Here is a 55521-nt window from a genome sequence, read left to right on the forward strand (position 1 = left end):
CGCGTAGGTAGGCACCCAGGGTGCTGGGGGTGTGCCAGTAGCCCGAGACGGCCTGGTGCCGTTTCGATCCTCGAAGTGCCTTCTCGGAGGCGTTGTTGGTCCAGGGAACGGCGAAGTTGCGGGTGAACAGCCAGACCTACTCGGCCTTGTCGGTCAGGCGTTTGGCGAGACGGTAGCCGGGATGGTTGCCGTCGTGCCAGTCCCCCAGCCGGTTGGTGAGGATGCCCCAGCCGGTGGCCTTGTCGAAGCGTTCCCGCAGGCCGGCCAGCAGGTGCGGGTCGAGCTGGTCGTCCCCGGCGTCACGGGCAGCGCTCAGCCTTGGCCCATACCTGCCCGGCCGGGTCCTGGGCGGTGATTCCGTCCAGGTCGCGCAGCAGGTGGGCCAACGCGATCGAGTCGCTCAACGCCCGCTACCGGCGCGCGGCCCAGGCTTGCGGGCACTTCCCCAACGAACAGGCCGCCCTCAAGCGCCTCTACCTCGCCACCCTCGCCCTCGACCCCACCGGCCGCGGCCGGCAGCGCTGGAACAACCGCTGGAAGTCCGCCCTGAACGAGTTCGACGTCCTCTTCGACGGGCGCCTTACCGCCGGACGAGTGTAGGCCAAACAGCCCACCGAAAAACCTGTACGCCAACCAGATGAATCACACCTGAATCCTGAATCCTGATAGACCCGCAACGATCGCCGCCATGTCGGCATAACCGGGGTATCGGCGTAATGTGCGTTGCACAGGGCGTGTCGGCTGCCGTAGCGCTGGCCTGGATCGTTCACGGCAGTGACCGGTTGATCTTGTGCCCGTGATGTCGCTTTCGTTCTCGCTCGGGGCGGTTGCCGGGCGAGTGCGACCGTCGGCTGTCGTGCCGGATGACGCCGGGTTCCACGGCCCCGGTGGCGTGCTGCTTCCTCCTCTCGGCTGGTCGGGGCGGGTTCGCCCTGGTCAGGTGGGGCAGGGCGAGCAGGCGCCGGAACGCGGTGACGATCTCATCGGTCCAGGGCCAGGTTCGGGGGATCTTCAGCCGCCGGCGGCGCTGGCCGGCTACGAGGACGGCGGGGGCGTGCAGGAAGCGGTACCGCAGGGTCTTCGGGGTCGCCTTGGCCAGGGAGGTGCCGTGCAGGGCGAGGAGTTGGAGCCAGGCACGCAGGTCGCACGCCAGGGCGGTGACGGCGAGCCAGGCCTGGTTGATCTTCATGTGGCGGGAGGGGAACCGGTTCAGGCTCTCGGCCTTGCTGTCCCGGATCTTGGGCTCGGCCCGGGCGTGAGTCCTGTGACGCACGTCCAGCCATGAGGCCTGATGGCCTTGGGTGTTGGTGGCGAAGGCCTGCAGGCGCACCTCGTGCTCGGTCTCGTACGCGCTCGCGTCCTTGGCGTAGCGCGAGTGCAGGGGTTCGCGGTGCACGAACACCCGGTGACCCTTCGGCCAGGTGGACAGGTCGCCGAGCAGGCCGGTGATCTCGGCGACGGCCGCGTTCTCGCGCGGCTCGCCGGTCTCGTCCAGGGCCGGCTCCCACAGCGTGCGGCCGGTCTCCTTCTCCAGCGCGTCCAGGGCGAGCACGGCGTCCATCTCGCGCTGAGTGAAGGTCCAGCCGGTGGAGTACTCCCAGGTGTAGGAGGGGTGGGTGCGTCCCCCCGCCGGGGCGATCCAGGCCAGCAGGCCGCAGGAGAACCCGGCCCCGTCGGTGCGGAACAGGATCTTCCTTCGGTAGGGGCCGGGAAGTTGGGCCACCGCCGCTTCGAAGATCGCGATGTTGTCGCCGGTGTCGTTGGCCCCCGCATCCCCGGGGCGCAGGTGCTGGGCGAGCATCTCGCCGGTGTTGTCGCAGAACGTCAGGATCGGGCACAGGCCGTACACGCGCTTCTTGTACGTGCCCGCACAGCCCTCCTTCTCCGAGGCGCACCCCACCGGGGTGGCGTCGGAGTCCAGGACCGTCCAGCCCTCCAGCGCCCGCCCGTTGACGCTGATCCACGGGAAACCCTGGGGTCGGGCGGCGAGCAGGGCCCGTACCCGGCGGCGGACCTTCGCCCGCGCCAGCGCGATCCGTTTGAGCTGCTGTTCGCCCGTCTCCTCCAGGGTGCGCCACACCGTGGGCGCCGACGCGGTGTCCCTGAGTACGGGGCGCTGGTGTTCGAGGACGGCGATGTCGGCGATGGCGACCGCGCCGAGCACGATCGCGCAGGCCAGATCCGTCAGCACCCGCCCGCGCTCGTGACGCGGGGCGAAGCCGGTCCGGCGCATCGCGTACGTGAGCTCCTCGCCGAGCCCGACCCGCTCGGCCAGCACCTGAAGGTGCACCCCGCCCGCGTGCCCGACCTGCCCCTTCCCCTCGGCCGGCATGGCCAGACCGGCGAGTCGTCCACTACTCTTGCGCACGGATTCGGTGCCCCCGCCTTGCAGCGATGTGTTCTTCGACAGCTCGCATCATCGCAGGTAGAGGCACCGTCTCTGCTTTCGGGTGACACTCAGTCACCAACCGCCGAGCCGCAGTGAATCACCGAGGCTGGTAGCAGGTGAAGGCATCGGCGACGAGGGTGCCGGTGAAGTGCTCCAGCACGCCGGCCTCGACCATCGCGACGTGCCCGCGCCTGGCGTGCGCGCGGTACCCGGTCAGCCTGTTGGTGCACGCGACGTGGACCCAATGCAGGGACGCGGCGACCCGGATGCCGGACTCGAGAAGTGTGCGACGGTGACTTGCTGCAGCAGTGCCACGGCGTGGTCGCTGAACGGGGCGAGCTGCTCGCAGGCCCGTTGCGCAGCACGGCGTCGAGGGTCGCCGGCGGCGTCCGCGCGCGGACCGTGGGCAGTGCTGCTGCACCAGCAGGTACACGGCCATCGCGTGGACGCCGGGACCGTACTGGGTCGGCGCCGTGAGACTCTCGGGCCCGCGTCGCGCGGGTCAGGTGACCGCAGGTGCAACGCAGCTTCAGCATCCGGTGCTCGATCACCGTGAGACGCGGGTCGGGCAGGTCGAAGACCTGCCCAGGTAAAACCGACCGACCTGCGCACGCGGGCCGGTGCCAGACGATCTCCTCCGGGTCCGTCACCCCCGATTGCTGTCCGGATGCCCCGGCTGGGCCCCCGGCCTGCCGCCGCTCGCTTGTGCTGCGAACGCGGCGGCTGCTTGCGGAACGGACTGCCCGAGGACGGCGACTTCGAGGAGTTCGAGCTCTGGGACTGGATCGGCACTCTGAAGACGATCTCGACGACCACGTCTCGGCGCTAAACGCCACGCGCTCGGCGGTAAGCCGGTCGACCGGCTTACCTGCCGGGCCAAACACAGTGCCGATCCCGGACTTCTACGCCTGCGGCGGGCTCGTCCGATCACCGCCGCTGAGTGGACATCCAGCGACAGCGCGTTGTGCCCGCATTCCACCCTGCTGCGGGAGGTCGAGGAAACCGGCATCGGCCACTTCTTCGAGCGCATCGACGGACCCACCGGCCGTCGGGCGGCACCAAGGCAGCAGCCCTGGCGGCCCACCTCGACGCGCTCGGCATCAGCACCAAACCGCGGCGCCTGCTGCTGATCTGCGACCCCATCGACGACGCGGACGCCGCCCACGCCAACGAAGCCTTCGCGGTACTCCACACCGGCGGCCTGCACCATCCCGCCAAGTTCACCGCCGCTGGCCACCCGCTCGCCGACAACCTCGACCAGGCCGTGGCCCTCGGCCTCCGCCTGGCCGCCGAGCTTGCTCCGGCGTGGTGGGACCCGGCACCCGGCCGGTCCAACCGGCCTACGCCAGAGCGCTTCTAGCGCAGATTCCCGGCTCGGCCAAATCGCGGATTCTCCGGATTCTCTCCTTTGTGCCGCCCTCCCACAGATGGAGCACGTCCCCATGTCCAAGCCCAGCAAGGCCACCCCCGAGCCGTTCCGCGTGCCCGACGGCGATCTCGACGATCTCGCCAGCACCCTCGCCAAGGCCATGGCGGAGGTACGTCAGCACGGTGTCATTCTCGACCGCCTCGGCTCCGAGCCCACCTCCGCACTTCAGTCCACCGACGGCACCCCGGCCGCAGAGTCAGCCGACGCCGACAAGGCCGACGGCCCGACCTCGGTGTTCATCCTCGCCTTGGGCGGCGAGGCATACGCCGTCGAACTGGCCGCACTCAGCAACTGGGTGAACTACCTTTTCCTGCCGGTCTACGGACGGGAGATCAGCACCACCCGGCCGTGGTGCGACCAGTGGCACGAGCATCCCGAGGCCGTCGCCCGGCTGCACGCGCTCTGGCTCGCGTGGCAGCAGCTCACGGACGCCGAGGCCGGCCTGTCCGGTCCTTCGACGTGGCACCGCGACCACCTCGACCAGGCCCTGATCCACCTCCGTGCCCCCGACGGCCCCTTCGCCGCATGCACGACGAGCCCGACCCGGCCCAACCACCGCGTGCTGGCCACCCCCGCACCCGAGCGGACAGGAGCCGTCCAGTGACCGCCGAACTCGACTTCCACCTCGATGACTTCGAGCCCGCCGACGCCGACTCCGAGTACGCGGAGCAACGGATGTGGGCCGGTGAACTGACGATCGTGGCCGAACACCACACGACCCCGAACGGATCCCGCAGCTACGTCGTCGCCCATGACGGCTCGGTGAGCTGGGGTGTGCCCGGAGAACCGCAGGTAGTTGCGATAAAGGTCGCACGAGACCTGGGCCTGAACACGTTCACCTTCGAGACGGCCTATCACGCCAGCGTGTCCTTCGCCCAGAACTGGCTGATCGAACGCGGCTGCCCGCCCGACCCCATAGCCCAGGTCCGCGCCGACTTCATGAAGCCCGCCGACGACCTCACCCTCCGGATCGAGCAGCAGATCCGCGCGTCGGGCAAGCAGTACGAAGTCCTCGACACCCAGTCCTCGGACTACGACCCGTGCGAAACGTGGACGTTGACCGGCGACTCCCTCGCTGCTCAGGCCCCGATACGCGTCTTCCTCGAAGAAGGGGACTTCGACGCCCACACCTACACGATGCGCCAGGGCGCTTTCGCCGACGAGGACGCCGCCCGGCACTGGCTGGACAACCGCAGCGACCCCCTGCCGGAGCCGCCGGAACACCGCGGCGACGCCGCCGCTCTGCGGGCCCGTGCTGCCCTCACCCGCTCCACCAGCGCCTCCGCGATCCCCAAGGCCGGCCTCGACACCAGCAACGCGCCGTCCGTGAACAAGGCCCAGCGACCGAACCCTCGGAGGTCGATGTGAGCCGCGCCCGCTTCGCCTTCGCCGCGCACCCGGACGCCATCGGGGACCTGCGCGAACTCCCCGACGAGATCCGCGACCTGGCGCTGCTGGAACTGCAGAACCTGGTCCACGGCAGCGACGACTGCCTGCCGCTGAAAGGCCGCCTCGCGGGCTTCCACAAGGTCTACGTCGACCCGGCCGTCTCCTACCGGATGGTCATCCAGTTCCGCCCGGCCCCGCCCACCTCGACCCACAAGCGCGAGATCTACCTCGTCGCGGCCGGCGCCCGGGAGGACTACGCGGTCTACCTCGCGGCCCACCTTCGCACCGGCCTCAACCAGGCCACCGAGACGGATTCGGCGACCGAGGCGCGCGTGCAGGCAGCCCGATCCCGCTCCCCCCACACGGTCGACCAGACAGCGTCCCTCCCGGCCGCCGCACCGGCGGCAACCCACCCCACCGCATCCGTCTCCCGAAAGGCCCCCCTGCGATGACCGCCGACCGCACCCCCTTGGCCCGCGCCGAACTGGCCGGACTGCTCACCGACGCCGCGCAGAGCGTCTCCGGCGTACTGACCACCGAATACCCCACCGCCGCCAGCCGCTCGTACCTGCATCCCCTTCTCGGTGCGCTGTCTGCCGGCCCCCGGGTGGTCTGCGAGCTGAACGACCGGCTCGAAGGGTTCGTCATCGACGAGCCGCTCCCCGCCACGCCCGCCGGTCTGTTCACCCTGGCGTCCTACGCCTCCGCACTCGGCTGGCTCACCGAGTCCCTCGCGGAGCTGACCGCCTCCGTGGACCAGATCTGCACGCGGGTCGGCATCCCCGCCGAGGCGCCGGACCCAGACATCGCCGCACCCACGCCGACGGAGCAGGACAGCGAGTTCGACTTCGCGTTCAGCGCGCTCGAACTGGCCGCCATCCGCACCGCTGCCGAGGCCGCAAACCTCACGCCCGGCGACTACGTCGAGGTGCTCTCCCAGTCCCTCCTCGCTGCCTCGCGGATCACCGACGCCTGCATGGAGATCTCCAGCGGCCTGCTCGAAGACGCCACCTATGTCCTCGGCGATGCGACCGACCACGTCTCGATCGGCGAAGGCCCCCACAGCCTGCCCACCCTGGTGCGCTCCCTGCTGGCCCGGATGGCGGCGGCCGAGTGAATCCCCACGACCCGGCCAAGCGGCCCGGCGCGCACTTGGTCGCCGAAGAGTTCGGTGTCGAGGATCCCTGGGCGCTGAGCGACAACCGCCCGCTCCGCGACCCGCTCGACCTCGTCGGGAGGATGGTCGCCGAGGCCGCCCGCGATGTCGACGAGCTGCACGGCGAACTGACCCGCGCCGCCCAGTCCGCGATCGAGCTTCTTGAACCCTTCGGGCGGGGCGATCACGCCAGCATGGGCGGTTGGTACGGCATCCTGCGCACCACTGGTCCGCAGATCGAGTTGCTCGTCGCCCGCCGGGGTGCGGCCTACGAGCAACTGACCCGGGCCGTGTCCACCTACCACCGCCTTCTGCCCGAGTCCGACGCCACTCCGGCCTCGAAGGGACCGCGCCAGAGCGTGGACCTGGCCCCGGAGCAGGACAACAACTGGGCCATCGCGGACGGTCGCCAATTCGCCGCCCTCGAAGCAGTCGAGGCAGACGGCCTGCGCTTCCACCAGAGCGCGGTCTACGGCTACACCTGACTCTCCGACGGGGCCGGTAACCGCCCGAAGGTGCTGGCCGAGACCGCCGAGCGGCTCCTCGCGGACGGGCTGCTGGAGAAGGACACCAGCACGTCGTCGTACCGCCCTGGACAGCTCCTGTCGCTCACACCGCAGGGCGAGGCAGCCCTCCAGGACGGGCGATCGACTGCACCACGCGTTTCCGCCGCCCTCAGCCGCAGCCACCCCGGCCCGTCTCCGGGAGCCGACACCGCTTCCGCTTCCCCCGTCGGAACGGCCGCGAAGCCCTCCCGCACCCGCTGAACCCCGAGGAAGGAAGACCCCCATGTCCACCGCGATCTACACCCGCCACCTGGTCGAGCACCGATACGGCCGCCCGCTGGAGGAACTCCAGCGCAGCGGCGCACACGACGGTTCCAGCGATCCCGTTCTGCCGATCGTGCTGCGGCGGCTCAGCGGCTTGGCTGAGACGAACGCCCAGGTCCGTGCCGCCCGTCGCAACCTGGACACGGCCTGGCAGCGCTGCCGCTCCGGCGAGCACACCCTCGACGACCTCGTGCTGCGGTACGCGGACGAGGTCGTTCACCTCGAACGCCGGGAGCAGTCGGAAGCTGAGGCGGTTTGGGATCTGCTGGATGTCCGCCTCCTGCTTGATCAGCCTGCCGCCCGCCGGCCTTCGGCTGGCCGGACCGGCCCCGCGTCCGGCGATGAGGACCTGATGACCATTGCTCGCCAGGTCGCCGCCTGCCTGCCCCGTCTCAACCGCGAAACCCTGCGCCGGGGCCTGCGTGACCGAGGCATCCACGTCAGCAACCGTCGGCTCGGCACGGTGCTCCAGCGTCTCCGCGCCGAGCGCGACCCTCACCGGCCCGGCCCGACCGCCCGCGCCTGAGCAATCCGAACCCTTCCTTCCCGACCGGAGTTATCACCATGCCCACCCCCGCACAGCCCACCACTCCCCGGATCGGCTCCTTCAACGCGCAGCACGTCGAGGCCGCGCTCTCCCTGATCGCGCCGGAGTGGACAGTCGGCGCAGACTTTTGCCAGCACGGCGACCCCATGCGCGTGCGTGACGTCGCCGCCGGGCTTCGCTTCGTCGGCGAGCAGCTCGTCGGCAAGCGACTGGCGCAGATGCACGCTGACGGGCTGGTGACCCGAGCCGCTGATCGCCACAGTGCCCCGTTCCAGCTCAGCGGGTTCGGCAACTGGCTGTCGTCGGTGCACCGGGCACTGTCCTACTGGTCCCAGACGAACCTGTCGCTCGGCAAGGTGGCCGGTACCGAGCGCGTCGAGGACGCCGTGCGCCGTCTACACCTTCGCCACTCGACCGCCGTGATCCAGGTCTTCGGCGCGGGCGGACCCGTGCGGTTCGTCCACATCGCCGAGGAGGCCGGGCTGGACAACGGCTTCACCCGGCAGCGGCTGAACCGGCCTCAGCTCGACGTCCTGGTCGCCCGCACCGGACCGCGCCACGGCGATCCGTACGTCCTGACCGACGCCTGGCGAGCGCTGGGCCCGGTCTACGCAGCCGTCAAGCACTGGAGCAACCCCGTCGCCCCACAGCGCCCCGCCACCGCGGCGGCCACCCGCACCCACACCGGCATCCCGCTGGGGTCGGACAGCATCCGTACCGCAGCTGCCCTGCGTCGGACCACCGCCGCGCCGAGCGCCCTGTTCAGCCACGCCCCGCAGCCGCAACCGCGCGTGCCGCTGGCCGTCACCGCCCGATCCGCCCCCTCTCGGGGCCGGTGATTCCCATGGCCCCCTGCACCAGATCCGCGTCCCCACCGCGCTCGTGCCCGCGTGCAGCCGAGCAGTCCGCCCCGGCTGCACGCGGGCCCGTTCCCCACCTCGACCTTGGAGGAGCTGTGCCGTACGACCTGAACGACGAGCGGTGGCGCGAGTACCACGTCACCCCGCGCTACCTGGCCGGATCGACCTGCACCGGCGATCCCGCCCTCCAACCTCTCCTCGACGTGGGCTGGAAACTGAATCACGACGAGATGGGCAACGTGTACGTCAACGCCCCCGAGCAGACCATTCGCCTGGGGTACCTGCCCGAAGGTGAGGACGACGCGCTGTGGAAAATCGCGGCGTACTCCGATCCCTTCGCGATGCCCCGCTGGCTGGTCACCTTCCAGGACAGCACTCCCACCGAGATCGTCGCCGGCTTCACCACCGCGCTCGCTGCCGCCTACACCGAGGGCCCCGACTCCTATCTCTACTACGGCAACAGCGACCTGGCGGCGCTCGACGTCGGCACACCGCTGGCGGCAGCGGGCTGGAGCCACCGCTGCGGCGCGGCCGACGTCTCCTTCCAGTCTCCGGACGGCCTGGCCGAGGTCCACCTGCGCCGAGGCCGCCTCGACCACGCCGCCGAAATGCAGGGCCATCAAGAGCGGTGGCTCATGCTGGCCGGGCCGCCCGAGAACCAGTGGTACGCCACCGCCTCCTCCTTCACGCCGGAGGGCCTGGTGGCCGCGCTGAACACCGCGCTCACCGACCCGGCACCAGTCATCCGCTACGGCGACGACCTGCGCCACCTTCCGGCGCAGGCAACGGCAACCCCGGTCAAGCCCCCGGTGCCGACTCCCCTGGACGTGCGCCGTGCCCAGGCTGCCAACGCGCGTTCCATCGTGGCGCCTTCGCCTGCCGGCGCGCGGCCGTTCAACCCGGCACCACGCCCGCCCTCGGTTCCACAGGTGCCGCGTCCGGGGCACAGCCGCTGACCACCACCCTCTTCTCCACCTCACCTCCGGAGCCATCCGTGTCCTACGCCACTGCCCTCGACCAGGCCGACGCAATGATCGAGAAAGCCTGGGGCCGCCCCATCGACGCACTGGAGACCCTCGCAGTCCGCCGTCCCGCCGAGGACCCTCTCCTGCGCTCGGCGATGCACATCCGATCGGCTCTCGTCGTCTCGAACAACACGGTCGCCGTCCACCAGGACCGCCTGCACGCCCTCACCCGGCCCGGCCATGTGCCGGCCTTCTACGACCTGGAGCGGATCACCAGCACGGCTGTGGACCTTCGTGTCGCGCAGGCCGAGAGCCGCACCGCCCTGCAGGCGATCAGCCACGTGGTCGAGGCCCGGGAAGCCGCCGCAACCGCGGACCGGGCACCGACGGTCCGGTTGGCCCAGGCCGCTGTCGCCCGCTCGGCGCACGTACCGCGCGCGCTGGGCCAACCGCCCAACCGGCCCGCTCCGTCGGCCGCTGCCGGCCCGACGGTGGCCGCGTCCGGGCCACGCCGCTAGCCGATCAGTCCGCGTCTTCGTCGCGGTGGGCTTCCCCGAACCGGGAGCCCACCGCGCGGGCCAGCTCCTCCACCGTCAGCTCGACGCGCCGCCCATCCGCGATGCGGAGCTCCACCTCGGCTTCCCCGTTGCGCTTCTCCTCGATGTCGGGATTCGTGCGCACGGCCCACTGGCCGTCGGCGACCATCGCGATGTCACCCACCGTCCACGGCCGCCCGGCCGCGCGGACCTTGCGCTCCAGCCCTGCTCCGTCCCAGTGTCTGCTCGACTCCGCCACGCCTTCTCCCCCTTCGGCTGCGTACCGCCTCGCACCGCAACCCAGTTACGACAACCGGCCGCGCCGATCCATTCCCCGGCCCGTCGGTCCATCGCTCCCGACGGCCAGTTCGCCCACGGCAGACACCACCTTCCGGGAAACGACTACGTACTTCGGCACACTGCATGTCAACGTACGGCTGTCGGGAAACACCGCAGGTCAACGAAGGGACCGTCAAGTCGCGAAAGCCTCCAGCACCCTCCTGCCCGCTGTCGTCCGCCCCGCCACGGAGGAGCGCGCCTGGCTGTCCAGCGACCACTGCGCGGGGCCGGTGCTCGCACTTCTCGGGGCGCTCGGCTGGGCGATCGTCTATACCCCGGAGGCCAACGTGCACTGCACCAGCCCGGACCGCCGTGTCTATGTCGGCTGGCTCCCCGAGGACACCGCCGCCTGGAAGCGCGGCATCGTCTGGCAGGTCCGGGTGGTCCCCGACGACGCCGAGCCCTGGGTCCAGGAGTTCGGCCTCTACACCCCCTCCGAGGCTGTCGCCGGATTCGTCGCCGCCCTCGTCGCCAACCCCTCCCGCTGACCGCTCTCGTCCGCCACACGCCCCGCACCGCCGCTGGTCGGCTCGCACGCCGAGCCGACCAGCCCCTAGCCACCGAGAGGAACGGGCCTTGACCTTCCGAGCCCCACTGACCAACCACCACGCCGAAGGCACCGACTGCCCAACGGACCACAAGCACACCAGCTCCGGCAAGCCGCTCCACCCCGACTGCCCCGGCCGTGCCTACTCACAGGCCATCTGCTCCTGCGGTGGCTGGCAGATGAAGAACCCCGGCAAGGGCTACGTCAACGAGTCACGCAAGCGGCACCTCGCCAGCCACCCCAAGCCGGAGTCGACCGGTCCCAAGGTCCTGCGCGACTTGCTTCGCCTCGACGCCCACTGACGCTCCACCAACAACACTCCTCAGCCCAACCGATCCCGTTCCCGGAGGTTCCCTTGCCCCACTTGACCGTCGGCCACCTGCTCCGCCAGCTCCAGAACCTCGACCCCAACCTGCCGATCCGCCTTGCCGTCAACCCCGACTGGCCCTTCGCGCACTACCTCGGCACTGACGTCCTCGTTCGCGACGGCGTCGCGTTCATCGCCGACGACGGCCAGGAGGACTACCTCCCGCCAGAGGTCCGCACCTCCCTCGCCTGGGCCTGACCCCGTCCCACCGACCCCGACAGGAAGCCCCCATCTCACCGCGACCCCACCCTTCCGCCACCCGTCCGCTGCACGGCCTCGCTCTGCGGCCCATGCCGCCCGGAGTGCGCGGCGCACTGGTCCACCGCGTCTCCGCCCTTCCCAAGGGACCGCTCGACGTCTCCTGGCTCCCGTGCGACGCTCTCCGACTCCCCCTCGGCCGGATCCGCCTCAACTGGGAACCCGCCTCGCCGGCTGGCTGGGACCTCACCGCACACCTCGGGTTGGCTAACGCCGAGGTCCATCTCGCCTCCTGGCCAGCTGCTCCCGACAATTGGCCGCGCCTGATCCGCCCGACCATCCACGAGGTACACGGCCTGTGCGCCGCCTTCGCCGTGGCCACCGCCGCCCTCGACTTCTCCAACCGCCTCGCCGAGGTCTGACCGCACCCGCAAAAGGCCGTCCCGCGCCGATCAGGCAGGGGCGGCCTTGCCGTACGACCACCCGCGCGTTGCGTACGCTCATCATCGACGAACGAGGAGGACACGATGGCCGACGACCAGCAGCTCTGGGGGTATCCGGAGGTCGCCGCTCACCTGGGCATCAGTGTTCGAGCAGCCCGCAGCCGCAAGAGTCGGGGCAGCCTGCCCGAGCCCGACGACACCAGCGTGCCTGATCGGCCGCGCTGGAGGCCCGCAACTTTCCAGGGCTGGCAGCCCGTCGGCCGGGGGTTCCGCAGCGACCTTCACGGGCCCGCCGCCAAGCACGACAGCACCGCATCCGGCTGACCCGTGACCGGGTCCGCCCGTAGGCTTCGGCCATGACGACCGACTCGCCGATGCCGTCCCCGCCGTTCCCCTCACCCGACAACGCCGTGCGCAGGGTAGTCGTCGGCAACGCCATCGGATCGGTCCACAGCGGCGAAGCCTCGGTGGAGGAGGCGATCCTCCACGCGGCCGTCCACGACTGGTATGAGGGCCACGTCCAGGACGAGGACGAGTGCCCACACCGTGGGTGCGGTGGTAGGTCGCCGGAAGCCGGTCCGGCTTGCCTTTCTCGGCCCCAGCAGGCCCCGGCGGTCGGGCGGATGCCCAGTGGCCCCGAACTCGTCGAAGGCGAACGTGCGGTCCGGGAAGTGTTCCAGGACGTGCTCGATCCGGTCGAGTTTGGCGTCGTAGTCGGGGTCGGTGGACTCCTTCCAAGTCCTGTTGCGTTGGAAGGTGACGCCGCGTCGGGCGAGGAGACAGCACGGGGCCTCACGGCCAATGCGGATCACTCGGCCGTGGAGGCAGCGCAGGTAGGCGACAGTTTGCGGATGGACCAGCGGGTAAAGGGCTGCCCGAGCTTGGTGGGTCGGGTGGTGGCCGTCCGGACGATGAAGTCCTCGTCGTCAAGGCTGAGTAGGCGGGGAGGGCCTCCCGCCCAGCGAGGGTCCAGGCAGGCCAGGCCGATCTCGTTGAATCGGTGGATCACATCTCGCACCGTGTCCTCGTCCGCCTGGACCAGCCGGGCGATCACCGGCACCGGTTGCCGCCGGCCGAGGCCAGCAGCATCATCGCCCGCCGGTAGCGCACCGTGTTCGTGCTGCCCCGCCGTACGATCCGCTGTAACTGCTGGCCTTCCTGGTCAGTCAGCCTCCGGACTTTGACCGGCTCCGTCACCGCGCCTCCCACATCGGATCGGATGTCGGCCCACATCCAATCAGTTCAGGCGTCATCACCGTCCACCCGGCGAACCTGCCCGGTCATAGCGCTACTCTGACATCGACCAGGGGGCGGAACCCAGGTCGGCGATGCTGCGCCGGTCGCGGCTCGCTGGTGGCTCTCCGGCGGCCTTTCCGAGCGCGATCATGGAGACGATCGCCCATCCCGGGTTCGGGCGCAGTTCTTCGGTGAGGCCTTCCAGGTCGAAGGCCCGGAACTGGTGGGCGGCCAGTCCCATCGCCTGGGCCTGGACGGTCAGGTGGGCGACGGCCTGGCCGAGGTCGTAGTCCGCGAACTCGGAGTAGAGCAGCTGCGTGTCGCCGACGTAGCGGCGCGCCAGCGTGACGACGAGCAGGCCTGCGTCCGTCGCCCACCGGGCCGAGCTGGGCGCGAGGTGGCGCACGACCCGCTCATGCCCCCGCTCACCGGGCCGGCTCGCGAAGAACCCCCATGGCTGGGAGTTCCCAGCGGACGGTGCCCATCGCGCGGCTTCCAGCAGCAAGCCGAGGGAGTGGTCGTCGATGGCGGCCGACGGGTCGAACTTGTAGGGGCTGAACCGTCCCGCCAGCAGAGGATGGATGCCGCCGGGCGGTTCCAGATCACGTTGCACGTCCCGGTACAACCGACCACCGTACGGTCGTATTCCAGCCGGGACGGTGGCCGGTCGGGCACGTTCGGAGCAGGGCGCAGCGCTCTTGCGGGGAGGTTGCCCTGAAGCGCGTAGCCCCGCCCGAACATGCTCTGTCCGACCGCGACGTGCTCACGAACAATGTGGCCCCTCCGTTGGGGAGGCCGACCAGCCCTCGCCACCTGACCAACCAACCCGGCGAGCCTTCCCGGTCACAGCACGATACCGGCGGAGTTCACGTATTCGGAGGTGACGTATTCCTCAGCGGGTGCTGCCGCGACAGAACAGTCTCTTCAAAAGCCCCGCCGGTGAGGCGTGGAGGTACCCGTGAGATGCCCGTTGGAGGCATTCCACAGTGTCAGTCGAGTTGAATCACACCATCATTCACGCCCGGGACAACCGGGAATCCGCCGAGTTCCTGGCGGACATACTGGGTCTGGAAGTCGGCGGGGAATGGGGACCGTTCATACCCGTCGCCACCGCGAACGGGGTCACCCTGGACTTCGCGACCAGTCCCGAAGCGCCGATCGTCATGCAGCACTACGCCTTCCTCGTCTCGGAGGCGGAGTTCGACACGGCGTACAGCCGCATCAAGGAACTCGGGATCACGTACTACGCGGATCCGCATCGGAAGCATCCGGGCGAGATCAACCACAACGACGGCGGCCGAGGCATCTACTTCCTCGATCCCGTCGGTCACGCCATGGAGATCATCACGCGTCCGTACGGGGGCTGAACCTCGTAACACAACGTACGGGAAAGGGGGTTCGGCCGGGATCCGTGCACGGGTTCCGGCCGGGGCCCCTCCGGGTCAGGGTCAGGCGACCGGCAGCACCAGTTCGGGCCGGTCCCACATCACCGCGGGCGGGTTGGCCGCAAGGGTGCCGGTCCGGCGTGCCCCGACACTGCGGTAGAAGCCTTCGGCGGGCGGATGCGAGACGATGCGGACGCCGGTCAGGCCGGCGCGCTGCGCCTCATCGCGCAGATGCCCGATGAGCAGCCGTCCGATGCCGAGTCCCTGCGCATCGTCGGCGACGAACATGAGGTCCAGTTCCGGCGGGGCGAGGATCAGCGAGTAGAAGCCGAGGAGCCGGTCGGTGCCGGGCTCGACGGCCGCGAAGACCGGGTGGGTCTCGATGTAGTCGGGTCCCACCCGGTATCCGGCGACCATGGCGGCGTAGGGCCCCTCGTAGGCGCGGGAAGTCCTGACCAGCCGGGTGAGCCGCTTCGCGTCCCGTGCGGTCGCCCGCCTGATGCGTACGGTCTCACTGCGCGCCCCGTCACCCGGATGCGTAATGCTCGATGTCATTGAGCGGGTATTACGCATCCGGCTGCGGGGCACTCACTCGCGGTCCGCGGGCTCCTGATCGCTACGACGGTCCGCGCGCCGCGCGCCACTCCTCGACCATGGCTTCGATGTCGAACGGCTTGAGGTTCAGCAGGGGACCCGGCGACGGCCGCCTGATGGCAGCCCGGATCTTCTCGTTGACCTCGGTCAGCATGCGCCGCACCTCGGCCTCCGTCCGCCCCCCGGGCACGGCGTCGCCGACTGTGGCTGTGGCGAGCCCACAGGTACCGCTGTCGAGGGGGCTGTCCCCTGCTGTGCCGCCTCCTGGTGTGGGCTGCCCAAGACGGCGGGGCGCACCGCCGCCCGATCGCCAGTGGTCCCCGCCAGAGGCGGCGCCCGATGTCGTCCAACAGGCGACGGGCGTCAGCGCTGCCGCAGTCTTGGCCGCTCCGCCCGGCACCGCTCTCACCGGCGTGACGGCCCATGGCGGCAATCTGCTGCTCACTACAGGTGACGGCGTCCTTCGGCTGGACCCGGCGACGGGCGAGGTTCGGTGGGTGCTCAGCCTCCCCGGAAGCCGGGACTCAGCGCTCCGGACCTCGGCGGGCACGACGGTGCTGTGCGCGGCTGCCGTCGTCACCTCTACCGGCAACACCGGAGTCACACCCGTGGCCGGGCCGTTCCCCAACCTTGCACGCCTCCTGACCAACCCCGCCGGAGAGCTGTGGGTGTTCGCCACCACCGGACCGCCCGGCTACAGCGGCCGTCACACGGTCACGCGCGTCGCCGCCCGGCCCGCCGAACAGCGGGAGCACACCATCGACTTCGTGGGCAAGATCGACAACATGGCGCTCCTGCCCGACAACCGGCTCTACCTCGTCGGCGGAAGCCGTGCCGGAGTCCTAGGCATCCGCGAGGCGATGGCATTCCCTGAGCAGGACTGGAAGCAAGCCGCGCCACTCAGCGAGATCTCCGCCCTTCTGCCCTGGGACGCCCACACGGTGCTCTCGGCCGGCCGAGCCTCCGGCGGAACAGCCGTCGAGGTATACAGCACCGACCTGCGCACCCACGAACACACATTCCTGGTCACTGTCCGGGGCCAGCGCGCCGTCGGCCTGGCCCCGCGGACGGACGGCACGGTGAGCTTGATCGTGGACGCGTGGCTGCCCCGCTCGGCACTCCCAGGGCCCCTGCTGTTCTCAGTGGCCATCCCGGATAGAGCGGAGTAGCCGACCCGGTGGCGGTGATCAGGCTGGGCAGGCCCCGCGCTCGCCGCGTTCGGTCACCGGGTCGGCGGGCGAGGGTGACGTCGACGGCGGGATCCGCCGGCCCTCACGGGTGTCCGCGAGCATCTGATGCAGTTCACCGTATTAGTCCAGGTAGGTGCCGGCAAAGGCACCGTCGAACCCGAGCGCCCGCAGGCCCTGCTCGACGGTGGAGTAGGTCGTCCCGTCCGGGATGGCGATCAAGGCGTCGAAGTCGGCACGGCTGATCTCGGGCTCGAGCCACTGGTTGCTGCAGCGGCAGCAGACCCAGACGTTGCGGCCGTGGTTGATCAGAAGCCAGTCGCGCCGAGCCCGGCAGGCCGAGCACATCACGGGGATCCCGCGCAGGGACAGCTCCGGCGGGTGGCTGAGGCAGCGCGTCGCGCCGGGGCCGCTGGGCGCCTGCATCTCGTAGTGGAGCTGCAGCAGGGGGTCGCTTCCGACGGTGACAGCGGTCAGGACGGGGGTCGGCTCTACGCGGTGGTTGGTAGTTCTGAGCACGAGCGTCATCTCCCGGTCGAGGGCCTTCTCTGTTTATCCGTAACAGCCGGTGGAACCGGTTGTCCAGAGGATTCGCGCAGTCTGGCAGGCCGGTGGTGGACCTGTCGGACTGCTGGTCAGCGGCGCGGCGGCCGGTTGCGCGGGTCCGGTGCGGCGGGACGAGTCGCTGTCGGAGGTGCGATCCGGACGCCGGTCCGGTTGTCCGTGGGCTTGGCGCGGCCGGTGCCGGCGTGCGGGCGGCGGGCGGCGTCGCCGGGGTGGGCGGGGAGCTGGGCGAGTCGGCGCAGGCGCCAGACAAGGACGTCGTTCACGTCCTCGGCGGTGTCGAGTTCGCGCATGTCGATGGCCTCCTGCAGCAGGGCCTTGGGGTCGTGGCCTGCCTGTTCGGCCTGGGCCAGCGTGGCGGCAAGGGCGTCGGTATTCGTCTCGGCGTCGGCACCAAGAGCGCTGGCGGGGAGGGCGGCGCGGATGGTGGTCTCGTAGGTGCGGCGCTCGGCTGCGGGCAGGGCACGGCCGTGGTCGCGCAGGGCCTGCAGGGGTGCGGTGGCGGCCTGGCGGTAGGCGGCGCGCAGGTGTTCGGCGGTCTGCCGGGAGGCTTCGGCCTGCTGGGCGTGGCCGCGTGCGGAGTGCCAGCGGGCGGCGGCCAGCGCGACCAGAACCAGGGTGGAGACGAGCATGGCGGTGGTGCCGCCGTCCTCGCCTCGGCCGAGCGCGCCGCCGGCCTGGATGATGCCCCGGGCCGCCGAGCGGATCGCCCTGGTGTCGGCGCGTTCGGCCCGGACGTGGCTGCGGGTGGCGCGTTCGAAGGAGCGGGCGGCGGCGCCCAGCTCGGCGCGGGTGGCAGCCGGGGAGGTCTGGGCGACAGCGTCCAGGAGCTCGCCGACTCCGACGAGTTGGGCTGCGGCTTCGTCGTCGTCGCTGTCCAGAAGGATCGCGGCGCGCTCGGCGACCCCGGTGGCGGTGCGTCGTCCCCGGGCGGGCGGCGACCACTCCGATCGGCCACTGGCGGCGGCCGGGGGCGTAGCCTCGTCGGCGGTCCCGTCAGCCAGTCGGCGACGGATCTTCGGCAGGGAGAGGTCGGGGGCCAGGGTGGAACCCGCGAACCAGACCGGCTCGCGGTCGCGGTTGCGGTCGCCGGGCAGCGCGACGCTGTAGCCGAGGACGTCACCGGAGGGGGCGTGGCGCAGCTTGACGCGTAGGCCCGCCTCGCGAAGGCGGGTGAAGAACTCGGCTTCGCTGGCTGCTCCGGCGACGGCCTGGCGGACGGCTTCGCGCAGCGTCTCGCGCGGGGCCTCGGGGCGGCCGGTGCGCTCGGCTTTGAAGCGCTCGGCGCTGGTGGGCGTCTTGGCTCCAGTGCCGTCGCCGGGCTTGAGCTTGCGCAGACCCATCTCCTTTTCCATGCGACGGCATTCGGCCTGGGCCTTCTTGAAGTCGTAGTTCATCCTCGGTCGACGCAGATCACCTCGGACCATCGTGGCCACGATGTGGATGTGGTCGTCCGCGTGGCGCACCGCGACCCACCGGCAGCCGTCCGGATCGCCTTCGGGGGCGAGGTTGACGGCTTGGACCAGGCGACGGGCGACGGTGTTCCACTCGGCGTCGGTCAGGGTCCGGTCGCCTGGGTCGGTGCGGACCGAGCAGTGCCAGACGTGTTCGGCCGGGGCCTTGGTGCCGGCCTGCTTGACCCGTAGGTCCAAGGCGGCAGCGAGCCGGGCCAGGGTGACTTTGGGGTCGGGGTCGGGGCTGGTGTCGCGGCCGGGGTCGGGGGCGAAGCCGTCCCAACTGCCGACGAGGTGGGGGTCGGTGTGTTCGTCGCGCTTGCCGGGGCCGTACAGGTAGACGAGTAGGCCGTGGGTGCGTGAGCCGCGTCGGATCTTGGGGACCATCAGAGGCGCTTCTTCACCAGGGTGTCGGCCGTGTTGTCGATGCGGGCCAAGAGGCGGGTCAAGGCCCTGAGGGCGTGGTCGAGTTCGCCGGGGCGGGGTTGTCCTCCGGCGTTGTAGACGAAGGCGATCTGGTTGATGTTGTTGCCGACGCGGGAGAGGGCGGTGCGCAGGGCGGCCAACTCGTCGATGGCGGCATCGAGCTGTTCGTTGGTGTGCACGGTGGTCGAACCGCGGGCGACGGCGAGGCCGGCGGCGGCGAGGAATCGGGCGACGGTAACGGCGCGCTGCTTGGCGGCGGCGGTGATCTCGGCTTTCTCGACGTCGGAGAGGCGAGTAGTGGTCTTGTGGGTGCGCTCGCTCGGGTTGCGGGTGCGGCGGCGCGGTTTGCGGTCGGGGAACGCAGGCGGGCTCGGGCTCGGCTGCTCGCGCGGGGCGCGGTTGTCTGCTTCTCCCCCTGCGACCGGAGCCCCCTGGTGCCGGGAGTCCGGCTGGTCTCCGTGCGCCCTCGCTCGGGGACCAGCCGGACTTCCCCCGCCCTCCGGGGCGGGGGCAAGTGCGTACGACGGGCCGTAGGACCGTCGTACGCGACAACTTGCTCCGTCAGGAGCCGTCGTGGGGTCACGCTGCGGTCCGGACATGGTGGCCGCCGGGTCGTTGGCGGTCATCGGCTCGACTCCGTGTCCTGCTGGTGGACGTCTCGGACGACTTCCTCGATCCAGTCCATGGCCAGGACCGGGTGGTGCAGGGTCCACGGGAGGTCGTGTCGGCGTCGTTGCACGGTCCAGATGTTGTCGGGGCCGGATTCGGCGCGGTGGAGGTGGCCGCGCTGGTGCAGGACGGTCAGCCAGGAATCCACCTCGGCCGGTGTGGCGGGGTTCGTGCGCATGGCGGTGCTCTCCGGTTCGCTTCAGGAGGTTGTGGGGCGCGTGTCCGGGGTCGGGTGACCGGCCGAGGTGTCCGGCTCGGTCACCCGACTCCGTGGTGTCCGGTCAGTTCCGGGATGAGGTGACCGGCTGTCCGTGCTGCTCGCGGAGCTGGACCATCAGGGCGGTCAGCGTGTCGCTGGACAGCGGGATCTGCTGACCTCGGATGGCCTGGGCGACCACCTTGCGGGTCAGCTTGTCCTCGGCCTTGACCGCTGACCGGGCGATCTCCAGCAGTTCCTCGGTGTCCAGGTCGGGTCGCCGGTCACCGGTCGGGCGGCTGCCCGGGGCAGTGACCGAGCCAGGAGTGACCGGCCGGTCAGTGACCGGCGGGAGGCTGTCCGCGTGACCGGTGACCGGCTCGGTGCCGACCGATCGGTCACTGACCACTGGGACGGTGCCCGGCTGTCCAGCCAGGTCAGCGGCCTTGGGCTCCCTGTCGTGGTGACCGGTGTTCGGGCGGGTGGTGTCCGCCGGGGCACTGTCCCCGGTCAGTGTCCGGGTGTCCGGATGGTGCTTGTCCAGGGATAGCCCGGGCCGGTCGGTCAGGGCGCTGACCGGCTGCCCGGCGCTGACCTGACCGGGCTGGGGCTGACCGGCGCGGTCAGTCCGAATAACCGGGATGCGCTGGGGCTGACCGTCCTGACCGAGGTGACCGGCCTGACCGAGGTCGTCGCGGTCGCTTCGGTCACTGTCCTTGACCGACCCGCGGGCGATGAGGATGTACAGGTGGACTGCTCCGGCCAGGGCGAGCGGGGCGATGGTGGACAGTACGGCGACCACCGTGTCGCTGAGCCGAAGCCCGGTGGCCGAGGCGTCCTCTTCGTTGAGTCTGACCGCGTGCAGCGCGTTGGCCCAGATGCTGGCGGCGGTGGCTGTACCGAAGAGCATCCAGACGTAGAGCCGGGCGCGCAGGGGCGCGTCGCGCAGGACCAGCAGGGCCCGGATGCCGTAGGCGATGAAGCCGTCGATCACCAGGGGGAAGAGGTAAGTCAGGAAACCGCGGACGTGGATGGCGACGGCCATCTGCTGGAGGGCGTCGTAGGACAGGGCGCTTCCCGCGCCGCCGAGGGCTATGACGACTGCGCGGTCCCAGCCGGTGATGTGCGCCGCCTTCGGCGCGTTCGCGGTGCTCATGCCGCTGTCCCGAAGTCGTCGCGGCCCAGGCGCTCGCCGTTGGTATCGGGGGGCGGGGTGGTCTTCGGGGTCTGCTCCAGGTCTCGGTTGCGGATGGCGCGGCGGGTCTCGCGGTAGAGCTTCTGGGCGTGGTCCTCGCTGATCTTCAGGAGCCAGGCCAGGCGCTGTTCGGTGAGGCCGTGGCGGTAGGCGGCGTGGACGACGGCGCGGCGCTCGGCCTTGGTGAGGTGGACGTCGCGCCCGGCGACGGTGGCGTTGACGCGGCTGTAGTCGAGGCGGTTGGCGAGCTTCTCGTGCAGCGGCTCGCGCTCCTCCTCGGTCATCCCGCCCCGGATGCCGTGGGTGTCGCCGCCTTCGAGGGCGGCGTCCAGGCAGGTGCGGCGGACCGGGCACTGGCCGCAGAGCGACTTGGCGGCGGTGATCTTGGCGGTCTCGTCGGGCCCTGGGAAGAAGGTTTCGGGGTCCACCGGGTTGTGCTCGGTGCTCTGGCAGACGGCCTGGTCCTGCCAGCTGTGGTCGCCGAGCGACCGGTGGCGGGCAGGGCTGATCGTCGTGGTGGTCATGCGGGTTGCTCCGATCGCTCTCCGCGCGCTGGGCGTCGGCGGAGGGGTGCGTTGGGTCGGGAGGTGCATGGGGCGGCGCTCTGGGGGCGCGGCCCGGCGTGGCGGCCTGCGGTGGATCAGGCGGGTGTGCGGTGGCGTCTGCGGTCGACGGGCTCGAACTCGACCCGGGTGGTCATCTGCGCGAGCCTGCTGCTGACGCGGTCGCCGAGGTAGGCCCGGAGGTCCTTGATCGCCAGGTTGGTGGTGACCAGGGTCGGGAGCATGTGGTTGTACCGGCGGTTGATCAACCGGTACGTCACTTCCTCGACCCACTCGGACGCCTTGGCCGCGCCGAGGTCGTCGATGATCAGCAGGGGGCACCGGCTGACGGCCGCCAGCTCCCGCTCGGTGTCGACTCCCGGCCTGGGGCGGAGGTCGGCGTACAGGTCGGCGGCGGCGGTAACGCGCCAGCGCACGCCGACGCCGGTCTGCACCAGTTGTCGGACCGCGCCGTACGCCTGGTGGGTCTTGCCCGCGCCGACCACCCCGGCCATCAGCAGGCTCGGGCCGGTGGTGACCTGCCGCCGGGCTCCGGTGCTCGGGGCGACGGCCTGCCGGGCGACGTCCTGGACCCATTCCAGGACCTGGGGGTGGTCGGCGACCGCGCCCTGGTAGCGCGGGGGCATCCCGGCCGGCAGGGCGTCCAGCGGGGAGAAGGGCTCGGGCTCATCGGCCGGCGCGGCGACGGTGGCCGGGTCGATGTTGCGGGCGGCCAGGATGCGGGCCATCCGGTCCAGGGTGCCTGCGCCGCCGAGGGTCTGCGGGTCGCGGGTACGGGTACGCATCACAGCTCCTCTGCGTAGGCGGCGGCAGCGTCGACCGGGTTGGTCCATGCCTGGTGAGCGGGCACGTTAGGCCGGATTCTCGGCCGCGCCAAACCTGTGGACCGTGTGTTCATGGCGTCGTTGACCAAGCTGGGCAAGCGGCTGGGGTGGCCTTGGATCTCCGTGAAGCGCTTCAGTCCGGCTCGGACGTGCTCCGGGGCGATGCCCTCGCCGAGGAGCTTCTTGGCGATGCGGCCGAGGTGTCCGATCACGTCGCTGGGTGGACGCTCGTCGCAGGCCGCGACGTACTCGCCGATCAGGTCGTTGGCCGAGACGGTGGCGGCGGGCGCTGTGCGCCCCGTAGGGAATGAAGATCCAGGATCCAAGATCCTAGATCCAGGCGCCGAGCCCTCTCCGAGGTTTCGGGGAGGCTTCGGGGAGCCCTCGGGGAATGCCGTCTGACTTGCGGTTTTCTTGCCGGTGCAGTCAGGGGTGCCGGCGAGGCCGACGAGGGCGTCCTGCTGGGCGGTCGGGGCCTCGCTTCGGGGGGCGGGCTGCGTCGGAGCGGGCTGCGCGGGCAGATCGAGGGCTCGGGGAGTGTTCGGCGAAGTCTCGGCGAGCCCTCGGGTAGGGGTGGGCGACGCCTCGATGCGCTTGGTGCAGGTCCCCTTGCAGGGACCGCACCGGTCCGCCGCGTGGTGCTGCGGGCACGAGGGCAGACGGGACTGGCTCGGCTTGTCGATCTTCTGGTGCTCGGACCAGGTCACGATGTGGAGGTAACGGCGGCCGTCGCAGCCGGTGTACCGGCAGATCAGGCCCGCGGTGGCGAGCTGCTGAAGGTCGTCCTCGACGTGTACCGAGGTGTGCTCGGCCCGCAGGGGCCAGAGCAGTCCCGCGATGATCGCGGCGTTGTCGCGGTGGCGGCCGTGGTCGTCGGCCTGGGTGAGGAGGCCGAAGAAGGTCCGCTCCGCCTCGACGCTCACCTCGGCGAGCGACTCGGAGACGAACGCCTCCGGCTTGATGGTTCGGATCCTCGCCATGTCAGCGGCCCCGACCGGCGGCGAGATCGCTGCGGATGAGGGTCGCGGTGGCGAGGTCGAAGGTGTGGGGCAGGGTCCAGTCCGCGTCCGCCCAGACCCGTAGGATCCAGCGGGCTGCGACCCTGGCGGTCGTCCGGCTCAGCGTGATGGACTCCCCGGCCGCGTTCTTCGCTATGGCATGGGGGTGGGGCCACGCCTGCTTCGGGTCGGTGAGGCTGACGCGGATGGTCGCCGCCTCGGGGATCATGTCGGCGAGCTGGGCCGCGAGGCGATGCCAGCGGGCCGTGTCCGGGCATGCCATGGTTTCACTCGGCGAGGTGAGCATGCGATACTCCGTTGTTCGTAGGAGCGCGGTGCGGCGGTTCTCGTGCAAAAGCCCCGCCGCCCGCGAGATGTGAATCGGTGCCCCTCGGGGTGCCGGCCCCGGCGCTTGGGAGTTGGTAGCTCCCAGGCGCCGGTTTTGCTCCGGCCCCCACCATGGGCTCATGGACCCCGCTACGGTGCTGTCTGCATCCGGTCCCTCCGCTGGTTCGCCCCTCTGGGGCCTGGCTCTACTCACCTGCACGTTTACGTCAGTGGATAGCAACGCGACGACACTAGACCAGCGAAGATGGATCTTGTCAACTGAGGAGAATGGAATGCCCAAACCGATGCATGTATCGTTCACATCAGTTGATAGAAACCTTGATGACCGCAGAAGGGCGATCCCGATATGAGCGAAGCGGCGCGCGAAGGGCGGCGCACCCTCGCAGAGAAGATCGACTACCTCTTCACCACGGTCCACCCGAAGAATCGCGGGCCGTACACCTACGAGGAGGTCGCCTCCGGCATCAAGCGGTCCGGGGGCCCCACGATCTCCGCCAGCTACGTCTGGCAACTGCGCACGGGGGCGAAGGACAATCCCACGATGAAGCACCTGGAGGCCCTGTCCGGCTTTTTCGGCGTCTCCCCCTCGTACTTTTTCAACGAGGAGACCTCCGAGCGGATCGCAGCCAACCTCTCCATGCTCGCGTCCATGCGCGACAATCAGGTACGCAGCGTTGCCCTACGAGCCTCGGGCCTGTCCCCCGAGACGCTGACAACGATCCAAGGCTTCATCGAGCGCGCCCGAGCGCTCGAAGGGCTCGACGAGGCCCAGGGCTGATCCTCCTTCATGCCTTCAGGGGCCCCGCGCGGATGTAGGAAAGCTCACAGTCGTCCACCGACTTCTGCATCCCTTCGCCGGTGATGTCCAAGTTTGCACATCCGACCTCTGGGCGCCTCTACGTCATCTGATGAATCGTCCGAAAATACCCACTACGGCATGACATAGGCTGACTGGCGCCCATTCCACCCGGGGCTTCACTCGCCTCGGTGGCCCTCAGCACAGCCCTCGGAGTTGCGTTGTCCATACGCAGCCGCTTCAAGAAGCCGGGACGCCGTCAACGGTCTTCCGCGAGCCTCGAAGCGCTTCTCGGTGTGATCGACCTTCCCACCCCGTTCGACATCCAGGTGCTCTGCGACCGAATCGCGGCCCAGCGCGAAAGGCCGATCTACCTGCATCCCACCGAGGGCATCTCCGGAACCGAGGCTCCCTGCGGCAGCTGGCTCGCCACCGACGTCGGCGACCACATCTTCTATGAGGCGGCGACCAGCCCTCTCCACCAAACCCATATCATCTTGCACGAACTCAGCCATATGCTGCTTGGCCACAGTTCGGTGCTGGGCGCGGCCGCCACAGCTGCGGGGGGTGTCTTCGGCAGTGACATCGATCCGAAGACGATCCAAAGCATGCTGGGGCGTGCCAGCTACACGAACACGGACGAACAGGATGCCGAACGGCTGGCCAGTCTCATCGCCGACCGAGTCTCGCTCGCTCCGAGCACTGCCACCGTCGGCAACCACAGCGTCCTCCGCCGCCTGAACGCGGCCCTGCGAGCTGAGTGACGCCCCGTGGTCGCAGCATTCGAGATCGTCTGCATCCCTCTGCTCTGGGTGATAACTCTCTGGCGAGCACGATCCGCGCTCAGGGAAGGCAAGGAACGCGGACTGTGGACAGCCTTCTGCGGCGTCGCCGTCGCGATGACCATGCGCCCGTACCCGTTCGGTCTGGCACTGGACCGCCTGAGCGGTGTCAACGACCTGTCCTTCCTGGTCAAACACCTGGCGGGTGGCGTCGTCGCACCCGCCGGACTCATCGCTTTCGTCCAGCGCATGTCCTCAAGCCAGTGGGCGAGTTCTGGCTACAGGCGTCTTCGGATGGCTCTCCCCATCCTGACCGGCCTGGCCATGGTCCTGCTGTTCGTCGCCACTCCGCGGCCCCTCGAAGCTGCGGACCTGCTCAGCGACTACGCCTCCGACGGCCGCATCACCGCCTACGGGACCATTTGGATCTCCTACCTCCTCCTGGCGCTGGCCGCCGCAGCCCGTATCTGCTGGCAGTGGGGCCGCCAAGCCGGCATGAGCCTGCTCGGCTGGGGCCTGCGCACCGTCGGGGCCGGAGCCGGCGTCGGCATCGTGTACGCGCTGCACCGCATAGCCGCCGTGCTGCTGCGCTACGCCCGCAACTCCGTGCCCTCGACCGACACGAGCGATACGACCAGTACCGGACTGCTCGTCTGCTCCGTATTGCTCTTCGTGATCGGCAGCAGCCTTCCAGCCCTCGACAAGCTGCGCGGCTGGCTCCGCGCCCGCACCGACCTGTCCCAGCTCTACGGGCTGTGGCACGCACTCACCGACGCGACGCCCTCCGTGCGGCTCGACCCACCGCGAGGCAGGAGCGCGGACCTCCTCGATACGCGAAGAATCCGCAAGCGCCTGTACCGCCGAACCATCGAGATCCGCGACGCTGCCCTCACACTCAGCGAACACATCCCCACCGCCCTGCGCGAGCAGGCCGACGAATACGTCGCCGGCGCAGGCATCCGGGGCACTGCCGCCGCCACGGCCGCCGAGGCGTGCTGTCTCGAGGTCGCCCGCCGCGCCCGTCTGCGCGACGACGCCCCGCCTGGAGAACACCAGCTGCCCGCCGGCGGCGGCCGGGATCTGCTCAGCGAGACACAGGCGCTCAAACAGCTCGCCCACGCCTTCCGATCCGACCTCACCCACACGTTCGCCGACACAGTGGACTCGGCCCGTACCCTGGGGGACCAGCCATGAGTACTTTCATCCCGCCTGCCCCGCCCGCCTACTCCGAGGCCACCGCCAAGGAGAGGGCCGCCAAGCTGATCACCGACGTTCTGGCCCCATTGAATCTCGTGATCGCCTTGCTGCTGCTGATCGGCTGGCACAGCACCGGAAGCATCGCCGGAATCGGCTGGGGCCTGCTGGCAGCCCTGTTCTGCGGCGGCATACCGCTCAGCATTCTCAGGTTCGGCGTGCGACGCGGACGCCTCGGCGACAAGCACATCCGAATACGGAAACAGCGCGTCCTCCCGATGACCGCCAGCATGGCGTCGGTCATCGCCGGCACCGCGCTGCTCCACGTCCTCCACGCGCCGCGCGAGCTCTTCGCCCTGGTCATCGCCATGCTCGTGGGTCTGGGATCCACTCTGGCCGTTACCGTCTGGTGGCAGATCTCGATCCACAACGCCGTCGCCGCAGGCGCCGTCACCATCCTGCTGCTGGCCTACGGCCCGGTAATGCTCCCGCTAGTCCTGGCCATTGGCGCCATCGGCTGGTCCCGCCGCCTCCTCAAAGCCCATACCCTGCCCCAGCTCATCGCTGGCACCTTGGTCGGCGCAGCGGCCGCGGCTACAGCATTCAGCCTCCTACGCTGATCAAGGTCTGTCGCGAAAGATGATCAAGCGCTGTGACGCGTGTCCGATGAGCGGCCAGTGAGGACTTTCCATCCTGATTTCGCAGGTGGGAGGCCCTGGTCTGGCAGTGGTCAGGGGTGAGCCCGCAGGCGGCGGGCCGTGATCATTTGCTCTGATCATCCGTCGGTTCTCGTGGGGTGCTGGTTGGGGTGGTTGTCGGGGTTCTCGCTGTGGTGCGAGGCGGGTGTCTCCTACCCCGGCTGTACGGCGTCCGGGCGCCGGCTCAAGGGGTCTCGCAGCGGTCGCGCAGGCTCGTGACACCGTCGCCGTGGAGTTCGTCGCAGTACGTCGTGCGTCCGGTCATCGCCATTGTCAGCGCCAAGGTGGTGCCGGACACGAGCAGTCCGGAGCCGGCGGTGAAGGGTCCGTCGGTCGCGACGAGTCGTAGGCCGCCGATCCGCCCTTTGGTGAGGACGGGGAGGTCGGAGCCCTGGTAGTACTCAGCCACCTGCGTGACCGTTTCGAGCGGGTAGTCGTGGCCGATGCCCAGCGGCCGCCGGATGTCCTCCCCGTGCACGATCGATTCGCCGAGCATCGCCACGGTCGGGATGGGTGGTTTGGTCGTGCTCGTGACGACTCGGCGGAACCTCTCGAGTGTCTCGGCCGGGGTCGCGCCCAACTGCTCGGCCAGCCGCATAGCCACCTGTTTGTCGAAGTCGAACCGGCAGCGGATCACGCCCGCCATCCACCGCACGGGGTTGAGGCTCGCCCCGGCGGTGAGGTGTGCAAGCACCTCGCGCACGGTCAATCCGGTGCACAGCGACGGCGTCGCCCACTGCTTGTCGGTCAGGTCCGCGAGATCGGCCGTCAGGGCCGCTCGCTCGGCGTGGACGAGCGGCCAGATGCCGCTCGCTCGGTGGAGGTCTGTTGTCGGTTCTGGTTCTGGTGCGGTCATGTCGGCCGGTCTCCTGTCGTGGGTTGTGACCTTCGCTGCGGCCTGAGCATTGGGGTCGTGGGTGTCCGGGCGTTCTCGGCCGTCAGCGGCTGAGCAGTCCGATGAGGTTGCCGTCGGGGTCGGCGAAGGCGGCGATCCGGCTGACGGGAGTCTCAGTCGGCTCCATGACGCGGGTGCCGCCGAGCGCCTCCGCGCGTGCGAGTGCGCTGTCGACGTCATCGACCCGGAAATAGACGACAATCCCGGCGTAGGGGCTGTCGGGACCGGTCTGGCCGATCCCGCCCGTCGGCTGGCCGTCCACGTCGCCGACGAGCGCGTAGGTCTCGTCGAGAACGTTGCGGCACCGGAGGGCGCCGACGACGCCGACCTGCCGCGGGCGCGCGTCGGGGACGACGCGGCGTTCACCCGCCTCGTGGCGCCGCTGCGACGGGAGCTGCACGCCCACTGCTACCGCATGCTCGGCTCGACCCACGACGCCGCCGATGCCCTGCAGGACGCCTTGCTGCGGGCGTGGCGGGGGCTGGCGCGCTTCGAGGGACGGAGCTCGCTGCGCACGTGGCTGTACACGGTGGCCACCCGCACGTGCCTGGACGTCGTTGAAGCCCGTGGCAAGCGGGCCCTGCCCGTCGACCTCGGCCCGTCCAGCGACCGCGCCGTGCTTGACGGCAACGCTCCCGCCGACGTCGCCTGGCTGGGCCCCTACCCCGATGCCGGCCTCGCCGACAGGCCGGCCGGCCCGGACGCGCGCTACGAGCAGCGTGAGGCAATCGAGCTCGCCTTTGTCGCCGCTCTGCAGCACCTGCCGGGCAACCAGCGGGCAGCGCTGCTGCTGTTCGAGGTCCTCGGATTCTCCGCCGCCGAGATCGCCACGATGATGGACACCTCGACCACGTCCGTGAACTCCGCGCTGGCGCGAGCCCGCAAGATCGTCGCGGAGAAGGTTCCCTCCCGTACCCAGCAGCAGACGCTGCGCCAGATCGGCGACGCCCGGGTGCGGGAGATCGTCACCCGGTACGCCACCGCCCTGGAACGCGGCGACGCCGACGCCCTGGTCGCGCTGCTCACCCAGGACGTCACCTGGTCGATGCCGCCGCTGCCGCACTGGTACCACGGCCTTGAGGCCGTCACCGACTTCGCCGTGCAGGTCCCCATGACCCGTTGCCCAAGCTGGCGCCACCTCGTGGCCAGCGCGAACGGCCAGCCGACCGTGGCGTTCTACGTTGGCAACGACGACGCCGGCCCACACGTCGCCTGGTCGATCACAGTGCTGACCCTGCGCGGCGAGCACATCGCCGAGATCACCTCATTCCTCGGCCCCGACCACTTCGCACCCTTCGGGCTGCCCACCTCGCTACCCCGACCCTTCGCTCATGCCGTTGAGCATGTGAGCAGTTTCGTGACTGAACCGTTCCGGGTTCGTTAGAGACTCTGGGTTGTGGCTATGACCTGCGGCTTTGGGTGTTGTTGGTAGTAGCTGGCTTCGTATTCGGCGGGTGGGACGTGGCCTATCTCACCGTGGAGGCGACGGTGATTATACCAGTCGATCCATTCGGCGGTGGCCAACTCGACGTCGCTCAAGCGCCTGGCGGACCGGGGCTGGCTGCACCGCACCCCCGCGGGCCGCTTCACCGCCCCGCCGCAGCCGCCTGCGTTGCCGAACCCGGCCGGATAGCGGCGTAACACGTCGACCCCCGACGGGAGTTGGGGATTCCATGGATGAGAACACCACCCCCGCCGAGGGCCCTGACGGGCTTGTCTACCAGTGCCGCCTGCCGCTGTCGAGCGCCAGCGGGAACCACAGGTCGCACTGGGCGAGCTCGCCCGGCTCATAGACCGTCCGGGAGACCGGGTCGGCGGGCAGATAGGCCGAGCAGCTCGCGCACCCGCTCTCGCAGGATCGTCAGTCCGCGCTCCCAGCCGATCCGCTCCGCGATCACCGTGACGGGCATCGTCGGAGTCTGCTTCAGCAGTTCCCGCACGGCCGGCTCCACCGCGTCCACCGCCGAGCCCTTCAGCGGGCGCCGGTACTGCGGCGGCCGGTCCGAGGCCAGAGCCCGCAATACCGTGTTCCTGGAGACCCCAGCCGCCGTCACTTTTCATCCGCCGTACGTGGCCCTCGTTCAGGCTCTGGCGCACTTTCCGTGCAACGAGGCCTCCTCGCGGCACAGAGCCCGGTCCTTGGTGGCGTTGCCGCAGGTCAGCGGAAGGGGCTCTAGCCGGGCTCCAGCGGGGACGAGACGGCAGCAGTGGCTTCACGGAAAGTGGGCCAGAACCTCGTTTCACCCGTTGCCGACAACTCCCACGAGTTCGCCAACAGCTCCGCCAAAGCTTGGACGTTGATGTCTCCGCAGGCCAGAGCGTCGTACAATGCTCCGTGGCCGCGGCGGAACGCTTTCTCCTCGGACAACTCCACCAGTGAGCCGACCTGCCCGTGCGCCGTCAAAACTGCCTCTACCAGCTCGAACAGCGCGTCACCGCGACGTAAGCATGCATACAGTCCGGCACGGAACCTGATCAGGCGCCGCCGTGTCGCGGCTTCTCCCTCGACCACAGCGCGCAGCCCTGGCATAGTCGGCCCCACGGCGACCCTCCCACCTTCGTAGCTTCAGCACTCCGAAGGGTCGCGGGTGGCCGTGCCGGTTGGCAGGAGAACGCAGAACCCCGACAAGAAACGATCTTGTCGGGGTTTAATCTCAAGCTCAGACGTACGGCGTATCGTTGGTGCGTATGGGGGATGTACGTGATGTGACGCGACACGTGCCCCGGATCGCGCAGGTTATGGACGCGGACGGGGGCTTTGTGGCCTTCGGCGTGCTGCTGGGGCGGGAGCATGTACTGACCTGCGCCAGCGGATTACGGGCGGACGCCGAGCTGGCCGTCGGCTTCGGCCCGCCGAGCGTGGACGGGCCCGGCCAGCTCCGGGTCGCGCACGTCGTCGCTGAGGCCGATCTGGCACTGCTGCGGCTGGTCGAGGCGGAGGAGTCGGACCCGGGCACGCGGCTGCAGCTGGACGCCCTGGCGAGCAGCAACCGGTGGTCTGTAGCCCTGAGCGGCGTATGGGTGCGCGTACGGCGCGTCGCCACGGACGGCGGCTGGTGCCTCCTGTACTTGGACGTGGAAGAGCTCGAGGTCCCGTTCGACATCCCGGCCGATGTGTCCGGGGCGCCGGTCGTGGATGATCCGACCGGCGACGTCGTCGGCGTGGTGGTCAGCCGAGCGGAGTCCGGCGCGTTCGTCATGGCCGGAGTCAACGACATCCTCACCCGCCTCCCTGAAACGGCCCGATGGGCTCCCTCCCCGCTGCCAGCCCTCGTCCTCGGCACGGCCGGGCCGCTCGGCGCACCCACAATGCCGCTCGGCATGGTCATCCACGCCCCGGAGGTGCCGGAAAGCGAACGCGTCTGCCCGGAGTGCGGGAGCGAACTCGGGCGGACCTCCGACAGGGGACCCGGCCGAAGCCAGGGATTCTGTCCGCACTGCGGTACGCCCTTCTCCTTCCTGCCGGAACTGCGAGCGGGCGACGTGGTGGCTGAGCGTTACAAGATGGCGGGCTGCCTTGCCCGGGGCGGACTCGGCTGGCTCTACCTCGCGGAGGACCTGCGGCAACAGGGCACGTATGTCGTCCTCAAGGGGCGGCTCAACTCTCGTGATCCGCACGCCCGTGCCCTGTTCCGCTCGGAGTCCGGATTTCTGGCCCGGCTCGATCACCCCGGCATCGTGAAGACCTCGGGCATCGTGACCGACGAGCACGGCGAGTACATCGTCATGGAGTACGTGCCAGGTCCCTCGCTGCGGGAGGCGATCCGTCGGGCACCAATGATCCGCTACGTCATCGCCATCGGCCTCCAGATCCTCGACGCGCTGGACTACCTGCATGGTCAGGGGTTGCTCTATTGCGACATGAAGCCGGAGAACGTCATTCTGTCCGGCGACCGGGTCAAGGTCATCGACCTCGGCGCCGTCCGCCGCGCGGACGACCGGGAGAGCCCCATCGTCTACACCCCGGAGTATCGGGCTCCCGAGTCCAGGTCGGGGGATCGCGGTCCGACCGTACGGTCCGATGTCTACTCTGTGGGCAGGGTGCTCGCGGATCTCGTGGAACTGGCGGAGTCCGACGATGAGTTCCACGAGCGCGAGACCAGGAGTAGCTGGCTCGGGCCTCGCTCTCTGCGCAGGGTCATCGAACGGGCGACAGCGGAGTACGACCAGCGATTCGCCACGGCCGCCGAGATGGCCGAGCAGTTGGAGGGCGTGCTGCGCGAAGTCCTGTCGCATCAGTTCCGCAGCGAACACCCGGGATGCTCGCTGTACTTCACGCAACCGGGTCAGCCGCTCGACGCCGGGCTGGGTCAAGCACCGCCCCTTGAGTACTGGATCAAGGGGACTGGCGGCGAGATGTTCCGCCCCTTGCCGACGCCCACCGCGATAGCCGCTTCGCTGCCCGAGCCGCGCCCCTACGCCGAACGGGCCTTCGGCGAGGCGGCCCCGGCGCTCAGGGCGTGCCGGGATCTGATCGGCGCGGGCGATCTGATCGGCGCGGCGCGCAGCCTCGCTACGGCCGAGGGCATGGACGCAGGGACCTGGGGCCTTGCCTGGCACCATGGCCTTCTGGCCCTGGCGAGGAACGATGTTACGGCGGCGGAAGCGGAGTTCGACCGCGTCTATGCCGCTCTGCCGGGCGAGGCGGCCCCCAAGCTGGCACTCGCCTTGTGCGCGGAGCACATGGGCTCCCTGGAGACCGCCGAGTCGTATCACGCCGCCGTCGCATATCGGGATCACTCGTGGGTGGCGGCGGCCTTCGGCCTGGCCCGGCGGTTCCTCATCGGTCAGGGGCTGCGTGCTCCCGCGGTGGAGGCATTGGACCGGGCGGCCTCGGCTCAGGCAGACGGCGGGACTGCCGCAGTGGCCGCGATCCGAGCGCTGTGCGCCGCTCCGCCGCAGTACATCGCGTCCCCGCCGACCCTCGACGAACTGGGCCAGGCCGTGCGCAGGATGGCTGCTCTGCCCCCGGCCCCGGACGCCGAGGAGGGCAGGGCTCGGGACCGGCTCAGGGCCGAGGTGTGGCAGGCCGTGTATGACGGGCTCCACCGATCCGCCCCCGGTACGTCGCTGGACGTCACCCCCCTCGTCGCCGGGCCAGTCGACGTGGACGCCGCCCGGCGGCTCATGGCCGATGCGCTCCACGCCGTCGTCGGCCAAGCCCGCACCGCCGACGAACGCAGGGCCCTCGCCCGGCGGGTCGGCGAGATCACGGGACGTCGCTGGTCCCGGCAACCTCGCGAGACGGCCTCCGCAGAACTCGACTTCACGCTGACGGTCAGCCAGGAACCGGCCATGGTGTCCGGCGCCACTGAGATGCACGCCGTTCTGCGGATCCGCCGCTCGGTGCGCGGGGGTGAGGTGGCGCCCTGGATCAGGGTGAGTCCGAGTCGGTTCGCCAGGGTGAAGTTCCTGCGCGAGATCGCCCCCTTCGCCCGGGACCTGACCAGCCATGCCGTCCAGAGCGGCGAGCGGACCCTGGACGTGCCGCTGCGGGCATGGGAGCAGGCCGAGGACACCAGCCGCGACCTCCACCTCTGCCTCGCAGTGGACCAGGCGGACAGCCCGCGCGGCGTCGACCTCCAGGCAGCCCGGGTCGAGGTGGTCGCCGCCACGGACGCTGACCCCGCCGACAGCATGGTCCGGGTGCCGCTGTCCGCGCCCGCACCCGTCCTCGTACACCTCCTGGGCGAAGCCCCAGCTGACCGGGTGCGACTGGAGCGGGCCATCGCTGCCGGGCTCGACGCCTGGCGACGCGGCCAAGATTCGCAATTCGCAGAGCTGGCGCTTGCTCACTCACTCGCACGCGACCTGGGCGACGGCGCGGTCGTCCGGCTGCTGGACGCAGTCTGGGCGAGTGTGCCCGCCCACATGGCGACGCACCACCCCGCGTCCGTGAGCCATGTCAGTCAGGTCAGCCGCGTCAGCCGGATGGGCCACCGCCGGGGGCACTCCGCTCACTCCCGCCTGAGCGTTGTCTCAACGATGTCGCGGCCCAGCGTCCCTGGCCGGAGACGGAGGTGGCATGGGCCGCCAATGCGGCCGTTTTGCATCGAGTGCCGCTATGTCCTGGGGGCGGGCGACCGGGTGTGCCCCCGGTGCCTTACGCCCGTGGACTCAGCCGAGCCGTCCAGACAGCCCGCTCAGGTGGCGCCGTCCGAGGACCGCTGCCCGGCGTGCCGTTGGCCCGTCGAGCCGGGTGACCGGTGGTGCACGGCCTGCGGCGGGGACATCGGAGCAGGCGGCGCCCGCATCTGGTGCCCCTCGGACGACCCAGCGCGCGTGGGCCGGACGACACCGGTCGCCTTCGCCATGGCGGGGCCGGGCGGCCGCAGGGGTATGGAGGCCGCGCAACCGCTCCCCGATCCGGTCAAGGTGAGGGTGGTGCTGGAGGCATGGGACGCCTCCGTGATCCCGATCACGCAGGTGGCCCTCCTGCGCACAGACCGTACGATCGACGAGCTGGTCTTCGACGTCGTCCCCGCACACGAGGGCGAGCTCACCCTGACGTTCCGCCTATATATGGAGGCCGGCGGCCACCTGTTGCAGGAGATAGAAGCCAAACTGCCGGTCGAGTCGGCGGAGAATGCCCACGACGCGGCCTGGGAGGGCGACGAGGTACGGTGACGCAGCAGTTGAAGAGTGTGGTCACGCTCGACCACACCGAGGGCATGCGGAACGTGCCGGACGTACGGTACGACCGCGAACGCAGTGTCTACCTGCGCTTCGCCAGGGACCCGCGGGACACCGGCTATCTCGTCCAGGCGTGGGGGGACGCCTTCCCGTACGATGGCCGCGGCGGATACCAGGGGCGGCTGCCGCACGCACCCGCCGTCCTCGCGGGCGCGGTCCAGGTGCTGCGCACCACGTGGCAGGAGCATGTGGTGGAACACCAGCACACCTCCCTGGACGCCCGAGAGCGGAAACGGACCACTTACCCCTTCGTCGACCACTGGGACGTGGCGCGGAACGACCCTTGTCCCCACTGGGACGACATCATGCGGCGCCTCGCGCGAGCGGGGCACACCCTTTTCCGTACGCTGTTCCTCTCCGGCGACGACGGCTTGCGCGAGATCGCCGAGCACCTGCTGCGGGCGCTGCGCCGCGATGAGCACGTGATCACCGTGGAGTCCGACGACCTGTTCGTCCCCTGGGGCATGCTCTACGGGCCCCCGGACATACCCGCGGAGGTACCTCCCGGCTCTGCGTGGCGCCTTGACGGCTTCTGGGGCTATCGGCATGTCGTCGAACACGGCTTCTCTCGTGGCCCGTACGCCTTCAACAGCCGCATCGTCGTGCCGGACGACACCGTCACCGTCGGGCTGAATGTCGACGAGAAGGTCGATGCGGAGTACCCCGACACCCCGTATGTAAAAGATGTGATCGAGTTCTTCAACGACAACGCCCATGCGGTTGTGCGGCGTTGTAAGGACGACCTCTACGACGCTCTGACCAGCCCGGAGTTCGCCGACCTCATCACGTACTTCGGCTGCCATGGCGAGGTCAGTGGCCCGGGGAGCGCGGGGCAGGGCGAGCAGCCGTATCTCGTGCTCGACGGCGAGCGGATCTTCGGGGCGGAGCTGATGGGCTGGCTGGCGGGGGGCGTGCTGCCGTCACAGCCGTTGGTGTTCGTCGGGGCCTGCCAGGGCGGGCAGTTGTCCTCGCTGTTCTATCCGAGCTTCGGGCGCCATCTGCTGAGCTGTGGCGCCCGGTCCCTTCTCGGGCCGCAGGTCGATCTGCCGCGCGCATTCGCCAGCGACTACACCACCCGACTCTTCGGGCAGTTCCTCCAGCGCGGTGCCAAACTAGGCGATCTAGTACGGACGTTGGCCCGCTGGTACGCCGACGAGCACCGCAATCCGCTGGGCCTGAACTTCTCGCTCTATCGAGGGATGGACGTCCACCTGTGGCCCGACAAGACCTCCTGACCGCAGACCGGCTTGTCGTCGTCGACCTCGACCACGATGGCGGTCCGCTCGACCCAAACACCGGAAAGTCCGTGCCTCCGGCGGCCGTTGACGGTTTCCTGGCCGACCATCTGCGCGTGCCCGCCGATGCCTCCGACATCGTGGTGTTCGTCCATGGCTGGCGCAACAGCCGGGCCCAGTCGCTCGCCAGGGCGCGGCTGTTCTTCTCCCTCGTCGAGTCCACGTACCGCGCGGGGCACGACCGCTATCCCGGCATCGGCACGTGGAAGGGTCACTACGTGCTCGTCCGCTGGCCCTCGATGAGTGATCCGTTCCTCACCGGCTACCGCCGTATCCGTGAGCGGGCGCACGCCATGACCACGCGCGGCCGGGCCGCCGACGTGATCGCGCAGCTCCTCGGATACCTCAATAACGCCCGCAGACGCCCCGGCGGCCCGCCGACGCTACGCACAGCCGACGGGCAGTATCTGCACGCCGTCGGACACTCCTTCGGTGGGCGCTTCCTCATCGAGGCCGTGCAGGCCGCCGCCGACGAGCGCCCAAAGGTGCTGGGCTGGCGGCGCGCCGACTCGAGGTATCCGTATGCCCTCGACACACTGCTTGTCTTCCAGATGGCGGCGTCTTCGGACGTCTTCGCGGGCCGCTTCGAGCGGATCCTGCGCGACGCGCCGATCAACGGCCCCATCGCCCTAACGACGTCACGGGCCGACCGCGCCACCGGCCTGTGGCACCGCCTCGCCGAGGGCACCCCGGGTATCGGCCACGTGGGTGCGACCCGGCCCGCCGAGCACATCGCGGCCGCCGCCCTGCGTGCGCCGGCGGCCGCCTACCGCCAGGCCGAACTCGACCGCCGCATCGTCAACGTCGACGCCACCTGGCGCTATCGCCGCGGGCGCCTGTGGAATCCGGCCGGGGCGCACTCCGACATCTGGTATCCGGAGTCCGCCCACCTGCTGCTGTCCCTGGCCGATCTCGCCCGGTGACCGAGTCCGCTACATGACCGTTGAAGGGCCGTCAGGTCGGGCGATACAGCGCGTCGATCTCCCGAACGTAGGTCTATTCGATCACCTTGCGGTTGAGCTTCAGCGACGGCGCCAGCGTGCCCAGTTCGAGTGTCTGGTCAGCCGCGGGATCCTCGCCGAGATTGAGCCGGGCCTGTTCAACCTGCTCCGGCCATAACCCGGCCGCGACCCCGCGACCAGCGCACCTCGCCCAACCTCAACGACGAACCGGACATCAACTCGCGAATCGCCCTAGAGGGCATTTAGGTGTGTTCAGTAGGGATATGCCACCTTTGAGGTCGGCGGCTTTCGGGATACTTCGGCTCTCCTGCTGTTTCCGTGGGTTGCACTGAGGTGGCTTCGGTTACTGTGTGTGTGAGGTCTTGGGGTGCGGCCGGGTAGGGGTGGGCAGAGTCCGCTTCGTTTGAGCATGGCCATGGCGATGAGGGAGTCGGCGCTGTGGTAGCCGAAGCCGCGGCGGGTGATCATTCTCAGGGTGGTGTTCGAGGCTTCCAGGCGTGCGTTGTTGACGTCGATGTCGAGAGCGGCGTGGACGGCGGGCAGGACCCGCTAGATGGAAGCGGCGACTTTCTCGAAGGCGGCCAGACCCGCCTCGGCGACCCAGGAGAACCAGCCGGCCAGCAGCTTCTTGCCCTTGTCGCCGCGCTGGGCGAAGACGTCGCGCAACTGCTCCTTGAGCAAGTAGGCGGTGAACAGGTCGTCGTTGGTACTCTTTATCCCCTCCAGAGTCACTTTTTGATCCGACGTCAGATTTTCTGGGTTCTTGAGCAGTGCCCAGCGTGAACCCTTGAGTGCGGACGCCTCCTCGTCCAGCTTCTGCCCCTTCAGGACCGCGACGGTCCGGCGCCGAACCTGGTCCACCGCATCGGTGCCCCACTGCACGACATGGAATGGATCCATGGTCATGACCGCGTTCTTCGCCTGGACCTTGACGACCTCGCTGATCCAGGTCGCCGCGTCCGCGGACACGACTTCCAGCTTTGCGGCGCGTTCCTCCCCCAACGCGGAGAAGAACTTCTCCACGGTCGCCTTGTCACGTCCCTTCGCCGCCCACACCAGCGCCCCGGTGTCGTGATTGACCACGCAGACAAGGTAGTTCTGGCCCTTGCGGTAGGAGACCTCATCAATGCCGATCCGAACCAGACCATCCAGCAGGTCGACACGCCCGGCGGCGCGCGCGACCACCCGCGTCACGATCGCACTGACCGTGCGCCACGTGGTCCGCTGCAACTCGGCCACCGCGGAGGCCGGGGTATTCGCAGCCAGCCACGCCACCGTGTCCTCGAACGCCGACGTGAACCGCGACCCGGGACAAGCCCAAGGCACGTGCGCCGCAACCACTTTGTGATCGGGGCAGTTCACCCGAGCCACATCGGCCTCGATGAACGTGCGCAACTCGCCCACGTCCAAACCGCGCCACCGCCGCGGCCGCCCCGACCCACCGTCATACCCCGGACACACCCTTCGGCACCGCGAGCACTTCGCCGCCTCCGCCGCGTACGGCCGCACCCGCACCACCAGGTCGTCCGATCCATCCGCAGCCTCGACCAGCTCGAAACCCTCCACCACCGTCCGCTTGAGTCCCAGCAGCCGACCACATAGCGTTGTCCCACGCACGCCGTACCTCGTCACGCATAGATCTTGTTCATTAGCAGCTCAAGACCCCATGCGAGGTACGGCGTGCACCCGTTTTCGATCATGGTCAGGTGTGCCGTGGCCGCAGTCGCGCTTGGTGCGCTCAGGTGCCTCGGACGTCGCGTCCCAGGGCCGCCGAAACCGCTCGCTGATGGACGAGCCCGGTCCGGATCAGCCGGGCCTGCGGCGCGAAGCAGTCCACGATCGTCATGTGGTTCGCAGCCGGGCAGATACCTCCATCGACGATCACGGACGCGGTCACGCCAGTGGTTGCCAGGAAGTGGTTGACCTCATCGAGGGTGACGGCCGGACCCGGGTAGTCCGGGCCTCCGTCACCTGAGATGTTGACCGTGGTCGCGGCGATGGGCGCACCGGAAATGGACGCCAATTTGCCGAGGAGACCTGAGTCGTATGTGGTCAGGGCGGGCGATCCGACAGCCACGTACTTGGCGGCCTCGGCCGGATCACGCCAGGGCAGGAGGAGTGCGAGGTCCCCGGGCCAGAAGGCGTCGACGAGCCGCCTGGCCTCCGCTGTGAGTTGGAAGTGTTCTTCGCACGCCTCAAGCGAAGGCAGGACGAACGCCAGCGACTTGCCGGACGGGCGCTTCTTGCCCTCGAAGATGCGTCCGCAGGCGTCCGGGTTTCCGGCGTCGGCGCAGATCATGTACCAGCGGTTGGTCGGAACGATGACCAGTTCGCCGGCTTCGATCGCGCGGGCCGCGATGTCGAGGTCAGTGGGGTGAATCGGTGGCATGGACGTGCTCCTCACGAAGTCGGGGTGGGCGCTCATCGGGTGGTAGTCGCCGTAGCCGTTACGGCTGCGAGCGGTGGGTAGTCGAGCCATGGATCGCGTAGGGCTTCGAGGCGTCGATGCGCGTGGCCGGGATGCGATACGCGGAAGTACGCCATCACCCTCGGCGTGGAGGTGTAGTTCCGGCGCACCGAGTGCGGAACGAGATGGTGCATCAGCAGGACATCACCAGGCGCCCCCAGGAAAGGTGTTCCGCGTTCGGTGGCGATCCGTGGGGGGACCTGTGCGGTGATGCCGAGGGACCATTCGGAACCGAACCACTCGGCCATGGCCAGGTGCCCGCCGGGCAGGTAGCGCAGCGCCCCGCCGTCCGGATCGCTGACGTCGGAGAGGACGACGCCTACGAGGAGCGAGAAGGTGCGCAGTTCGTCGGGGTCAAGGTGCGGGCAGGCGACTCCGTCGACGTGCATCGCCTTCTCGGGCTGAGCTGTGGGCAGTGCGTCCTCGGGCACCCGGATCTGGATCTGCGTCGTGGTGACCGGCTGGACGTCACCGAGCAGATCGGCCGCTAGTTGCCGTGCGCCGGAATCCGAGAACAGGCCCAGCAGGTCCGGGTGTTCACTGAGCTCGGGTGCGAAGGTGCGCTGCGTGTACGCGGCGATCTGGGACGGGGCCATGTCCTCCCGGAACCAGCGGCCGACGCGGGATGAAGCACGCGCGATCAGGTCCGCGGGTACGAAGCCGCGTCGTATGACAAGGCCGTCCTGCACGAAGCCGACCTTTTCTTCATGGGTGAGGGGCATTGGTCCTCCGGTGGTTCTCCGGGACGGCGGCGGTGCGGTCGGCGAGCAGGGCGAGCACGTCTGCGCCGGCCTCCAAGGCGCTCGTGATGATCGAGTGGCCGACAGCGGCGCTCGCCTTGCGGGGATCGCCGCCGATGATGCCGAGCGAGGAAATGGCCGGGTCGCCGGACGACCACGGCCAGGTGGTGCCGCGTCGGAGTACAAGCCGGTCGATCACCCCGCGCTGTCGGGGGTTCGGGGTCAAGCCGTCGGGTATCCGGTCGAGCCGCACGGTGCCCGGAGAGAGGGCGAGCATTATGGACGTCTCACGGATGCCGGCGTGGATCTCGGTTAGCTCGCTGTCGGTGCTCTCGGCCGACAAGGAACTCGGGTGGATGACGCAGACGGCGATGGCGTGCGTCTGCTGGAGTTCGTGGGCGAGGGCTTCGAGGACGCCTCGGTTCCCGCCGTGACCGTTGACGATCAGCAGCCGACGGGCCGGGGTCGCGCGGACGTACTGGCCTATGAGGATGTCGAGCATGCTGTTGAGCGCGGCGATGTTCAGGGAGATGGTGCCTGCCGACCAGGCGTGCTCCAGCGACAGGCCGTACGCCAGAGCGGGCAGGACCCACAGGTCGTGCTGGTCGCCGTAGCGCTCGACGATTTGCTGGGTGAATCGTTCGGCGATGATGGTGTCGGTGTTGAGCGGCAGGTGCGGGCCGTGCTGTTCGACGGAGCCGATCGGCAGGCACAGGACCGATCGGCGGCTGAGCCGCGCCGTGACGTCCGGCGCGGTCAGCTGGTCATACGCGCGAGATCTGCGCGCCTCGCTCACTCCTGGCTCCGGCGGCCGATCCGGATGAGGAACTCGTTGTCCTCGCCGAACGTGTCGTCGTCGCTGAAGTCGGCCAGGGTCGCCTTCGCCTTCGCCTCGAACTCGTCCAGGCGGTCGCCGAACAGGTGCGGGGCGGCGAACGTGGTCGAGTACAGGTATCCGAGGATGCTGTCGGTCGTCCAGGTGCGCTGGACAGGCACGCGCACTTCTTCGACCTGGTTGAAGGGCGACTCCTCCATGATCTCGCTGTACGGACGGTTGTGGTGCTGGAAGGTGCCTTGCCCGGCGCGCCGCTCCTCGCCGAGGAACTCCTTGATGACGCTGCGGACGGCGTCCTTCCAGGGACTGCCCACTGCCCAGAAGCTGTTGTCGCCGAAGATGGCGACAGCACCGCCCGGGGCGACCTGCGCGTCCAGGAGAGACAGGACCGCGGCCTGGTCGAGCCAGTGGAAGGCCCGGCAGATCGTCACGAGGTCCGCGCGCCATCCGGCCGGAGGGGTGAACTCCTCGGCCGTGCACTCCACGAGCGACAGCGTGGTGCCTGCGGGAAGCGCCGGCCGTAGGGCCGAATCGGCGGCGGCGAGCATGTCGGCGTCATTGTCGATCGCGATGATGTCGTCGAAGCGGTTCAGCAGTGCTTCCACGACGAGGCCGGTCCCGGTACCGACGTCCAGCAGACGGCGAGACCGGTCGGCGGCCGTCGCCCGGACCAGGACTTCGGCCACCTCGGTCGGGATGCCCGGACGGTACTGCCGATAGAAGCCGACGGTACCGGTGAACAGGCTGCTCATGGTGTTTCCTCCGTGCTTGTGAACGCTCGAACGTGCTGGGCCGCGGCCGATAGGTCATCGGCGACGAGCACGTCGTGACCAACGATTAGATCGGGGTCGGGAGCTGGCCGGCCACGCGATATCCAGACGGCCCGGAGCCCCGCGGCGACGGCTCCGACGACGTCGCAGGTCCAGTCATCCCCGATGTGGAGGATGTGCGCCGGGGCCACGCCGCAGTGCTCGGCAACCGCGAGGAACGCCCGCCGGTCCGGCTTGGCGAAGCCGATGCGGCATGAGGGGAAGAAATCGCTCACCCATGGTGCCGTGCGGCGCCGGAGCTCTTCGGTGTCCGCATCCGCACAGGTCACGTTGGACAGCGTCACGACGGTCGCTACTTCGCTCAGCACGTGCAGCGCATCCATGGCTCCGGGGAAGAGCATGAGGGGAGCCGGCAGCAGGTCCCAGGGGAAGTCGGCGGGCGCGACGCGCAGGGCCTCACACAGGTCGGCCACGACGGCGTCATCGAGCAGCGGCTGAGTGTGCAGGCGATCGCGCATGATCTCGCGCGCCTGCTGCGGCGGCAGGGGGGATGCTTCGGTCAGTCGCATCGTGAGGCCGGGGCCTTCCGCATATCCCAGGGTTCCACCGACGTCGACGCTGATGAGGTGTGGGCGCTGCCGAGTCACGCGGCACTCCTCACGGCAGGCGGCAGAGCGGAGACGATCGCCGCGATACGAGCCGCACGGATCCCAGGAGTGGTGGCCTCGGACAGGAATGTCAGGGCGTAGCGCAGCTCGGCGTCATCGAGGGCGTCGAGAATGCGCCCCTCCGTTTCGGCAGCCGACTCCAGGTCCTCCGGGGCAACCTGGGGGCGCAGGCCATGCGCCAGGTGCAGCGTCCCCGACCACCGGGCTCGAAGCGTCGGCATCGTGCCCGAGCCCGTCGGGTGCAGGACCGTGACGTCGTCCAGGGTCATGATGCGTACGGGTACGTTCACCCCGTCCACGTCGAGGCTCCCGGACAGGAACGTGTCGTGTCCGTCGAGCCGCTCGGTCAGTACGAGGAACGGTCCGTCGGAGTTGGAGGTACGTCCCACGGATCCCTCGACAGGGAGGCTTATCGATGTGCGTGGCATGGCGTTCTCCTCGGGGCGGTGCCGAGGCCGGCGGATTCCGGCAGGCGAAGTTGTCCGTGCTCTGGGAGCCAGGGATGGGCGTAGAGACGTTGCCGGCCCGGCTCCCACTGAAGGCGGTACTCGACCGCAGGGATTGCCTCGGGGAACGCGGCAGCCAGGTGGATGCCGGGAATCAACGAGCGGCCGTGGGGGTAGACCGGCACCGCGTTGGCACTCGCAGCAGCGAGGACTTCGACTGCCTGAGTGAGACCCCCGCATCCGACGACGTCGAGCGTCAGGGCCACGGGGCGGACCTTGTTGATCACGGTCGCGGGGTTCTCGCGGAGCGAAAGCCGCTCGCCGACGGCCACTGGCAGCGGCGTCCTTGTCACCTGGCCGTACGCCCCAAGGTCATGGCGTGGCAGGGGATCCTCAAGCCAGATCAACGCGGACGGATCGACGTGGTCCGCGAATGCCAGGGTCAGGGAGGGCGTCCAGGTACCGACCGCGTCAACGGCGATCCTGGCCCCGGCCGCCTCGGCCGTGCGTTCCACGGCCTGGGCAAGAACCCTCGCGGTCGTCGTCTCGCGCGGTGGTTGGCAGCGGAGACCCCACTTGGTGAATCCCCAACTACCTGCGAGAACACTGGCCAGCGTGTCCAACTCAACCGCACCGGTCAGCTCCTGCGTCAGCCATGACACATACGCGGGGACAGATCGACGTGGGGTGGTGAGCGTCAGAAGGTCCGCCACCGGGCGACCGGCCAGGCGCCCGTGCAGATCCCACGCCGCGCAGTCGACGGCACCCATGGCCCATGAAGCATGCGCTTCCGGGCTTGCGACAGCCGGCACCCGCAGTCGCTGGCGGAGCGCTTGGTGATCGGTGACATCGACTCCGGCCACGAGCGGAGCGAGGATCTTGTCCACATAAGTACCGACGACGCTGCTGACGGGCCCGTACCAGCCGGTTTCCCCAGCCGCGCGGACGGCGACGAACACCGTGTCGTCACCAGCGAGTTCGGCGTCCCGTACGTCGACGACCTCGACCCGGTCGATGTGAATCCCGCTCATTACGCCGCCACCTCGTGTGCCATGAGCAGCCGAGCGGCGGCCTGGTCCAGGCCGGCGGGGGTCAGCCCCAACGTGTCGGCAAGCTGTTCCTGGGGCATCGGGCCGGTCGGCTCTTGCCAGCCGATGACTTCAGTCGGTCGGCGGAGCCTTCCTGCCAGCAGCCCCCAGACGGCGGCCGGGTGGCCGAGGGTGACCACGAGGACTGCGGCGTGAGCGCCGAAGAAGTAGTCGATGTCCGCGTCGGACAGCCCTCGCGGCCAGATGACGGGATCACCCAGCACGGTCAGGTCGAGGAGATTCACCGTCCGGACGCGGCATCCGCGGGTTCGGCGAATCAGCGGGATCGCTTCGGTGACGATGGTGGCCGGAAGGTCGCCTGCGGTGACGATGGTGAGGTCCGGCTCGCCCTCATCGCTGAGGTGCGGCCATATGGCGAGTCCGCGCGTGTGCTCTTCGCTGATGGTGGCGGTGGGGTGGACTCCGGTCGTGTGTTTGCCCGCGACAACGACGTTGAGGCGTCCGTCCGAGCGCAGTGCCTCGTCCAAGGCGACGGCGGTACGAGTCGGATCGGCGGGCGTCAGGACTCGCACGGCGGGGTCACCCATGGCCAGGAGCGCTGTGGCGAGAGACGGATCTCCGTGCGTGAACACGTTGTGCCAGCCGTACGACGTGAGCAGGAGGTTCAGGCTGGGCAGGGCTGGGGTGCCCGCGAGGCGGCGCTGCTTGAGATGCGCGGCGAGTCCGCTCATCAGCAACGGTGCGAAGGCTTCGTAGGAGACCACGACACCGCGACGCCCGCTGGCGTTCCAGCCTGCGAGCCACTCCAGTAGGACCTCCTCCGCCAACAGCTCCCTGACCCAAGGTTCTTCGGCCAAGCCGCCAAGGCGGTTCGAGGCCAGCTCGTCCGGGCTGAACAGCTGGAAGCCGCCCTCTGCGGCATGGTCACGGATCACCGTGGTCACCGCGCCGGCGAACGTGCCGAAGTCCCCGTAGCAGTAGGCAGCCTCACGCTCATCGGCCACGCGGTCGGCGTGAGTTGTACGGAGTCGGCACCACCGGGCGGCCTCCAGCGCCTGAGCCAGCCTGTCCAGCGGGCGCCCGTCCGGACCGAACAGGTCGCGAGGCTGGTACGAGGCCAGCCATTGCTCCAGGCTTTCCAGTTGCCCGCGGTCGGGAGCTGGGAGCGCGAGCGGGGTCTTGTGGGCGCGTGGGGTGCCGAGAATCCGGCGGCCGTCGACCGCCTCCGGCCCGCCCCAACCTTTCGTACACCGCAGGAAGATCGCGACACGACGGCTGCGGCTGGTCGCATCCAGGGACTCCAGGAACGCCTGATGAAAGACTTCATGCTCCGCCACGGAACCGTTGACGACGTGGACCACCTCGGCGTCCCAGCCGTGACCGGCGGCGTAAGCGCGCAGTTGGTCGTCGTTCATAGTCCCCAGCAGGCTTCGGCTGCCCATGCGGAATCCGTTGACGTGGATGATGGGGAGGACCTTTGCGCCCGGCAGGACGCCCATCGCCAGCCACGAGGCCGCCGTGGTGGGTGTCTCGCATTCGCCGTCTCCGACCACGGGGACCAGCACGCGGTCCGGTGCGTCGAGGGCGGCGCCCTGGGCGAAGGCGAACGCCCCGCCGAGTCGGCCGCCGAGATAGTCTCCCGCCCACAGGGCGGGATTGACCTCAGCGCCGAGTCCGTCGACGTCGGGGAACGCCTGCGAAAGCCGCGTCAGGCCACCAGCGTCCGGGGCGAACTGGGGGCGTACCATCCGGAGTTCTCCGCTGAGCCAGGCCATGGACAGCTGGACGATCCCGGCATGGCCGGCACCGAGGACCGGCACCACCTCCCGCTCCGGGAGCATCCGACCGGCGGCAAGCGCGATGTGTGTGAGCGCCCAGGCTGTTCCCGGGACGGTGCCCCAGTGCCCGGAGGGACGGTGCTTCACGTGCTCAGGGGCCAGGGGCTCGGAGAGCAGTACGTTCTCACGCAGGTGCAGCTGGCTCACCGAGGCGTACATCGTGGCCCTCCACAGGGCGTCGGCCAGGGCCGCGACGTCGGGCATCACGCACCGACCAGGGATTCACCGGCGAAAGTGAAGTACCACAAGGGCCGGTAGCACTCCCACGCCGCCGGACGCAGCCCGCTGGATCCCATAATCTCTTCGATGGTCGTGCGGGCCTGGAGGTAGAACTCCAGCTCCTGTGCGCCCTCGGCACGCAGACCCGCCATGATCGAGTTGTGTGACTGGTACACCTGGAAGTTCGGGAACTCCGTGACGTACGGGGCGAGAGCCGTGACTCCCGCCCGGAGCGCGTCGAGATCGTCGAGGCCGACGATGTAGGTGAACGAGGTGCCGTGACCGGCGCCCAACGCGCGTTGAAGCACCCGGGCCATCTCGGACGTGGCGAGGGTGGCCTTGCTGGCTTTGAGAAGAAGGTCGCGGCGGGTGAAGCATTCCGCGGTGAGGCGCAGGATGAAGGGCGCGGCCTGGGCGGCCAGCTCTTCGAAGGCCGCCTCGTTACGCAGCACGGAGGTGAGGAATCCGATCCGAGCCTCGATGCTGTGATCGCTGAGCACGGCGCGCAGGGCTGTGAGGTGGTCGACGGCTGCCCGTTCACGCTCGAAGCAGCCCGTCGAGACGGTGATCTCGCGAAGTTCGGTCAGGTCGCCGCGCGGGTGCTGTTCGCAGAGCGCTGCGAGCAGTTCCTTCAGCTCCCGTTCCTCCGAGAGACGCGGATCGGCTGCTGCCTCCAGGGTGTTCGGGCAGAAGGCGCAGCCGACGCAGCGGCTCCGGGCGTTCGGGTTGAGCGTCGCGGCCCGGCCGCCGTCACGGAAGTACCCCCCGACGGCTTCGTCGGCATCGATACGTTCGATACGTGCGATCGGTTCTCCGCCCAGTGTCAGCCGCTCGTCTTGCAGGCGGAACGGCGAACGGGCGGCATTCAGGGGGACGATCACCTGCCATGGCACCGATGGAGCGGTAGCCAGACGCGCCAGGACACGCGCCCGGTGGCGCGGGAGATCCGACGAAATCCCGTGGAGGTTGATCGCGATGAGCAGCGCGTCCTCGACGGGAACCGCGTACCGGGCAGCCAGGCGCTCAACGTGTGCGAGTGAAGCGGTCGATGCGGATTGTTCGCCGAGAAGTGCCGGCATGTTGCACGCTCCGTCCCAGTGAGCCGAGGGGCCTGGTGGTGTGTCGGCGCCCCGCTGTTCTTGGGTGCCGACGAGAGAAGAGCGTGCTGCAGGAAGGCGGGACGCCAGAACCGCCTCTGGGGACGCCCCGAGGACGTCTTAGGACGTTTTAGTGGTGAGTCAGGCGGCGAAGGTGATCCATCAGAGCGTGCACATCGCTCAGATCAGGGAGTACGAAGGGGGCGCCGGCTTGCTGGAGTTCGGCAGCGCTGTGGACGCCCGAGGCCACCGCCACGATGTCCGAGCCGGACTTGAGCGCGGCCTCGACGTCTCGGGGGGTGTCGCCGATGAGCACCACCGGGGCCCCGTCGGGAAGGCCGTAGGCAGCGCTAATCCTGCTTCGGGCAACGTCCACCAACGCCGCACGGTCGGTTGAGTCGGCACCGTAGGCGCCGACCTCAAGGTCGAGGAGGGCGTTCAGGCCGAAGGCACGGAGCTTCACGCGCGCATTGGCGGCGATATTGCCGGTGAGGACGGAGGAGATCATGCCGTCTTCCTCGGCTACTGACTTCAGGGCCCGGTAGACCCCGGGCAGAACCCGGCCACGCCTGCTCAGATCAGCCTCGCGGCCGGCCCCCGCCGCTTCCAACGCGGGCAGGGCGTCCTCCCAATCCGGCGGTTCCAGGCCATGGTCGAGGAACATGTCGGCGATGATGAGGCGGTCCGTCCGCCCCTCGGTACGCGCGGGTCGTGCCGGCGGTCGCCCGGCAAGGCGGGTGAACGCGGCGGCGTAGATCTCTTTGCTGACCCCGGCGTTTTCGATGAGGGTGTGGTCGATGTCCCACAGCACGATGAGCGGCACCCTGCCAGGGTAAGCACAGGAAGAGTGTCCTCCGTGGGGCCGGACGTCCTTGCGAGTGGGACAACACGTCCGGTTGGATAGTCCGAGTGAATGAACGATTGCGCTCCGCACTCGTCCAGCGGGGGATCACCATTGAAGAGCTCGCGGAGCTCTGCTCTGTCGACCCGAAAACCGTCGACCGCTGGCTCTCCGGGCGCGTGCCACACCGCCGCCACCGCTTTGTCGCTGCCAAGCAACTGCAGGTCGACGAAGTCTATCTCTGGCCAAGCGACCGCCAACGACCGGTACACCTCGAAGCGCTGCGGTCAGAGATCATCGAGGTCTACCCGAACCGGGCCAGCGTCCCCCGGGACACCTGGATATCCCTCCTGCTCGGCTCCATGAAGCAGATCGATGTCCTCGTCTTCTCCGGGACCTTCTTCGCCCAGACCAATCCGCACATCGCCCGCATGCTCCAGGAACGCGCGCAGGCCGGCGTCAAGGTCCGTCTGTGCTTCGGCGATCCGCACGGAGAAGCAGTTGCCGTCCGGGGCCGTGAGGAGGGGATCGGCGACACCCTGTCCGCGAAAATCCGGGCATCGCTGACGTACTACCGCAGCCTCGTCGGCGCCCCCAGCTGCGAAGTACGGCTGCACGACACGACGCTGTACAACTCTCTCTTCCGCTACGACGACCAGGTGCTGGTCAACCCACACATCTGGGGACAGCCCGCGAGCGCCAACCCCCTCCTCCAGCTCAAGCGCATGGCCGGTACCGACTGGTTCGACCGCTACGCCGAGAGCTTCGATGCCGTATGGAACACCGCGCGCCCCTGGGCGCCCGACCGTCAGGAGCACCACCGACGTGGGCAGGACTGAGTACTACCACGACCCGAAGGCCCCCAAGGCGAACACCTTGATCCCGGCCAGCAACCTCCTCGTCGTGAACGACGAAGGCGCGATCCTGCTCCAACGGCGGCGCGACACCGGACAGTGGGCACTGCCAGGGGGAGCCCAGGATATGGGGGAAACCCCGGCGCAGTGCGCCGTCCGTGAGTGCGAGGAGGAGACCGGCATCATCGCCGAGGTCACCGGTTTTCTCGGGGTGTATTCCAACCCGGCCCACATCATCGAGTACACCGACGGCGAGATCCGGCAGCAGTACGAAGCCGCCTACATCGGCCGCCCGATCGGCGGCGCTCCGACCGTGAACGACGAAGCCGACGGCGTCCACTGGGTCCGCCCCGAGGAACTCGACGATCTCGACATCCACGCCAGCATGCGCGAGCAAATCGGCCACTACCTCTCAGGGAACTATCCCTACCTGGGCTGACCGGTACCTACAGAGTCAGCCCCACCTCGGCCGCCCGCGCCTGCACCCGCTCGACACTCCCGTGGATGGCGGGTGCGGCCCTGCGGATGAACCGCCCGACCACGCTGTCAGTCCCGTAGCGCCCGAGAACCTCCTCCACCCGGGCGTACGACGTCGTCGCGGCCCCGTCCGGAGTGGTGGTCATGTCGCAGAACACCAGGGCGTCCACCAGCAAATGATCGTCCAACGCTGGGAACTCTTCCTCCAGGGCCTGCCGTAGTCCCCGCTCCTCGGCTTCCAGCAGCGCGAAGGAGTGGTTGGCCACCAACCGCACGATGCGTTGATCCACCGCAGGCAACGTCCGCAAGTGGCGGGCGCCATCAAGAGGATGGAAGCCCGTCTCCACCACGGCCGGGGAATACCCGATGTCGTGCAGTACCGCCGCTGCTACCAATATCTCGGCGTCCTCCGCCAGAAGCGGGGCCAACGACTCAGAGCGAGCTGCCACTCCGCGCGTGTGCGCCCACCGGCGCGGCAACGGCTCAGCCAGCAAAGACTCCCCGAGCTTGTATGCCCAGTTGACGTCGACCATGCTGCCGAGTCTACGTTTTTCACTTGTCGCGCAACCGGGACGGCGCGGGCCGTCTACCGAACCCGGCCACTGTCAGCCTGCATCCTTACGCACAGAGGCTGTGCCGCTCGCCGCTGGCTTCGAGCTGGCCACCATCCGACGGCTGCCTTTCAAGCCCGAGCAGTTTCAGCAAGTCAGCGGTCACGACTCGGTAGGCGTTTCCGAGCCGAAGCACCTTGACCGGGTCGCCAGCGGTTGTCCGGGCTCGGATTCGAGCAGCCAGAGAGAACGTCCGTCGCCACTCACGATCTCGGGCCCGTTGCCTGTGGGCTCAAAAACACGAATCGTCGCCTGGATCTGTAGCCCGAGGTGTGAGGAACCCGGAGCCCAGGTCCCTGAGTAGCGGCTCTTCCTCGTCGGGGACCATGTTTCGTGATCATGTCCACGGTGTACGCCGTCACCCGCCGCCCCCTGTCGCCGCCGGCGTTGCTACTGCGGCGTGACGTCTCCAAGGACACGGAGTTGCTGGTGCTGCGGCAGGAGAACGCGGTCCTGCGCCGACACGTCCCGCGCGTGCGCTACGAACCAGCCGACCGCCTGTGGTTCGCCGCGCTCTCGCACCTGATACCGCGCCGCCGCTGGGCCCAGGTCTTCCCGATTACCCCCGCCACGCTGCTGGCCTGGCACCGCAAACTCGTAGCGTTTCTTCGGCCTGCCGGACGGCGAGCGGGACCGGGTCAGCCGCCTGGTGTTCCGGCAACCGGACGTCGACCTCACCACCACGGACCCCGACACGATCCCCGCGGACCTCCGCGAACTGGTCGCCGCATGGCGCGATCCGAACTCCCTCAGCAACAGGGTCTTCGCCGTCACCGACCCCGCGGAGATCGACTTCAACTCCCCGGCGGTCCAAGCCGCCGAACTGCCCGCCTCCAACGGAATCGGTACCGCGCACGGACTGGCACGCATGTACGCGGCGTTGATCGGCGAGGTGGACGCGGTGCGCCTCCTCACCCCGGAAACCCTCACATCGGCGACCAAAGAACGGGCCCACGGTCCCGATCAAGTGATGTTGACGCCCAGCCGGTTCAGCACCGGATACATGCTGCCCACCGACACCAACCCCATGACCGGGCCGCACGCCTTCGGCCACACCGGACGAGGCGGCTCACTCGCCTTCGCCGACCCGCAACACGGCATCGCCTTCGGCTACGCGATGAACCACATCCTGCAGGGGATGGACGACGTTCGAGCCGCTGCACTGGTCGAGGCCGTGCGGAAGTCGATGACGTAAGACCACCATCCGCATTCCGAAGGTGATCGCGCGGTCTTGATCGCTCTCCCGTGATCAACCGCGTCGACCGGAAACTCGAAGAGGCCCTCACCCACGGGCCCGATCCGCTCCACCTCGCCGAGGTGTTCGGACTCGACGAGCAGAAGATCAGCGATCCTTGCCCTGCAGTTCAGGCACGCTGACCACGCACCGCACGGCTAGCTGCCCATTCGACGAACACGACGCGTCGTGGTGCGACAGCAGAGCGAGCGATGCTGTACAACTCCCTCTTCCGCTACGGCGACCAGGTGCTGGTCAACCCGCACATCTGGGGACAGCCCGCCAGCGCCAACCCTCTCCTCCAGCTCATGCGCATGGCCGGCACCGACTGGTTCGACCGCTACGCCGATAGCTTCGATGCCGTATGGAACACCGCGCGCCCCTGGGCGCCCGACCGTCAGGAGCACCACCGACGTGGGCGGGGCGCCTGTTCCCATCGTGATCACCGCTACGCCGCCAGGTCGTGGCCTTCATCACTACCGTCAGCCTGACCCGCTCGCCCATCCGCCTGCTGCCGCTCCAACCCGAGAAGCTTCAGGAGGTCCGCCGTCACGACCCGGTAGGCGTTGCCGAGCCTCAGCACTTTGACCGGGTACTGCCCCCGTTTGGCGAGCGCGTACCCCGTGGAGCGGCCGATCAGCAGCGCCCGGTTGGCCGTGTCGAGATCGATGACCGCCGGCAGAGCGAGCAGTTCGTCGCCCGTCAGCCCCCGCACTTCCTCGGATGACGTAGGTGCCCTCACAACAACCTCCTAGTGCTTGCTGGTGCCCTGTACACGGCGAATGTGTATCACGGAATTGCAGCCGCACTTTTTTCGACCGTAGAGTGCAGTCATGACAGAGCAATGGCCAGCAACGTTCACCACACGAGTGGTCCGCGCGATGCGCGAGGCACGACGGGCCGCCGGCCTCACCATGGGCGACCTCGCCCAGGGCTGCGCCGACCGCGGGCTGCCCGACATCACCGAGCAGACCGTCAAGAACCTGGAGACCGGACGCCGGGCCAACATGACGATCGCCGACTTCGTCGTCCTGGCCGACGTCCTCGGTGTTCCACCGGTCACCCTCCTCTTCCCCCTCGGCACTGACGCCACCGTCGAACTCCTCCCCAGCCGGGAGGTCTCCACCTGGGACGCCCTCGCCTGGTTCACCGGCGAGACCCCCACCAATCAGCCGGCACCACAGGGCACCGCACGCGAACTGCTCGACCTCTTCCGCGTCCACGGCGACCTCATCGCCGCCGCTACCGCCTCCACCGCTCTGGCCAAGGAACGGCGACGCGAAGCCAGCACCACCCTGGACCGCGCCCGCAGAACCACACTCCTTGAGCGCGCAGCCGGTTACGAGGAGCACGCCTTCGAAGACTGCGCGGACCTCCGCACCTTCCGCACCCGCATGCGCAAGCGGCACCTCGTACCCCCGGCCCTCCCCGACGACCTCGCATTCGTCGACGAACCCGAGCAGCCCGGTCGAGAACAGGACACGGAATGAGGAGCAGTCGGGTCCTGCCGAAGGAGCACCACCGTATGGGCACGGCATCGGCCAAGGCCAAGGCATACGGCAGGCGTTGAGAACTGGCCGCGCCGGCCAGGGACACGACAGGCACTGTCGCAAATAGGCGGCCTTCCCCGTGCCGGAACAAGCACAAATCAACCTCATCGAGAAAGGACGAGACATGAAAGGTTCGACGTTCCGGCGGTGCGCCTGTCGCCACCCGGAGACTGGCAAGCAATACGGGCAGTCGTGCCCGAAGCTTTCCCAGCGCCGCCACGGCATCTGGAACCTGCGACAGGAACTGCCGCCGCGGGAGGACGGCAGCCGACGAACCTTCCGTCGCGGCGGATACGCCTCCGCCAAGCACGCCCAAGAAGATCTGGACAGGATCCGCGCCCTGCTCGCCATCCCAGCCGCAGACGATGACGAGGGCCGGACCAAGATCGCCGAGCTGCTGGAGAAAACAGCCAAGGAGAAGCTGCCGCTGCCCAGCCCGGAGGAGACGCGCCGCAAGCTGCACGCGGGGCAGTCACTCACCTCGCACCTCACCCTGGGCGAGTGGCTCGACATATGGCTTGCAGCCAAGAAGACCCGCACAACTACGACGAACGGGTACCGCTCTCACATCGAGGTACACGTGAAGCCCCGCCTGGGACGGATACGGCTGGACCGGCTCACCAGCAGCCACGTACAGGCGATGTTCGACGCCATCGTCGACGACAACGAGGTGATCCTGGCGGAGAACGCGGCGCGACGCGAGCAGATGGCGCGCTGCAAGCCGGGCAAGCCCGGGGCGCCGGACAGCCGCACGCGTACACGACTGGCGGCGGAACGAGCCAAGCTGGTCGAGATGAAGCCCTTTCGGCCCATCACGGGCGCCGCCACCCGCCAGCGCATCCGCTCCACCCTGCGGGCCGCGCTGAACCTGGCGGTGGAACGGCGCCTGATCGCTCACAACCCCGCCGCCAGGGGCATCGAACTGGACTCGGGGAAGCGGCCCAAGGCCCTGCTTTGGACCGCGGAACGCGTCAGGCGCTGGGAGAAGACCGGGGAGAAACCTTCGCCAGTCATGGTCTGGACACCGCAGCAACTGGGCCGCTTCCTGGATGCGGCCGAGGGCGACCGGCTGTATGCGCTGTTTCACTTGGTGGCCTTCCGCGGTTTGCGGCGCGGCGAGGCGGTTGGCCAGAACTGGGCCGATCTCAATCTGGACCGCGGTGAGTTGACCGTCGCCAAGACGATCGTCCAGGACGGCTGGACGCCCTACGAGTCCGAGCCCAAGACGGACGGCAGCGCCGCCACCATCCACCTGGACAGCGGCACGGTGGCCGTCCTTCGCGCACACCGCTCACGGCAGAACCAGGAACGGCTCATCTGGGGCGAGGGCTGGCAGGACACCGGGAAGGCCTTCACCGCCGAAGACGGAAGTTGGCTGCACCCCGAGGCGGTGTCCGACGCCTTCCGGCGCATCGTGAAAGCGACCGGTCTACCGCCGATCAGCTTCCGGGATCTACGGCACGGGGCTGCCACCTTGATGCACGCCAGCGGCGCGGACACCCACACGATCAAGGAGACGCTGCGGCACGCCTCGATCCAGCTCACCTCGGACACGTACACAAGCCTGTTGCCGGATCTCGACCGCCAGGTGGCGGAGAAGGCGGCTCAGTTGGTGCCGCGATCACGCCGGAAGGCCGCTTCAGGAACCTTCGGGCTCACCCCGGGCTCACCCGCCGTCATGAAGGGGAACCTCTTTCCCCTCGCCAAGCCTGGTCTGAAGCCAGCCGCCCAGGTCAACACGGGGATGACGACCGAGGCCCATGGTGGGGCGGGTGGGACTCGAACCCACGACCGACGGATTATGAGTCCGCTGCTCTAACCGGCTGAGCTACCGCCCCGTACGGCGCGTCGTCCACGCCGTCTGCCGCAGCATAGCTGCTCATACGATCTGTCGCCCTCGGGGGTCTCAGACGCATCATCTGGTGGACATCGATCACCCGGTGATCGGTTCCGCCAGGACGGAAGCCGCATGAAAAAGGACCCCCGAGGGGGTCCTTTTTCGGCTGCTCCCCCGGCTGGACTCGAACCAGCAACCCTCCGGTTAACAGCCGAATGCTCTGCCAATTGAGCTACAGGGGACCGAGCTCCCCCGACTGGACTCGAACCAGTAACCTGCCGGTTAACAGCCGGCTGCTCTGCCAATTGAGCTACAGGGGATTGCTTGGCGTGCACCGAATGCACCCACTCCCGGCCTCCCGGGCGGCGTGCGATCGCTGCGACACATACATTAGCGCAAGGTGGGGGGTGCTCCGCCAACCGGTATGGCCGTGGTTGTCCTGCGGCTACGGCGGGTAGGCGAGCCTTACGGTCCCGGGGTCCGAGGGAAGGATGGAGCCATGCGCTACCGGCTGACGTTCATGAGCGGAGTGGTGGTCGGTTATGTGCTCGGCGCGCGGGCCGGGCGGGAGCGGTACGAGCAGCTGCGCAAGAGCGCGCAGCGCATCGCGCAGAACCCCGCGGTGCGGAACGCGGCGGAGAGCGCGGGGCAGACCGGCCGGGGTGTGGCGGTGAAGGCGGTTGCGGCGGCGACGGCGAAGGTCGGGGACAAGCTGCCGCCGAAGGTGTCGGAGCGGGTGCGGCGGCTGACCGGGAACGGAGCGCCGATCGAGGACGACTGGGGCACCACTAACACGTAGCGCGCCCAACCTGGGGTTCATCACCTTTAGGCCACGCTTTTCGCCGCACACTCGGCGTACGGCATCATTCCCCGCATGGGGATAGTGGCGGGTATAGACAGCGCGGGCGCGGGAACCACCGTCGTCGTGTGTGACACCGACAGCGGGCAGGTGCTGCGGCAGGGCCATGCGCCGCACCCGGTCGAGGGGGACGGCCGGCAGGGACCGCAGACGGAGATCGACCCGCAGGCGTGGCTGCTG

Annotated in this window: 61 protein-coding genes, 3 tRNA genes and 6 pseudogenes (1 of these 70 cut by a window edge); 35 read left to right on the forward strand and 35 right to left on the reverse strand. The window is 69.2% G+C overall.

Features of this window, described 5'->3' with window-relative positions; genetic code table 11:
• Window positions 1-384: 384 nt before the first annotated feature.
• Window positions 385-600 (forward strand): annotated as a pseudogene (locus tag EFK10_RS42070) (transposase); the annotation flags it as partial.
• A gap of 166 nt (window positions 601-766) precedes the next feature.
• Here the strand turns inward: EFK10_RS42070 and EFK10_RS42075 are convergent.
• A complete protein-coding gene (locus tag EFK10_RS42075) occupies window positions 767-2368 on the reverse strand; it encodes an IS1380 family transposase (RefSeq protein WP_127360912.1) in 1602 nt (533 codons plus the stop codon).
• Between the two features lie 961 nt (window positions 2369-3329).
• Between EFK10_RS42075 and EFK10_RS42085 the strand changes: the two genes are divergently transcribed.
• The 11 genes from EFK10_RS42085 to EFK10_RS42135 all read left to right on the forward strand — a co-directional run bounded on the left by EFK10_RS42085 (window position 3330) and on the right by EFK10_RS42135 (window position 10083).
• Entirely contained in the window at window positions 3330-3749 is a 420-nt protein-coding gene (locus EFK10_RS42085) for a hypothetical protein (RefSeq protein WP_127360914.1), read from the forward strand.
• 82 nt (window positions 3750-3831) lie between these two features.
• A complete protein-coding gene (locus tag EFK10_RS42090; RefSeq protein ID WP_127360915.1) occupies window positions 3832-4422 on the forward strand; it encodes a DUF4913 domain-containing protein in 591 nt (196 codons plus the stop codon).
• Window positions 4419-5186, forward strand: coding sequence for a glycosyl hydrolase (locus tag EFK10_RS42095; RefSeq protein ID WP_127360916.1), 768 nt, complete (start codon window positions 4419-4421; stop codon window positions 5184-5186). Before EFK10_RS42090 ends, EFK10_RS42095 begins: the two co-directional genes overlap by 4 nt.
• Window positions 5183-5659 carry a hypothetical protein gene (locus EFK10_RS42100; protein WP_127360917.1) on the forward strand — a complete coding sequence of 159 codons (477 nt, stop codon included), beginning with the start codon at window positions 5183-5185 and terminating at the stop codon, window positions 5657-5659. The genes EFK10_RS42095 and EFK10_RS42100 overlap by 4 nt, the downstream gene beginning before the upstream one ends.
• A complete protein-coding gene (locus tag EFK10_RS42105; RefSeq protein ID WP_127360918.1) occupies window positions 5656-6324 on the forward strand; it encodes a hypothetical protein in 669 nt (222 codons plus the stop codon). Before EFK10_RS42100 ends, EFK10_RS42105 begins: the two co-directional genes overlap by 4 nt.
• Entirely contained in the window at window positions 6321-6848 is a 528-nt protein-coding gene (locus tag EFK10_RS42110; RefSeq protein WP_127360919.1) for a hypothetical protein, read from the forward strand. The genes EFK10_RS42105 and EFK10_RS42110 overlap by 4 nt, the downstream gene beginning before the upstream one ends.
• A gap of 30 nt (window positions 6849-6878) precedes the next feature.
• Window positions 6879-7130: a hypothetical protein gene (locus EFK10_RS42115; RefSeq protein WP_127360920.1), complete on the forward strand. Its 252-nt coding sequence runs from the start codon at window positions 6879-6881 to the stop codon at window positions 7128-7130.
• Between the two features lie 22 nt (window positions 7131-7152).
• Window positions 7153-7719, forward strand: a complete 567-nt coding sequence (locus EFK10_RS42120) for a hypothetical protein (protein ID WP_127360921.1) — start codon at window positions 7153-7155, stop codon at window positions 7717-7719.
• A gap of 38 nt (window positions 7720-7757) precedes the next feature.
• Window positions 7758-8579 (forward strand): hypothetical protein, encoded by an 822-nt coding sequence (locus tag EFK10_RS42125; protein WP_164836378.1) that lies wholly within the window; start codon window positions 7758-7760, stop codon window positions 8577-8579.
• A gap of 116 nt (window positions 8580-8695) precedes the next feature.
• Complete coding sequence (locus EFK10_RS42130) at window positions 8696-9556, forward strand: DUF317 domain-containing protein (protein WP_240677805.1); 861 nt, start codon at window positions 8696-8698, stop codon at window positions 9554-9556.
• Between the two features lie 38 nt (window positions 9557-9594).
• On the forward strand, window positions 9595-10083 hold the full coding sequence (locus EFK10_RS42135; protein ID WP_127360923.1) for a hypothetical protein: 489 nt from the start codon (window positions 9595-9597) through the stop codon (window positions 10081-10083).
• A gap of 4 nt (window positions 10084-10087) precedes the next feature.
• Here EFK10_RS42135 and EFK10_RS42140 read toward each other — a convergent pair whose 3' ends face one another.
• A complete protein-coding gene (locus EFK10_RS42140) occupies window positions 10088-10360 on the reverse strand; it encodes a hypothetical protein (protein ID WP_127360924.1) in 273 nt (90 codons plus the stop codon).
• A 310-nt stretch (window positions 10361-10670) separates the two neighbouring features.
• On the opposite strand from EFK10_RS42140, the gene EFK10_RS42145 reads away from it, so the two are divergent.
• The 5 genes from EFK10_RS42145 to EFK10_RS42165 all read left to right on the forward strand — a co-directional run bounded on the left by EFK10_RS42145 (window position 10671) and on the right by EFK10_RS42165 (window position 12319).
• Complete coding sequence (locus tag EFK10_RS42145; protein WP_240677806.1) at window positions 10671-10928, forward strand: DUF317 domain-containing protein; 258 nt, start codon at window positions 10671-10673, stop codon at window positions 10926-10928.
• Window positions 10929-11016: 88 nt separating this feature from the next.
• Entirely contained in the window at window positions 11017-11289 is a 273-nt protein-coding gene (locus EFK10_RS42150) for a hypothetical protein (RefSeq protein WP_127360925.1), read from the forward strand.
• 53 nt (window positions 11290-11342) lie between these two features.
• The gene (locus EFK10_RS42155) at window positions 11343-11552 is read left to right on the forward strand and encodes a hypothetical protein (RefSeq protein ID WP_127360926.1); all 210 of its coding nucleotides are present in this window, start codon (window positions 11343-11345) and stop codon (window positions 11550-11552) included.
• A gap of 104 nt (window positions 11553-11656) precedes the next feature.
• The gene (locus tag EFK10_RS42160) at window positions 11657-11974 is read left to right on the forward strand and encodes an esterase (protein ID WP_240677807.1); all 318 of its coding nucleotides are present in this window, start codon (window positions 11657-11659) and stop codon (window positions 11972-11974) included.
• A 105-nt stretch (window positions 11975-12079) separates the two neighbouring features.
• Window positions 12080-12319 (forward strand): MarR family transcriptional regulator, encoded by a 240-nt coding sequence (locus EFK10_RS42165; RefSeq protein WP_127360928.1) that lies wholly within the window; start codon window positions 12080-12082, stop codon window positions 12317-12319.
• A 216-nt stretch (window positions 12320-12535) separates the two neighbouring features.
• On the opposite strand, the pseudogene EFK10_RS42175 reads toward EFK10_RS42165, so the two are convergent.
• A pseudogene (locus tag EFK10_RS42175) lies at window positions 12536-13192 on the reverse strand (helix-turn-helix domain-containing protein); the annotation flags it as partial.
• Between the two features lie 91 nt (window positions 13193-13283).
• A complete protein-coding gene (locus EFK10_RS42180) occupies window positions 13284-13856 on the reverse strand; it encodes a nitroreductase family protein (RefSeq protein ID WP_206305808.1) in 573 nt (190 codons plus the stop codon).
• 361 nt (window positions 13857-14217) lie between these two features.
• Here EFK10_RS42180 and EFK10_RS42185 point away from each other — a divergent pair, with 361 nt between their 5' ends.
• Window positions 14218-14598 (forward strand): VOC family protein, encoded by a 381-nt coding sequence (locus tag EFK10_RS42185; protein WP_127360929.1) that lies wholly within the window; start codon window positions 14218-14220, stop codon window positions 14596-14598.
• An 81-nt stretch (window positions 14599-14679) separates the two neighbouring features.
• Here EFK10_RS42185 and EFK10_RS42190 read toward each other — a convergent pair whose 3' ends face one another.
• Both EFK10_RS42190 and EFK10_RS42195 read right to left on the reverse strand, forming a co-directional pair.
• On the reverse strand, window positions 14680-15171 hold the full coding sequence (locus EFK10_RS42190; RefSeq protein WP_127360930.1) for a GNAT family N-acetyltransferase: 492 nt from the start codon (window positions 15169-15171) through the stop codon (window positions 14680-14682).
• Between the two features lie 61 nt (window positions 15172-15232).
• Complete coding sequence (locus tag EFK10_RS42195) at window positions 15233-15364, reverse strand: hypothetical protein (protein WP_407647250.1); 132 nt, start codon at window positions 15362-15364, stop codon at window positions 15233-15235.
• A gap of 226 nt (window positions 15365-15590) precedes the next feature.
• Here EFK10_RS42195 and EFK10_RS42200 point away from each other — a divergent pair, with 226 nt between their 5' ends.
• Window positions 15591-16379, forward strand: coding sequence for a hypothetical protein (locus tag EFK10_RS42200; RefSeq protein WP_127360931.1), 789 nt, complete (start codon window positions 15591-15593; stop codon window positions 16377-16379).
• 141 nt (window positions 16380-16520) lie between these two features.
• Here the strand turns inward: EFK10_RS42200 and EFK10_RS42205 are convergent, their stop codons facing one another.
• The 9 genes from EFK10_RS42205 to EFK10_RS42245 form a co-directional block, all read right to left on the reverse strand.
• The gene (locus tag EFK10_RS42205) at window positions 16521-16925 is read right to left on the reverse strand and encodes a hypothetical protein (RefSeq protein ID WP_127360932.1); all 405 of its coding nucleotides are present in this window, start codon (window positions 16923-16925) and stop codon (window positions 16521-16523) included.
• Window positions 16926-17032: 107 nt separating this feature from the next.
• Window positions 17033-18802: a relaxase/mobilization nuclease domain-containing protein gene (locus EFK10_RS42210; protein ID WP_127360933.1), complete on the reverse strand. Its 1770-nt coding sequence runs from the start codon at window positions 18800-18802 to the stop codon at window positions 17033-17035.
• Window positions 18802-19467: a MobC family plasmid mobilization relaxosome protein gene (locus tag EFK10_RS42215; protein ID WP_127360934.1), complete on the reverse strand. Its 666-nt coding sequence runs from the start codon at window positions 19465-19467 to the stop codon at window positions 18802-18804. Before EFK10_RS42215 ends, EFK10_RS42210 begins: the two co-directional genes overlap by 1 nt.
• A complete protein-coding gene (locus EFK10_RS42220) occupies window positions 19464-19688 on the reverse strand; it encodes a hypothetical protein (protein ID WP_127360935.1) in 225 nt (74 codons plus the stop codon). The genes EFK10_RS42215 and EFK10_RS42220 overlap by 4 nt, the downstream gene beginning before the upstream one ends.
• 103 nt (window positions 19689-19791) lie before the next feature.
• On the reverse strand, window positions 19792-20862 hold the full coding sequence (locus EFK10_RS42225) for a DUF2637 domain-containing protein (protein ID WP_127360936.1): 1071 nt from the start codon (window positions 20860-20862) through the stop codon (window positions 19792-19794).
• Window positions 20859-21425: a WhiB family transcriptional regulator gene (locus tag EFK10_RS42230; RefSeq protein WP_127360937.1), complete on the reverse strand. Its 567-nt coding sequence runs from the start codon at window positions 21423-21425 to the stop codon at window positions 20859-20861. Before EFK10_RS42230 ends, EFK10_RS42225 begins: the two co-directional genes overlap by 4 nt.
• 116 nt (window positions 21426-21541) lie before the next feature.
• The gene (locus EFK10_RS42235; RefSeq protein WP_127360938.1) at window positions 21542-22249 is read right to left on the reverse strand and encodes an ATP-binding protein; all 708 of its coding nucleotides are present in this window, start codon (window positions 22247-22249) and stop codon (window positions 21542-21544) included.
• Window positions 22249-23268 (reverse strand): hypothetical protein, encoded by a 1020-nt coding sequence (locus EFK10_RS42240; protein WP_127360939.1) that lies wholly within the window; start codon window positions 23266-23268, stop codon window positions 22249-22251. Before EFK10_RS42240 ends, EFK10_RS42235 begins: the two co-directional genes overlap by 1 nt.
• Before the next feature lies 1 nt (window position 23269).
• Window positions 23270-23593 carry a transcriptional regulator gene (locus EFK10_RS42245; protein ID WP_127360940.1) on the reverse strand — a complete coding sequence of 108 codons (324 nt, stop codon included), beginning with the start codon at window positions 23591-23593 and terminating at the stop codon, window positions 23270-23272.
• Between the two features lie 387 nt (window positions 23594-23980).
• Here EFK10_RS42245 and EFK10_RS42250 point away from each other — a divergent pair, with 387 nt between their 5' ends.
• The 4 genes from EFK10_RS42250 to EFK10_RS42265 all read left to right on the forward strand — a co-directional run bounded on the left by EFK10_RS42250 (window position 23981) and on the right by EFK10_RS42265 (window position 27026).
• Window positions 23981-24412: a helix-turn-helix domain-containing protein gene (locus EFK10_RS42250; protein WP_127360941.1), complete on the forward strand. Its 432-nt coding sequence runs from the start codon at window positions 23981-23983 to the stop codon at window positions 24410-24412.
• 239 nt (window positions 24413-24651) lie between these two features.
• Window positions 24652-25194, forward strand: a complete 543-nt coding sequence (locus EFK10_RS42255) for a hypothetical protein (protein ID WP_127360942.1) — start codon at window positions 24652-24654, stop codon at window positions 25192-25194.
• 6 nt (window positions 25195-25200) lie between these two features.
• Window positions 25201-26406: an MAB_1171c family putative transporter gene (locus EFK10_RS42260; protein WP_127360943.1), complete on the forward strand. Its 1206-nt coding sequence runs from the start codon at window positions 25201-25203 to the stop codon at window positions 26404-26406.
• The gene (locus EFK10_RS42265) at window positions 26403-27026 is read left to right on the forward strand and encodes a hypothetical protein (RefSeq protein WP_127360944.1); all 624 of its coding nucleotides are present in this window, start codon (window positions 26403-26405) and stop codon (window positions 27024-27026) included. The genes EFK10_RS42260 and EFK10_RS42265 overlap by 4 nt, the downstream gene beginning before the upstream one ends.
• Before the next feature lie 262 nt (window positions 27027-27288).
• Here EFK10_RS42265 and EFK10_RS42270 read toward each other — a convergent pair whose 3' ends face one another.
• On the reverse strand, window positions 27289-27960 hold the full coding sequence (locus tag EFK10_RS42270) for a maleylpyruvate isomerase family mycothiol-dependent enzyme (protein ID WP_127360945.1): 672 nt from the start codon (window positions 27958-27960) through the stop codon (window positions 27289-27291).
• 82 nt (window positions 27961-28042) lie between these two features.
• Window positions 28043-28405 carry a VOC family protein gene (locus tag EFK10_RS49090; protein ID WP_240677808.1) on the reverse strand — a complete coding sequence of 121 codons (363 nt, stop codon included), beginning with the start codon at window positions 28403-28405 and terminating at the stop codon, window positions 28043-28045.
• Here EFK10_RS49090 and EFK10_RS42280 point away from each other — a divergent pair.
• Window positions 28373-29383, forward strand: a complete 1011-nt coding sequence (locus EFK10_RS42280) for a sigma-70 family RNA polymerase sigma factor (RefSeq protein WP_240677809.1) — start codon at window positions 28373-28375, stop codon at window positions 29381-29383. The genes EFK10_RS49090 and EFK10_RS42280 overlap by 33 nt on opposite strands.
• Here the strand turns inward: EFK10_RS42280 and EFK10_RS48190 are convergent.
• Both EFK10_RS48190 and EFK10_RS42290 read right to left on the reverse strand, forming a co-directional pair.
• Window positions 29380-29529 (reverse strand): annotated as a pseudogene (locus EFK10_RS48190) (integrase core domain-containing protein); the annotation flags it as partial. The gene EFK10_RS42280 and the pseudogene EFK10_RS48190 overlap by 4 nt on opposite strands.
• A gap of 220 nt (window positions 29530-29749) precedes the next feature.
• Window positions 29750-30041: pseudogene (locus tag EFK10_RS42290) on the reverse strand (IS21 family transposase); the annotation flags it as partial.
• 664 nt (window positions 30042-30705) lie between these two features.
• Here EFK10_RS42290 and EFK10_RS42295 point away from each other — a divergent pair.
• Genes EFK10_RS42295 through EFK10_RS42305 form a run of 3 tightly spaced genes read left to right on the forward strand, consistent with a single transcriptional unit; the run spans window position 30706 to window position 36910 of the window.
• Complete coding sequence (locus EFK10_RS42295; protein ID WP_127360947.1) at window positions 30706-34626, forward strand: tetratricopeptide repeat protein; 3921 nt, start codon at window positions 30706-30708, stop codon at window positions 34624-34626.
• Window positions 34623-35927, forward strand: coding sequence for a hypothetical protein (locus EFK10_RS42300; RefSeq protein ID WP_127360948.1), 1305 nt, complete (start codon window positions 34623-34625; stop codon window positions 35925-35927). Before EFK10_RS42295 ends, EFK10_RS42300 begins: the two co-directional genes overlap by 4 nt.
• Window positions 35906-36910 (forward strand): alpha/beta hydrolase, encoded by a 1005-nt coding sequence (locus EFK10_RS42305; protein ID WP_240677810.1) that lies wholly within the window; start codon window positions 35906-35908, stop codon window positions 36908-36910. The genes EFK10_RS42300 and EFK10_RS42305 overlap by 22 nt, the downstream gene beginning before the upstream one ends.
• A 588-nt stretch (window positions 36911-37498) precedes the next feature.
• Here the strand turns inward: EFK10_RS42305 and EFK10_RS42315 are convergent.
• The 11 genes from EFK10_RS42315 to EFK10_RS42365 form a co-directional block, all read right to left on the reverse strand.
• A complete protein-coding gene (locus EFK10_RS42315; RefSeq protein ID WP_127360949.1) occupies window positions 37499-38581 on the reverse strand; it encodes an ISL3 family transposase in 1083 nt (360 codons plus the stop codon).
• 106 nt (window positions 38582-38687) lie between these two features.
• Complete coding sequence (locus tag EFK10_RS42320) at window positions 38688-39338, reverse strand: L-threonylcarbamoyladenylate synthase (RefSeq protein ID WP_127360950.1); 651 nt, start codon at window positions 39336-39338, stop codon at window positions 38688-38690.
• A gap of 32 nt (window positions 39339-39370) precedes the next feature.
• Window positions 39371-40138, reverse strand: coding sequence for a phytanoyl-CoA dioxygenase family protein (locus tag EFK10_RS42325; RefSeq protein WP_127360951.1), 768 nt, complete (start codon window positions 40136-40138; stop codon window positions 39371-39373).
• Entirely contained in the window at window positions 40122-40952 is an 831-nt protein-coding gene (locus tag EFK10_RS42330; RefSeq protein ID WP_127360952.1) for a creatininase family protein, read from the reverse strand. Before EFK10_RS42330 ends, EFK10_RS42325 begins: the two co-directional genes overlap by 17 nt.
• Window positions 40949-41743, reverse strand: coding sequence for a class I SAM-dependent methyltransferase (locus tag EFK10_RS42335; RefSeq protein ID WP_127360953.1), 795 nt, complete (start codon window positions 41741-41743; stop codon window positions 40949-40951). Before EFK10_RS42335 ends, EFK10_RS42330 begins: the two co-directional genes overlap by 4 nt.
• Window positions 41740-42408 carry an HAD family hydrolase gene (locus EFK10_RS42340; protein WP_206305809.1) on the reverse strand — a complete coding sequence of 223 codons (669 nt, stop codon included), beginning with the start codon at window positions 42406-42408 and terminating at the stop codon, window positions 41740-41742. The genes EFK10_RS42335 and EFK10_RS42340 overlap by 4 nt, the downstream gene beginning before the upstream one ends.
• On the reverse strand, window positions 42405-42818 hold the full coding sequence (locus EFK10_RS42345; protein ID WP_127360954.1) for a hypothetical protein: 414 nt from the start codon (window positions 42816-42818) through the stop codon (window positions 42405-42407). The genes EFK10_RS42340 and EFK10_RS42345 overlap by 4 nt, the downstream gene beginning before the upstream one ends.
• Window positions 42819-42838: 20 nt before the next feature.
• The gene (locus EFK10_RS42350; RefSeq protein WP_127360955.1) at window positions 42839-43906 is read right to left on the reverse strand and encodes an enolase C-terminal domain-like protein; all 1068 of its coding nucleotides are present in this window, start codon (window positions 43904-43906) and stop codon (window positions 42839-42841) included.
• On the reverse strand, window positions 43906-45966 hold the full coding sequence (locus EFK10_RS42355; protein WP_127360956.1) for a phosphoketolase family protein: 2061 nt from the start codon (window positions 45964-45966) through the stop codon (window positions 43906-43908). Before EFK10_RS42355 ends, EFK10_RS42350 begins: the two co-directional genes overlap by 1 nt.
• Complete coding sequence (locus EFK10_RS42360) at window positions 45966-47060, reverse strand: hypothetical protein (protein WP_127360957.1); 1095 nt, start codon at window positions 47058-47060, stop codon at window positions 45966-45968. Before EFK10_RS42360 ends, EFK10_RS42355 begins: the two co-directional genes overlap by 1 nt.
• A 148-nt stretch (window positions 47061-47208) precedes the next feature.
• Window positions 47209-47901 (reverse strand): HAD family hydrolase, encoded by a 693-nt coding sequence (locus tag EFK10_RS42365; RefSeq protein ID WP_127360958.1) that lies wholly within the window; start codon window positions 47899-47901, stop codon window positions 47209-47211.
• 86 nt (window positions 47902-47987) lie between these two features.
• On the opposite strand from EFK10_RS42365, the gene EFK10_RS42370 reads away from it, so the two are divergent.
• Both EFK10_RS42370 and EFK10_RS42375 read left to right on the forward strand, forming a co-directional pair.
• Complete coding sequence (locus EFK10_RS42370; RefSeq protein WP_127360959.1) at window positions 47988-48758, forward strand: helix-turn-helix domain-containing protein; 771 nt, start codon at window positions 47988-47990, stop codon at window positions 48756-48758.
• On the forward strand, window positions 48745-49212 hold the full coding sequence (locus EFK10_RS42375) for an NUDIX hydrolase (RefSeq protein ID WP_127360960.1): 468 nt from the start codon (window positions 48745-48747) through the stop codon (window positions 49210-49212). The genes EFK10_RS42370 and EFK10_RS42375 overlap by 14 nt, the downstream gene beginning before the upstream one ends.
• Window positions 49213-49219: 7 nt before the next feature.
• Here the strand turns inward: EFK10_RS42375 and EFK10_RS42380 are convergent, their stop codons facing one another.
• Window positions 49220-49783 (reverse strand): HD domain-containing protein, encoded by a 564-nt coding sequence (locus tag EFK10_RS42380; RefSeq protein WP_127360961.1) that lies wholly within the window; start codon window positions 49781-49783, stop codon window positions 49220-49222.
• A 682-nt stretch (window positions 49784-50465) separates the two neighbouring features.
• Between EFK10_RS42380 and EFK10_RS42390 the strand changes: the two are divergent.
• Window positions 50466-51056, forward strand: a pseudogene (locus EFK10_RS42390) (serine hydrolase domain-containing protein); the annotation flags it as partial.
• Window positions 51057-51106: 50 nt separating this feature from the next.
• Complete coding sequence (locus tag EFK10_RS52440; RefSeq protein ID WP_265737603.1) at window positions 51107-51238, forward strand: hypothetical protein; 132 nt, start codon at window positions 51107-51109, stop codon at window positions 51236-51238.
• A 305-nt stretch (window positions 51239-51543) separates the two neighbouring features.
• Here the strand turns inward: EFK10_RS52440 and EFK10_RS42400 are convergent, their stop codons facing one another.
• Window positions 51544-51837, reverse strand: coding sequence for a hypothetical protein (locus tag EFK10_RS42400; protein WP_127360963.1), 294 nt, complete (start codon window positions 51835-51837; stop codon window positions 51544-51546).
• Window positions 51838-51928: 91 nt separating this feature from the next.
• On the opposite strand from EFK10_RS42400, the gene EFK10_RS42405 reads away from it, so the two are divergent.
• Entirely contained in the window at window positions 51929-52585 is a 657-nt protein-coding gene (locus tag EFK10_RS42405; protein ID WP_127360964.1) for a helix-turn-helix domain-containing protein, read from the forward strand.
• 184 nt (window positions 52586-52769) lie between these two features.
• Window positions 52770-54281 (forward strand): annotated as a pseudogene (locus EFK10_RS42410) (tyrosine-type recombinase/integrase); the annotation flags it as partial.
• 125 nt (window positions 54282-54406) lie between these two features.
• Here EFK10_RS42410 and EFK10_RS42415 read toward each other — a convergent pair.
• From EFK10_RS42415 to EFK10_RS42425, 3 genes are all read right to left on the reverse strand, one after another.
• Window positions 54407-54483 (reverse strand) — tRNA-Ile (locus EFK10_RS42415).
• 168 nt (window positions 54484-54651) lie between these two features.
• Window positions 54652-54724, reverse strand: a tRNA-Asn gene (locus EFK10_RS42420).
• A 5-nt stretch (window positions 54725-54729) separates the two neighbouring features.
• Window positions 54730-54802 (reverse strand) — tRNA-Asn (locus EFK10_RS42425).
• Between the two features lie 179 nt (window positions 54803-54981).
• Between EFK10_RS42425 and EFK10_RS42430 the strand changes: the two genes are divergently transcribed.
• A complete protein-coding gene (locus EFK10_RS42430; RefSeq protein ID WP_127360965.1) occupies window positions 54982-55281 on the forward strand; it encodes a YtxH domain-containing protein in 300 nt (99 codons plus the stop codon).
• A gap of 75 nt (window positions 55282-55356) precedes the next feature.
• On the forward strand, window positions 55357-55521 hold the 5' portion of the coding sequence (locus tag EFK10_RS42435) for an FGGY family carbohydrate kinase (protein ID WP_127360966.1). It continues 1353 nt past the right edge of the window; 165 of the gene's 1518 nt are visible here — the first part of the coding sequence; the start codon lies at window positions 55357-55359; its stop codon lies beyond the right edge, outside the window.

Source organism: Streptomyces soli, assembly GCF_003999195.1.
Taxonomy (GTDB): Bacteria; Actinomycetota; Actinomycetes; order Streptomycetales; family Streptomycetaceae; genus Actinacidiphila; species Actinacidiphila soli.

Coding starts and splice junctions, on each gene's coding strand:
- EFK10_RS42335 (WP_127360953.1), bottom strand. CDS start 41,743: ATGAGCAGCCTGTTCACCGGTACCGTCGGCTTCTATCGGCAGTACCGT.
- EFK10_RS42190 (WP_127360930.1), bottom strand. CDS start 15,171: ATGACATCGAGCATTACGCATCCGGGTGACGGGGCGCGCAGTGAGACC.
- EFK10_RS42245 (WP_127360940.1), bottom strand. CDS start 23,593: ATGCTCACCTCGCCGAGTGAAACCATGGCATGCCCGGACACGGCCCGC.
- EFK10_RS42265 (WP_127360944.1), top strand. CDS start 26,403: ATGAGTACTTTCATCCCGCCTGCCCCGCCCGCCTACTCCGAGGCCACC.
- EFK10_RS42240 (WP_127360939.1), bottom strand. CDS start 23,268: ATGGCGAGGATCCGAACCATCAAGCCGGAGGCGTTCGTCTCCGAGTCG.
- EFK10_RS42165 (WP_127360928.1), top strand. CDS start 12,080: ATGGCCGACGACCAGCAGCTCTGGGGGTATCCGGAGGTCGCCGCTCAC.
- EFK10_RS42235 (WP_127360938.1), bottom strand. CDS start 22,249: ATGCGTACCCGTACCCGCGACCCGCAGACCCTCGGCGGCGCAGGCACC.
- EFK10_RS42225 (WP_127360936.1), bottom strand. CDS start 20,862: ATGAGCACCGCGAACGCGCCGAAGGCGGCGCACATCACCGGCTGGGAC.
- EFK10_RS42250 (WP_127360941.1), top strand. CDS start 23,981: ATGAGCGAAGCGGCGCGCGAAGGGCGGCGCACCCTCGCAGAGAAGATC.
- EFK10_RS42350 (WP_127360955.1), bottom strand. CDS start 43,906: ATGAGCGGGATTCACATCGACCGGGTCGAGGTCGTCGACGTACGGGAC.
- EFK10_RS42320 (WP_127360950.1), bottom strand. CDS start 39,338: ATGCCACCGATTCACCCCACTGACCTCGACATCGCGGCCCGCGCGATC.
- EFK10_RS42090 (WP_127360915.1), top strand. CDS start 3,832: ATGTCCAAGCCCAGCAAGGCCACCCCCGAGCCGTTCCGCGTGCCCGAC.
- EFK10_RS42120 (WP_127360921.1), top strand. CDS start 7,153: ATGTCCACCGCGATCTACACCCGCCACCTGGTCGAGCACCGATACGGC.
- EFK10_RS42105 (WP_127360918.1), top strand. CDS start 5,656: ATGACCGCCGACCGCACCCCCTTGGCCCGCGCCGAACTGGCCGGACTG.
- EFK10_RS42380 (WP_127360961.1), bottom strand. CDS start 49,783: ATGGTCGACGTCAACTGGGCATACAAGCTCGGGGAGTCTTTGCTGGCT.
- EFK10_RS42210 (WP_127360933.1), bottom strand. CDS start 18,802: ATGGTCCCCAAGATCCGACGCGGCTCACGCACCCACGGCCTACTCGTC.
- EFK10_RS42230 (WP_127360937.1), bottom strand. CDS start 21,425: ATGACCACCACGACGATCAGCCCTGCCCGCCACCGGTCGCTCGGCGAC.
- EFK10_RS42125 (WP_164836378.1), top strand. CDS start 7,758: ATGCCCACCCCCGCACAGCCCACCACTCCCCGGATCGGCTCCTTCAAC.
- EFK10_RS42195 (WP_407647250.1), bottom strand. CDS start 15,364: ATGCTGACCGAGGTCAACGAGAAGATCCGGGCTGCCATCAGGCGGCCG.
- EFK10_RS42325 (WP_127360951.1), bottom strand. CDS start 40,138: ATGCCCCTCACCCATGAAGAAAAGGTCGGCTTCGTGCAGGACGGCCTT.
- EFK10_RS42360 (WP_127360957.1), bottom strand. CDS start 47,060: ATGCCGGCACTTCTCGGCGAACAATCCGCATCGACCGCTTCACTCGCA.
- EFK10_RS42430 (WP_127360965.1), top strand. CDS start 54,982: ATGCGCTACCGGCTGACGTTCATGAGCGGAGTGGTGGTCGGTTATGTG.
- EFK10_RS42215 (WP_127360934.1), bottom strand. CDS start 19,467: ATGACCGCCAACGACCCGGCGGCCACCATGTCCGGACCGCAGCGTGAC.
- EFK10_RS42220 (WP_127360935.1), bottom strand. CDS start 19,688: ATGCGCACGAACCCCGCCACACCGGCCGAGGTGGATTCCTGGCTGACC.
- EFK10_RS42405 (WP_127360964.1), top strand. CDS start 51,929: ATGACAGAGCAATGGCCAGCAACGTTCACCACACGAGTGGTCCGCGCG.
- EFK10_RS42355 (WP_127360956.1), bottom strand. CDS start 45,966: ATGCCCGACGTCGCGGCCCTGGCCGACGCCCTGTGGAGGGCCACGATG.
- EFK10_RS42205 (WP_127360932.1), bottom strand. CDS start 16,925: ATGACGCTCGTGCTCAGAACTACCAACCACCGCGTAGAGCCGACCCCC.
- EFK10_RS42270 (WP_127360945.1), bottom strand. CDS start 27,960: ATGACCGCACCAGAACCAGAACCGACAACAGACCTCCACCGAGCGAGC.